The sequence below is a fragment of the Segatella sinensis genome (assembly GCF_040095255.1).
Lineage (GTDB): Bacteria > Bacteroidota > Bacteroidia > Bacteroidales > Bacteroidaceae > Prevotella > Prevotella sinensis.
Genome location: NZ_JBBNGE010000028.1, coordinates 1 through 46,227, shown reverse-complemented (window position 1 = coordinate 46,227; position 46,227 = coordinate 1). Strand labels below are relative to the sequence as shown.

Annotated in this window: 41 protein-coding genes; 20 read left to right on the top strand and 21 right to left on the bottom strand. The window is 45.8% G+C overall.

Annotation, left to right across the window (positions count from 1 at the left end; translation table 11 throughout):
* Positions 1-340 precede the first annotated feature (340 nt).
* The 8 genes from AAAT87_RS09185 to proB all read left to right on the top strand — a co-directional run bounded on the left by AAAT87_RS09185 (position 341) and on the right by proB (position 8,403).
* Complete coding sequence (locus AAAT87_RS09185; RefSeq protein ID WP_287615386.1) at positions 341-709, top strand: LytTR family transcriptional regulator DNA-binding domain-containing protein; 369 nt, start codon at positions 341-343, stop codon at positions 707-709.
* A gap of 5 nt (positions 710-714) precedes the next feature.
* Positions 715-1,236 (top strand): energy transducer TonB family protein, encoded by a 522-nt coding sequence (locus AAAT87_RS09180; protein WP_349226241.1) that lies wholly within the window; start codon positions 715-717, stop codon positions 1,234-1,236.
* 12 nt (positions 1,237-1,248) lie between these two features.
* A complete protein-coding gene (locus AAAT87_RS09175) occupies positions 1,249-2,304 on the top strand; it encodes a tetratricopeptide repeat protein (RefSeq protein ID WP_349226240.1) in 1,056 nt (351 codons plus the stop codon).
* Positions 2,305-2,325: 21 nt separating this feature from the next.
* Positions 2,326-4,401, top strand: coding sequence for an outer membrane beta-barrel protein (locus tag AAAT87_RS09170; protein ID WP_349226239.1), 2,076 nt, complete (start codon positions 2,326-2,328; stop codon positions 4,399-4,401).
* 123 nt (positions 4,402-4,524) lie between these two features.
* Positions 4,525-5,307: a pyrroline-5-carboxylate reductase family protein gene (locus AAAT87_RS09165; RefSeq protein WP_218417172.1), complete on the top strand. Its 783-nt coding sequence runs from the start codon at positions 4,525-4,527 to the stop codon at positions 5,305-5,307.
* A gap of 23 nt (positions 5,308-5,330) precedes the next feature.
* Complete coding sequence (locus AAAT87_RS09160; RefSeq protein ID WP_117587364.1) at positions 5,331-5,885, top strand: helix-turn-helix domain-containing protein; 555 nt, start codon at positions 5,331-5,333, stop codon at positions 5,883-5,885.
* Between the two features lie 10 nt (positions 5,886-5,895).
* On the top strand, positions 5,896-7,557 hold the full coding sequence (locus tag AAAT87_RS09155) for an AMP-binding protein (RefSeq protein WP_295023395.1): 1,662 nt from the start codon (positions 5,896-5,898) through the stop codon (positions 7,555-7,557).
* 63 nt (positions 7,558-7,620) lie between these two features.
* On the top strand, positions 7,621-8,403 hold the full coding sequence (gene proB, locus AAAT87_RS09150; protein ID WP_022121119.1) for a glutamate 5-kinase: 783 nt from the start codon (positions 7,621-7,623) through the stop codon (positions 8,401-8,403).
* A 95-nt stretch (positions 8,404-8,498) separates the two neighbouring features.
* Here the strand turns inward: proB and AAAT87_RS09145 are convergent, their stop codons facing one another.
* Complete coding sequence (locus AAAT87_RS09145) at positions 8,499-10,679, bottom strand: alpha-galactosidase (protein WP_295023393.1); 2,181 nt, start codon at positions 10,677-10,679, stop codon at positions 8,499-8,501.
* A 64-nt stretch (positions 10,680-10,743) separates the two neighbouring features.
* Positions 10,744-13,050 (bottom strand): TonB-dependent receptor, encoded by a 2,307-nt coding sequence (locus tag AAAT87_RS09140; protein ID WP_428848569.1) that lies wholly within the window; start codon positions 13,048-13,050, stop codon positions 10,744-10,746.
* Between the two features lie 303 nt (positions 13,051-13,353).
* On the opposite strand from AAAT87_RS09140, the gene AAAT87_RS09135 reads away from it, so the two are divergent.
* Positions 13,354-14,970 carry a DUF6377 domain-containing protein gene (locus AAAT87_RS09135; protein WP_349226238.1) on the top strand — a complete coding sequence of 539 codons (1,617 nt, stop codon included), beginning with the start codon at positions 13,354-13,356 and terminating at the stop codon, positions 14,968-14,970.
* Between the two features lie 33 nt (positions 14,971-15,003).
* On the opposite strand, the gene AAAT87_RS09130 is transcribed toward AAAT87_RS09135, so the two are convergent.
* Complete coding sequence (locus AAAT87_RS09130; RefSeq protein ID WP_349226237.1) at positions 15,004-16,131, bottom strand: lactonase family protein; 1,128 nt, start codon at positions 16,129-16,131, stop codon at positions 15,004-15,006.
* A 518-nt stretch (positions 16,132-16,649) separates the two neighbouring features.
* Here AAAT87_RS09130 and AAAT87_RS09125 point away from each other — a divergent pair.
* From AAAT87_RS09125 to AAAT87_RS09110, 4 genes are all read left to right on the top strand, one after another.
* The gene (locus AAAT87_RS09125) at positions 16,650-17,804 is read left to right on the top strand and encodes a PDDEXK nuclease domain-containing protein (RefSeq protein WP_349226236.1); all 1,155 of its coding nucleotides are present in this window, start codon (positions 16,650-16,652) and stop codon (positions 17,802-17,804) included.
* Positions 17,805-18,035: 231 nt separating this feature from the next.
* Positions 18,036-19,367 carry a glutamate-5-semialdehyde dehydrogenase gene (locus AAAT87_RS09120; RefSeq protein WP_349226235.1) on the top strand — a complete coding sequence of 444 codons (1,332 nt, stop codon included), beginning with the start codon at positions 18,036-18,038 and terminating at the stop codon, positions 19,365-19,367.
* A gap of 160 nt (positions 19,368-19,527) precedes the next feature.
* The gene (locus tag AAAT87_RS09115) at positions 19,528-20,490 is read left to right on the top strand and encodes a Rossmann-fold NAD(P)-binding domain-containing protein (RefSeq protein ID WP_089544463.1); all 963 of its coding nucleotides are present in this window, start codon (positions 19,528-19,530) and stop codon (positions 20,488-20,490) included.
* Between the two features lie 181 nt (positions 20,491-20,671).
* The gene (locus AAAT87_RS09110; RefSeq protein WP_295023382.1) at positions 20,672-21,739 is read left to right on the top strand and encodes a Rid family hydrolase; all 1,068 of its coding nucleotides are present in this window, start codon (positions 20,672-20,674) and stop codon (positions 21,737-21,739) included.
* Positions 21,740-21,757: 18 nt separating this feature from the next.
* On the opposite strand, the gene AAAT87_RS09105 is transcribed toward AAAT87_RS09110, so the two are convergent.
* The 3 genes from AAAT87_RS09105 to AAAT87_RS09095 form a co-directional block, all read right to left on the bottom strand.
* Positions 21,758-23,251: a TolB family protein gene (locus AAAT87_RS09105; RefSeq protein WP_428848570.1), complete on the bottom strand. Its 1,494-nt coding sequence runs from the start codon at positions 23,249-23,251 to the stop codon at positions 21,758-21,760.
* A gap of 27 nt (positions 23,252-23,278) precedes the next feature.
* Positions 23,279-25,114 (bottom strand): DUF6057 family protein, encoded by a 1,836-nt coding sequence (locus tag AAAT87_RS09100; protein WP_349226234.1) that lies wholly within the window; start codon positions 25,112-25,114, stop codon positions 23,279-23,281.
* Positions 25,115-25,176: 62 nt separating this feature from the next.
* On the bottom strand, positions 25,177-25,845 hold the full coding sequence (locus tag AAAT87_RS09095) for an HU family DNA-binding protein (protein ID WP_298531986.1): 669 nt from the start codon (positions 25,843-25,845) through the stop codon (positions 25,177-25,179).
* Positions 25,846-26,512: 667 nt separating this feature from the next.
* Between AAAT87_RS09095 and AAAT87_RS09090 the strand changes: the two genes are divergently transcribed.
* Positions 26,513-27,691, top strand: coding sequence for an IS4 family transposase (locus AAAT87_RS09090; RefSeq protein ID WP_349226233.1), 1,179 nt, complete (start codon positions 26,513-26,515; stop codon positions 27,689-27,691).
* On the opposite strand, the gene AAAT87_RS09085 is transcribed toward AAAT87_RS09090, so the two are convergent.
* The 7 genes from AAAT87_RS09085 to rpmH form a co-directional block, all read right to left on the bottom strand.
* Positions 27,672-28,217, bottom strand: coding sequence for a hypothetical protein (locus AAAT87_RS09085; protein ID WP_349226232.1), 546 nt, complete (start codon positions 28,215-28,217; stop codon positions 27,672-27,674). The genes AAAT87_RS09090 and AAAT87_RS09085 overlap by 20 nt on opposite strands.
* Positions 28,218-28,268: 51 nt before the next feature.
* Positions 28,269-28,427 carry a hypothetical protein gene (locus AAAT87_RS09080; RefSeq protein ID WP_349226231.1) on the bottom strand — a complete coding sequence of 53 codons (159 nt, stop codon included), beginning with the start codon at positions 28,425-28,427 and terminating at the stop codon, positions 28,269-28,271.
* Positions 28,428-28,653: 226 nt separating this feature from the next.
* On the bottom strand, positions 28,654-29,802 hold the full coding sequence (locus AAAT87_RS09075; protein WP_349226230.1) for a 1-acyl-sn-glycerol-3-phosphate acyltransferase: 1,149 nt from the start codon (positions 29,800-29,802) through the stop codon (positions 28,654-28,656).
* A gap of 145 nt (positions 29,803-29,947) precedes the next feature.
* Entirely contained in the window at positions 29,948-30,943 is a 996-nt protein-coding gene (locus AAAT87_RS09070; protein ID WP_294806481.1) for a D-alanine--D-alanine ligase, read from the bottom strand.
* A 5-nt stretch (positions 30,944-30,948) separates the two neighbouring features.
* Complete coding sequence (locus AAAT87_RS09065; RefSeq protein WP_298531993.1) at positions 30,949-32,010, bottom strand: RluA family pseudouridine synthase; 1,062 nt, start codon at positions 32,008-32,010, stop codon at positions 30,949-30,951.
* Positions 32,011-32,172: 162 nt separating this feature from the next.
* Complete coding sequence (locus AAAT87_RS09060; protein ID WP_295023370.1) at positions 32,173-32,907, bottom strand: PASTA domain-containing protein; 735 nt, start codon at positions 32,905-32,907, stop codon at positions 32,173-32,175.
* A gap of 171 nt (positions 32,908-33,078) precedes the next feature.
* Positions 33,079-33,234 (bottom strand): 50S ribosomal protein L34, encoded by a 156-nt coding sequence (gene rpmH, locus AAAT87_RS09055; protein ID WP_004351099.1) that lies wholly within the window; start codon positions 33,232-33,234, stop codon positions 33,079-33,081.
* Between the two features lie 220 nt (positions 33,235-33,454).
* Here rpmH and efp point away from each other — a divergent pair, with 220 nt between their 5' ends.
* The 5 genes from efp (at position 33,455) to AAAT87_RS09030 (ending at position 37,086) form a co-directional block, all read left to right on the top strand.
* The gene (gene efp, locus AAAT87_RS09050; RefSeq protein ID WP_295023368.1) at positions 33,455-34,021 is read left to right on the top strand and encodes an elongation factor P; all 567 of its coding nucleotides are present in this window, start codon (positions 33,455-33,457) and stop codon (positions 34,019-34,021) included.
* A gap of 63 nt (positions 34,022-34,084) precedes the next feature.
* Positions 34,085-35,143: a glycosyltransferase family 2 protein gene (locus tag AAAT87_RS09045; RefSeq protein ID WP_295023365.1), complete on the top strand. Its 1,059-nt coding sequence runs from the start codon at positions 34,085-34,087 to the stop codon at positions 35,141-35,143.
* A gap of 6 nt (positions 35,144-35,149) precedes the next feature.
* The gene (radC, locus tag AAAT87_RS09040) at positions 35,150-35,839 is read left to right on the top strand and encodes a RadC family protein (RefSeq protein ID WP_089544482.1); all 690 of its coding nucleotides are present in this window, start codon (positions 35,150-35,152) and stop codon (positions 35,837-35,839) included.
* Between the two features lie 102 nt (positions 35,840-35,941).
* Entirely contained in the window at positions 35,942-36,262 is a 321-nt protein-coding gene (locus AAAT87_RS09035; RefSeq protein WP_089544483.1) for a metal-sulfur cluster assembly factor, read from the top strand.
* Positions 36,263-36,321: 59 nt separating this feature from the next.
* The gene (locus AAAT87_RS09030; RefSeq protein WP_349226229.1) at positions 36,322-37,086 is read left to right on the top strand and encodes a UDP-2,3-diacylglucosamine diphosphatase; all 765 of its coding nucleotides are present in this window, start codon (positions 36,322-36,324) and stop codon (positions 37,084-37,086) included.
* A 98-nt stretch (positions 37,087-37,184) separates the two neighbouring features.
* Here AAAT87_RS09030 and AAAT87_RS09025 read toward each other — a convergent pair whose 3' ends face one another.
* From AAAT87_RS09025 to AAAT87_RS09000, 6 genes are all read right to left on the bottom strand, one after another.
* Positions 37,185-38,231: a PfkB family carbohydrate kinase gene (locus AAAT87_RS09025; RefSeq protein WP_153095932.1), complete on the bottom strand. Its 1,047-nt coding sequence runs from the start codon at positions 38,229-38,231 to the stop codon at positions 37,185-37,187.
* Between the two features lie 143 nt (positions 38,232-38,374).
* Entirely contained in the window at positions 38,375-39,577 is a 1,203-nt protein-coding gene (locus tag AAAT87_RS09020) for an acetate kinase (protein WP_295023360.1), read from the bottom strand.
* Positions 39,578-39,615: 38 nt separating this feature from the next.
* A complete protein-coding gene (pta, locus tag AAAT87_RS09015; RefSeq protein WP_118311448.1) occupies positions 39,616-40,662 on the bottom strand; it encodes a phosphate acetyltransferase in 1,047 nt (348 codons plus the stop codon).
* 262 nt (positions 40,663-40,924) lie between these two features.
* A complete protein-coding gene (cdaA, locus tag AAAT87_RS09010; protein WP_153090767.1) occupies positions 40,925-41,695 on the bottom strand; it encodes a diadenylate cyclase CdaA in 771 nt (256 codons plus the stop codon).
* A complete protein-coding gene (gene folP / locus AAAT87_RS09005; protein WP_295023356.1) occupies positions 41,692-42,537 on the bottom strand; it encodes a dihydropteroate synthase in 846 nt (281 codons plus the stop codon). Before folP ends, cdaA begins: the two co-directional genes overlap by 4 nt.
* A 114-nt stretch (positions 42,538-42,651) precedes the next feature.
* Complete coding sequence (locus tag AAAT87_RS09000) at positions 42,652-42,873, bottom strand: DUF6722 family protein (protein WP_349226228.1); 222 nt, start codon at positions 42,871-42,873, stop codon at positions 42,652-42,654.
* Positions 42,874-43,016: 143 nt separating this feature from the next.
* On the opposite strand from AAAT87_RS09000, the gene AAAT87_RS08995 reads away from it, so the two are divergent.
* On the top strand, positions 43,017-44,318 hold the full coding sequence (locus tag AAAT87_RS08995) for a UDP-N-acetylmuramoyl-tripeptide--D-alanyl-D-alanine ligase (RefSeq protein WP_349226227.1): 1,302 nt from the start codon (positions 43,017-43,019) through the stop codon (positions 44,316-44,318).
* A gap of 104 nt (positions 44,319-44,422) precedes the next feature.
* Here the strand turns inward: AAAT87_RS08995 and pdxT are convergent, their stop codons facing one another.
* Both pdxT and pdxS read right to left on the bottom strand, forming a co-directional pair.
* Positions 44,423-44,992 carry a pyridoxal 5'-phosphate synthase glutaminase subunit PdxT gene (gene pdxT, locus AAAT87_RS08990; RefSeq protein ID WP_349226226.1) on the bottom strand — a complete coding sequence of 190 codons (570 nt, stop codon included), beginning with the start codon at positions 44,990-44,992 and terminating at the stop codon, positions 44,423-44,425.
* Positions 44,992-45,867 carry a pyridoxal 5'-phosphate synthase lyase subunit PdxS gene (pdxS, locus tag AAAT87_RS08985; protein ID WP_117587530.1) on the bottom strand — a complete coding sequence of 292 codons (876 nt, stop codon included), beginning with the start codon at positions 45,865-45,867 and terminating at the stop codon, positions 44,992-44,994. Before pdxS ends, pdxT begins: the two co-directional genes overlap by 1 nt.
* Between the last annotated feature and the right edge of the window lie 360 nt (positions 45,868-46,227).

The window sequence follows — 46,227 nt, the reverse complement described above, 5'->3', positions numbered from 1 at the left end:
CACCCAAATCATACCTCAAAAAATCTGGATATTGGAAATCAGGGAGTTACATGACGGGTGACTGCAATGTGGGTTAAGGGAAAATTTTCAATCTCTTCTTTCCCCATTTTATGGGTGTTTCTTCTTGTTTTACTCTTTCTAGAATATTATTTACATAGATAGGAGAAGAAAAAGGGTATGAGCTAAAGATGGAATAATAATTGTAACTACTCTTGCTCATAGGGGTACTAAGTTGTTACCAGCATTCTCCACAAAACGAAGCCACAGGTTCACAAAAAACACGCTACCTCCAGCCATACTTTTTAAATATTTTGCTTACCTTTGCACCAAACTTATCAGTATGGAAGAATATCTCATCATATCAAATGCCAACTTCTTGCTCAGAGTGGCTTCCGAACAGATAGCATACGTCTGTTCGGAAGGAAGCTATTGCAATCTCCGACTCACCAACGGCGATGAATACACCTTCTCGTTCAACCTTGTGGTCTTTGAGAAGAAAATAGTAGAGCAACTTGCCCAAACGGCACACTTCTTCGCTCGTGTTGGCAGGAACTACATTATTAATAGTCAACACATTTTCAGCATCAACCTCAACACTTCAGAACTAGTTTTGTACAACGAACGGTTTAGCGAGAAATTCACCCTGCACGTCAGCAAGGAACCACTCAAACAATTAAAAGCACTTTTAGACAACTCCATAAAATCGTAAAAGGTATGAAAGAAAAAAACAATCAGGAAGAAACTTATTTCCTGGGCAAAGCACAGGAAACAAGATACACAAAATCTCATATATATAAAAAGGTATTTGGGATAGCCGCTTACGTGATAGCAATAATAGGTATAACCATCGTCCTTATGTTCAAAACGCAAAGCGTATCACAACCTCATGTGTTAAAGACGATAGCTGTTTTACCGGAAGGTGGTCAGATGCCAATCTTCAACGGCAATGGCGACATCAACGATTTCCTAAGATGGGTGATGACAAACATCCAATATCCTAAAGGATTGGAAGACAAGCCTGCGCGAGTCGTCATCAACTTCACCGTTCAAAAGGATGGAACATTGGGATTGTTTAAAGTTCTCGAAGCTCCAAAAGAAAAGGCCTATGAGCAGACTGTGATTGAACTGCTCAAGAGAAGTCCCCAATGGAAGCCTGCCAGACTCTCCGATGGCGAGGAAGTCAACATGGAGTTTACCTTGCCTGTCGTTTTCACTCCCGAAGTAAGAAAGAAATAATCAGCAAAAACGATGAAACAGTTTAGATTGATCCTTATATTATGGCTATGTATGGCAACGAATGCCAAGGCCAACGAGACCACAGCTAATTTACTTCAACAAGGAGATAGCTGTTTGAGTAGATATGATGTGTTTCATGCAACCCAATACTACCAAAAGTATTTGGAAGCAAATCCATCTCACCTGGGAGCACGCAGGAAACTGGCTTCCTGCTACCGGAAAGTAGGCAACTACACCGCCTGCATTTCTTGCCTAGACAAGATTCCATCAGATAGCATCAATCACGAAGACATGCGAATGTTCTATTATGCATATCTCAATCAGAACAATAATGACAAGGTTTCTCTATGGGGTGAACGCATCGCATTCTTATTCCCATACGACAGTGAAATTATCGCTTCGCTTGCAGTGCATTACAATGGAGTGAACAAACCAGACAGAGCAGAAAAAGTGGCGAAGAATTACATTTTTCAATGTGATTCCACGAACTTATATGTCAACAAGGAATATGCCTATTCCCTATTCATGCAATTCAAATACGATGAGGCTATACCCTTGTATGAGAAACTGATAGCGCAAGGATTTGATAATTTCGAATCCAATTTCATCCTTGGTCTCTGTTATGAGAACCTGCCGGACAATAAAAAGGCGCTGAAACATTACCAGAAAGCTGTTCAGTCCAAAAACGACAATGCCACTTGCCTTTTCCACTTGGCTTTGATAGAGAAATCCTTCTGCATGGATTCATTGTCTATGGCTCATTTCAACCAGTCGTTAGAGGTTTCCTTGCCAAAAGACAGAGCTTTGCGAACCTATAAATGGCTAGCCGACTTACATTTTCAACACAGCCGATATGCAGACGCAGCACGTGACTTTGAGTTAAGCATCCTTTACGATGAAGAAGACCCGCTCAACTATTACAATGCCGCCCAAATGTTCATCGCTTCCAAAAACAAGCAGAAAGCGAAACTGTATCTCCAGTTATTCTTAGCAAATGCAAACAGACTGGAAGATAAAAAAGAGGCAGCACAACTCATATCCAAAGCCAAAGAGCAGCTCAAGCAATAACCATCAAACTCACATAAATACATGAAAATAAATTTTATCTTAGGTTCAGCATTATTGCTGAGCCAGCCCCTTTACGCTCAAAACGAAGAGGCAAAAGACACGCTTACCGCCCAGATGATGATGCAAAACCTGCCAGAGGTTTTCGTCAAGGCGACACGTCCTATCGTCAAGGCAGAAAGAGGACAGTTGGTTTACAACATGCCACTGCTCATAGAGAAAATGCCGGCAGACAACGCTTATGATGCCCTTACCCGAATACCAGGAGTAAACGAACTAAACGGCAACATCAATTATGCAGGAAAGGAACTGACTCTCATCATCAACGGCAAACCAACCACGCTCAATTACGCACAACTGGCAGAGCGATTAAAAGCCATGCCCGCATCACAATTAGCCAAAGCCGAAGTGATGCTGGCAGCGCCAGCACGCTTACATGTTCGTGGAATGGTCATCAACCTGATTACCAAAGACTATGCTGGAAAGAACCTGCTTTCAGGACAAATACAAAGCATCTGGAGCCAAAGCAAATACGGAGAAGGGAAAGGCAAAGCCAACCTGCTGTTCCAAAAAGGAAGATTCGGTCTGGATGCCATGTATTCATTTACAGATGGAACATCATACGGTGAAACTACTACCAATGCCAATCATCCCCTTCAAGGGAAACGAGTAGTGTATCATGACAAGACCTCACAGAAAACCCCAGGATTAACTCACAACTATCGTATGGGACTGAGTTATGCCATTACTGATAACCACCAGCTATCCCTGGCATATACAGGAAAATGGGACAGCAGCCAGCCTCATCATGAAACGATGGGAGCAGGCACATCCCAGCAACAGGGCAATGAGCATATTTACCTGCACAATGTAGATGCCAATTACAACCTGCCCTTTGGACTACAAATAGGCATATCCTATCTCAACTACCAAAATCCCAGCCAACAATATCTGGAAGGAACAATACTTGACGAAGAACGTATTCTATACACAAACAGCAAGCAGGTAATAGACAAATGGCTTTTCACCGCCAATCAATCCCACTCATTGAAGAAGGGTTGGGAGCTGTCGTATGGTATGAAATTCCAAAACAGCAACAACAGAAGCTACCAAGCCACGACCAACAAGGATGGAGCAGACATTCCAGATGCAACCAGCCAGGTGAATATCGAAGAAAGAATCTTAAGCTTCTATGGCGGCATAAGCAAACAGATAAACGAGCGAATCAGCTTGGAAGCCTCTGTCGAAGCAGAGCAATACCATTCTCCACAATGGAACAAATGGCATATTTATCCCACACTTAATGCATCGTGGAAAGCCAATCCTGGCAACATACTCAACTTATCCTTCAGTTCCAGCTCACAGTTTCCTAGTTATTGGTCAACTATGAGCAGCATTTACTATGCCTCTACCTATATGGAGATATGGGGAAATCCTCATCTCAAACCATACTCTACATACGAGACCGACTTGATGTGGACAATCAAAAGTCGCCATACATTGATGGCATTTGCAGAGTTCCAACCCAACTATTCTGTGCAGTTGCCTTATCAGACTACCGACCACCTGGCAGTCATTATGAAGGAGACCAATTTCGACTATAATCATACTATAGGCATTAGAGCATCGACGACTTTCGGTATAGGCAATTGGATGAACGGAAGTGTTTCGGCAACAGGAATCTACAGACATGACAAGAGTAACGATTTCTTTGACTTGCCCTTCAATCGCAAACATATCTCTGCCATTCTTGCCGGAAATCTATCCGCCCAGCTTAGCCGAAGCCATCACATCCATTTCATACTTAACCCATTCTATCAGTCGAAAGCCATTCAAGGACTCTATGACATCAAATCAGTCTTTCTCTTGATTGCTATATTGAGATGGGCTTCCGATAATGATAAATGGAGCATTGTGGTTAAAGGCAGCAACATCTTCAACGAGGGATTCTCTACAAAATCAGTACAAGGCAATCAAGACTACCACATGAACATCAAGCAAGATTGGGCATCTGCCTCCATCTCCATCATCTATAAGATAGGCAAGTACAAGGAAAAGAGAACCAAGGACGTAGATACTTCCAGAATGGGAGTAAACTAGCAAATTTCTTAAAATATCGTCAGCAAACAAGCGTACTTTCTTAAAAAATCGTCTATAGACACGCTATTTTCAGATAAAAGTAGTATCTTTGCACCGTAATTGCATTTTAACTATAAGACGAAAATGAAAATAACAATTATCGGAGCAGGTGCTATGGGCGGTGCTATGGCAGAAGGACTCTTGCAGAGCGAGAAGTTCACTCCATCAGATATTACGGTATCAGACCATAACCAACCAGTATTGGATCACTTCGCAAGCGAAGGAGCCAGCGTAACTCTCGACAACCAGTTGGCTTGCCACGGCGCAGACATCGTATGCGTGGTAGTAAAACCATGGTGCGTGGAGAAGACATTGAAGGGTATCAAGGATGCACTCAACTACAAGAGTCAGAAACTCGTGGTCGTTGCAGCCGGTGTGCCATCAGCCAATATCAAGGAGTGGCTAGATAAGGATGGTATCACCCCAACCTTCTTCCTCGTGATGCCAAATATCGCTATCGCCTACAAGCAGTCGATGACCTTCATCACTCCTGTAGATGCATCTGCTACAGAAATCCAGCAGATTACAGAAATCTTCGATGAATTGGGCGAAAGCCTCATCATGGAAGAACGCCTCTTCCCTGCTGCCACCGCCATGTCGTGTGCCATCGCTTATGCCATGCGCTATGTAAGAGCCAATGTGGAAGGCGGCGTAGAGATGGGATTCAAGGCTAAGGATGCCCAGAAGATTGTCTTGCAGACCATCAAGGGTGCCGTAGAGCTGCTTCAGGAAACAGGCGAACACCCTGAGGCTGCCATTGATAAGGTTACTACTCCTGGCGGCTGCACCATCAAGGGTCTCAACACCATGGAACAGGGCGGCTTTACTAGCGCTGTCATCAATGGTTTGCTGGCAGGAAAAAGATAAAACAACCAATAAAATATTCGATTATGGACGAAGCTATCAAGCAAATCGGTGAAAGACTGAAAGGTCTCCGCGAGGTTCTCAATATTCCTGCAGAGGAGGTGGCTGAACTTTGCGAAATCAGTCTTGACCATTATCTCAAGATTGAGTCGGGAGAAGCCGACCCATCCGTGTATCGACTTTCAAAGATTTCAAAGCGATACGGCATCGACCTCGACGTATTGCTCTTCGGCGAGGAACCTCGCATGAAGGGATACTACGTTACCCGCAAGGGACAGGGACCGGAGATAGACCGCAACAACCAGTATAAATACCAGAGCCTTGCCGTAGGATTCAAGGATAGAAAGGTGAATCCGTTCATGGTACAGGTGGATCCGTTGCCAGGCGACAAGAAGCCGAACAAGAACGGACACGACGGACAGGAATATGATTATGTGATAGAGGGACAGCTCGAAGTTACCATCGAAGAAAAGGTGATGGTGCTGAATCCAGGCGACAGCATCTACTTCGACAGTAGAAAGTCGCATTGCTTCCGCTCACTCAACAATGAGCCAGCCAAGTTCCTTTGTATAATTATCTAGGAGAGTAACTATGATCGAGAGATTTCTAAAACAGACAAAATTCACTTCAGAGCAAGACTTCAAGGAGCATCTGGAGTTTATCATACCAGAAGATTTCAACTTTGCCTACGACGTGATGGACGAATGGGCAAAGATCAAACCAGACCACGTGGCACTGCTTTGGGCAAGCGAACGAGGTGAGGAAATCCGTTTCACATACAAGGATCTGAAGGAGCAGAGCGACAAGGCTGCTGCTTACTTCCAGAGTCTCGGTATCGGTCACGATGATAAGGTGATGCTGATTCTGAAGCGTCACTATCAGTGGTGGCTTGCCATGCTCGGTCTCCACAAGTTGGGCGCCGTAGCCATCCCTGCTACCCACATGCTTACCAAGCACGACATCGTTTACCGCAACAATGCAGCAAGCGTAAAGGCGATTATCTGCTGCGGCGATGATTACGTAGTGGAGCAAATTAAAGAGGCAATGCCAGAGAGTCCTACCGTCAAGACCCTAATCAGTATCGGTCCGGATATCCCAGAAGGTTTCCACGACTGGATGAAGGAATGGAACGAATGTGCTCCTTTCGTTCGCCCGGAACATGTAAACTCTAACGAGGATACCCTGCTGATGTACTTCACATCGGGAACCACTGGCGAGCCTAAGATGGTGGCACACGATCACCTCTATGCCCTCGGTCATCTGACCACGGGTGTATATTGGCACAATCTCCACGAGAACTCCATCCATCTTACCGTAGCCGATACTGGTTGGGGCAAGGCAGTATGGGGCAAGCTCTACGGACAATGGTTTGCCGGAGCCACCGTCTTCGTCTTCGATCACGAGAAGTTTACGGCTGATAAGATCATGCGCCAGATTGAGAAGTATCACATCACCTCTTTCTGTGCTCCTCCTACCATCTATCGCTTCATGATTCAGGAAGATTTCTCGAAGTATGACCTCAGCAGTCTTGAATACTGCACCACAGCGGGTGAGGCAATGAACCCATCCGTGGCAGAAACCTTCCAGAAGCTGACTGGTGTTCAGATTTACGAGGGCTTCGGACAGACCGAGACCACGATGACACTCGGAACCTTCCCTTGGATCAAGCCAAAGCCAGGAAGCATGGGCAAGCCAAATCCACAATATGATGTTCACATCCTCCGCCCAGACATGACGGAATGCGAGGATGGTGAAAAGGGCGAGATTTGCATCCGCATCGGCGACAACAAGCCTATCGGTCTCTTCAAATATTACTATCGTGATGAAAAGCAGACCAAATCGGTTTGGCATGATGGTTACTATCACACGGGCGATATGGCTTGGCGTGATGAGGAAGGATACTTCTGGTTTGAGGGCAGAATCGACGACGTGATCAAGAGTTCGGGTTACCGTATCGGTCCTTTTGAGGTAGAGAATGCCCTGATGACTCACCCTGCCGTAGTAGAGTGCGCCATCACCGGTGTGCCAGACCCAATCCGTGGTATGGTAGTCAAGGCTACCGTCGTACTGAAGGATGAATACAAGAGTATGGCAGGTCCAGACCTCATCAAGAAGCTACAGGATCATGTGAAGCACGAGACTGCTCCTTATAAATATCCTCGCATCATCGAATTCGTAGATGAATTACCAAAGACCATCTCCGGCAAGATTCGAAGAGTAGAGATTCGAGAAAAAGACAATAAAAAGAAATAATGATTGTTGTAGCAAAGGATTTGAAAATTCAAATCCTTTGCTACAACTAAATATCAGCATAAAATGGGAAAAAGAATCGTAGTAAAGGTGGGCAGCAACGTGCTGACCCGAGAAGACGGAAAACTGGATGTAACGAGAATGTCGGCGATTGTTGATCAGATTGTCTGGCTCAGAAAGCACGACTATGAGGTGATTCTGGTATCTTCTGGAGCCGTGGCTGCCGGAAGAGCTGAACTGCATGTTGACCATCATCTGGACAGCGTGGAGCAACGCCAGCTGTTCTCTGCCATCGGACAAGTGAAACTCGTAGGTCTCTATTACAACCTTTTCCGCGAATACAAGATCAAGATAGGTCAGGTATTGACCATGAAGGAGAATTTCGGTGCCGAGGAGCAGTACAAGAATCAGGAGGCCTGCATGCAGGTGATGCTGGAAAACAACGTGCTCCCTATCGTCAACGAGAACGATACCGTATGCATCACCGAGCTGATGTTTACGGATAACGATGAGTTGTCTGGCTTGATTGCCAAGATGATGAATGCCGACACCTTGATTCTATTAAGTAATGTGGATGGCATCTACAATGGTGACCCAAGCGAGCCTACCACCCGCATCATCCCATCGGTTTATTACGACCGTGACATCAGTGAGTACATCCTTGCCAGCAAGAGCAGTCATGGCAGAGGCGGCATGACATCGAAAGTAAAGACCGCTCACGACGTAGCCAATGCCGGCATCAAGGTAATCATCGCCAACGGCAATACGCCAAACATCCTCATCAATCTGAAGGAGCATCCGATGGAGACCCTTCATACTGAGTTTGTGGCAAGACCGCTAAACAAGTAAAATCATTAGGGATAAGAAATACAGAAACCTAAAAAAGCAGCAAGCCTATTTATAGACTTTGCTGCTTTTTGTTTTTATTATGAATAGTTGATACGTTATTCTAATACCAATACATGGCTCGTTCCATCGGTCTGGCTGAATACATTCAAACCGACTTTCATGAGATAGTCACCGCTATACTGCTTGCCATTGCACTCCAAATCAGATTCCTTGCCAGGCATCAGATTAGTCTCCTTTACGGTATAAACCTTATCGGCATCCAATCCCTGCATCTTCACATTCATCACAGGCTCCTTGTAGCGTGGATGCAAGTCGTAAGCAAAGAGAACGGCACGCTGCTTGTCCTTACTTACATAGTTAATGGCACAGTGGTTACCTTCGTATGGAGAAACCAGGCGATACTGGTCGCCCTCGAGAATCATAGGCTTCATGCTATCGTAGTTCTTAACAGCATTCTGCACAAACTTGTAGTCATCACCAGAAAGCGACTTGAGGTCGATATCAAAGCCCAACTTACATGAACTGCAAACATCGGTGCGGAACTTCACACTGGTATTCTTGTTCCAGTTTGTTACATGCGAACCCATGGTCTTGGCTGGGAAGAACTTTGACAGGCTCCACTGGATGTAGAGGCGCTCGTATGGATCAGTATCGTCTGAACACCAGAACTCAGTGAAATACTTCAGCATCTCGTAATCCATTCTGCCGCCACCGCCAGAGCAGAGCATCATCGGCAACTTAGGATACTTCTTATGAATACGGGTAAGCACCTTGTAGATACCACGCACATGATCGATATAGAAATTACCCTGATTCTCCTTATGATATGGAGAATAGATATTGGTAATCACACTGTTGCAGTCCCACTTGAAGTAAGCCACATCCGGATTCTCCGTCATGATACGGTCCACGATGCCGAACACATAATCCTGTACCTTAGGATTACTGATATCAAGCACCAGCTGGTTGCGGTAATAATAGGTATCACGCTTTGGCTGCATGATGACCCAGTCAGGATGCTTCTCAAAGAGTTCACTCTTAGGATTCACCATCTCTGGCTCAATCCAAATACCAAACTTTACACCAGCTTTTTTGGCATCTCTTACCAATCCTGGTATTCCATCAGGCAGCTTGCTCTTGGTAGCCTCCCAGTCGCCGAGACCTGCATGGTCGTCCTTGCGAGGATACTTGTTGGCAAACCAACCATCATCAAGCAAGAACATATCTACACCCAGGTCCTTGGCATCCTTCATCAACTCAGCTAGACTCTGCTGGTTGAAGTCGAAGCCGGTATTCTCCCAGTTGTTCAAGAGCGTAAAGCGATCTTCCTTACCCATGTTTACCTGATACTGACGAGCCCAATTGTGCAAATTACGGGAAGCCTCACCGATACCATTATCACTCATGGCAAAGATAAACTCAGGAGTAGTGAACGTCTCACCAGCCTTCAGCTTATAATTAGAGGCGTATGGATTGATGGCAGGAATAACACGAAGGGCTCCCACGTTATCTACCTCGAAGGTAAAACGGAAGTTGCCAGGCCATCCGATGGTTCCAAGCATCACCTTGCCCTCATTCTCCTTGGCTGGCTCATCGAATCCCAGTTCAAAGAACGGCTCCTCATGCATGGCTGCACGGGTACCCAACTTGGTATCAACAATCTTCTTTCCAGCAGTCAACTGGCAAATCTCAGGCTGTCCTTCCTTAGCCCAGTCGCTATGATAACTGGTAACGAAATACTTGTTTGCCTTGAAATAAAGCATTGTTGAGCTATATCTCCAAAGCGTAACCGGAGCTTTCTCCTTATGAGAGATTTCGCTCCACGCCTTGATGACGTTCTCCTTAGGGTAAGCTGCATAGTGGAGGTTCACGGTCAGCGGATACACCTTGTCCTTAAGCGTGATGATGGTCTCAACACCTCCACTGATAGCCTTTTCTTCAGAAGACTGATAATACAAATAGGTGGTCATGTTACCATCTGCATGGGTCACTGCCACTGCCGGCTCGAAGAAATCTTCAGCACCAGAGGTTGCATAAACCTCATGACCTCGCTGGCAGACGGAACCATCAGAAGCCGCATATACATCCCACTTCAGATGATTGTAATCTGAAGGATTCTTCAACTTGTCACCCAGATACACTTGGTAGAGGCGACCCTTAGGAGAAACCTGCATCACGAGGTCGGTCTTGTCGGTTGACACTCGGATGGTCTTTTGAGCAGATGCCATGATAGATGTCATGCACATCGCTGCGATAATCATAAATACCTTTTTCATCGTTCTTTGGTTTTTACGTGATTGCTTTGTTATAATTAAACGCTATAATTCTGTCGTTATTATCTTAGAATTTGATTCCTGCAGAGAATTCTACCGTAAACGGACGGAGATAGCTACCACTCATGTACTTGCCTTCATATTTTCCGGCTTCCTGCTTGGTTATCAGTTCAGAGCCACTAATGGTACCCTTGGCACCCTTCTCGTTGAAGATATTGATGACACTCACGCCAAGGCTCAGCTTCTTGTTCACATTCCAGTTGATTCCGCCGAAAGTCTCCCAGTGACCATTGAAATAGAGAGCCTCCTGAAGGTTGGCATAGGTCTTGCCGAAGTAACGGAAGCTCAACCAGGCATTCAGATTCTTGGTGATGTCGTATTTAGGATCCAACTCGATAAGAACCTGAGGAATCTCCTTGACAATCATGTTATTGGCATTCACACCCATAGACTGACCATCACTGAACGTTACGCTCGCATTATAGTTCTTATACACCGGCTTCTGATAGGTGAAGAGTGCATGCATGTGGAAGTTCTTGAACGGATTGATTTCTGCCGAGGTTGTCCAACCCAAAGTCTGGATATTATAGATGAGCAACACGGTCTTGCCCTCTGTTGTGCCAGGCTTGGTAAGATTCTGCTGGTCGATATTGTTCGACTTGGAAATATAGGTCACCATTGAAGAAAGGTCAATCCAATCATTCTTGTAGAAAATACCACCACGAATCAGTGGGATGGTTACTCGCTTATACTGCTCCTCGGTAGGACCTGTTCCTGCATACTCGCTGATGCGTGGGAAACGGGTGGCGATGGTAGCATCGGCTGTCAGACCAAACTGGCGGGTAAGGTTATACGTCAACTGCAAGGTGGCTGCATAATTCAATTTATCCTTGGTTACGTTCTTTGCTTCGATGCTGTGCTCGGAAGCAACAACAGAACCATCAGCAGCAGTGGCGTATGTATTATAGTTACCCATGTGGAATCCTGAGAAACGTGGAGTAGAAATCTGCTCGGCAGACATGCGGTAGTACTCCAATCTACCACCATAGAACACCTTGAACTTAGGACTTACCTTCCATTCGTCGGTAAAGTAGAGTGCCAACTTGTTCTCTGAACCCTTGGTATATTCAGGACTCAACTCATTATAACCGAAAGTCTCAGAACGGCGGGCTGTCTGTGTAGGATCAAGCGGATTGACATACATCTGGCTCAATGTGCGTGGATAAGCTTCTACGGTGCCTGCCCACTGGAACGAAGAGGAATAGTAATTGAGATGGTAATACCACTCGTTCAAACCAATCATTAACTTATGGTTGTTCAACTGCTTGGAAATTTCGGTAGTCAAAAGCGCATTGCTCACCTTACCAACATGCAACCAGGTGCGACGACCTTCTATGTAACCACTGTAGGCAGACCCATCAGAAAGCTGATAGCCATCAGCCTCGCTCACCTGAGAGATGGTACTTCCTCCGTAATCCACAAAATTGGCACGTGGAGCATTCATATACTTGGCGTTGAATTTCCACAACCATCCATTATCAAACTGATACTGACTGATGAGGGCAATCTCGTTGGCATGATTCTCACTGCCATCGCTCATATTCCATGTCTCCATCTTTCCTGACTTTGTATTCAAGTATTGGAAAGAACCTTGACGCTGCACATATGAGTCCATACCAGGGTCAAAGCCATCAATCTTCTTGATACTGCCGTCGCCTGAATAGATAAATGGTGCGGCATTGGCAAAATTGCCAGGATTCTTGCTGTTGGAATACTTATATAATAAGGAGACACGTCCCTTTCCATCATTCAAGATGCGAGTGATACCGAAATGATAAAGTTGGGTACGGTCGGCATAATCAGTAAAGCGAAGCTTGAAACTACCTGGATCGAAATTCTGATACATACTGGCAGTATAAAGCCAATTGTCACCGATTCCACCAGACAGGTTGAGATCTACATTCTGCATACCAAAATGGTTTGCCTTATAGTTGAGCTTGCCCTTGAACTCTTTCTGTCCCAACTCGCTGAAAGAAGAAACTGCGTATGCAATATTACCTGTAGCAATGGCAGACTCAGATGGAGTCATCAAGTCGGTACCTTTCAGTGAAGCATCGCTACGCCAATGGGCAGACAGTCTGTGTACGGAAGAAGAGTAAACGGCAGGAAGACCGTTCTCATATACGGTTACATCCTCGCTTGGCAATCCTATCTGGATTTCACGAGGCTTGTTGGCATCAGATGCGTTGAGCATCACATTACGCTCTTCCTTTTTCTCCTTGTTTTCAGATTCGTCGGAAGGAAGTGCATACACTTGGCTTGCAGCAGACATTGCTACCAAAGCCATAGAAAATGTACGGATTCTTAAGTTCATAATCTTACAGTTGTTTATTCTTATTTTGACATGATTTCACTTGCCACCGAATGCGATTCGATTGCGGTTGCAAAGTTAAGGAGATTTTTCAGACATTGGCATCGTGTGTAGGTTACGAGTAGATAAATACCAGGGTTTTCAAGTTCATAACCTATTAATAATCAAGCTATCTAAGATATTAATACTTTTTAATAGAGTAGATGATAAAAAGAGGAATAAAAGTAGTATCTTTGCAGAAAAATACAACTATAAGGCACTCTAATAGCCTACCAGATAGTAACAATAACAATTAAAAAGATAGTTATGAAAGTAGTATTGTGGTTCTTAATGATGCTTATGCCATTACTGGCAAGTGCTTCTTCCGTAAACGAGGAACAGCTGTTCCATCGTTTAGACAGTTACATCGCTCAGCGAAGCAAGTTTACCCAAAGAAAAGAAGCGAAACTGCTAAGACTCAAAAAGCAACTATACACAACTTCCGACAAGCACAACCAGCTTAGGCTCTATAACCAAATCTACAGGGAGTATTATACCTACCGTTACGACTCTGCCATGACATACGCCAAGAAAGGCTACCAGCTGGCTGTACAACTTCAGGATGATTATTTCGTCAACCTGAATAAAATCAATCGTGCGGCAGTGCTATCGACGGGTGGTTTCTACAGCCAGGCAGAAGAATTAATGCTCACAATGGATGTGGAGAAAATGTCACCTAAGTTATTGCAATACTATTATTATACCTTGACTTGGGTATATAGCTATTGGGAAACATTCTGCAACAAGTCGGAGTTTCAAGAAGGATTAGCAGCCAAGAAACGTTTTTATTTAGGCAAGACTCTTGAACATATCGGCAACAAGGAATCCGCTCTTTATTACTATCTTTCAGGAGAGTTTGAATATCTAAAGCAGCGTACAAGCAAAAAGATGCTTCAGTTCTACATGAAGGCACTTTCAGCCAGTCCCCTGAACAGCCGTGTGCATGCCTCATCGGCTTATTGCATTGCCCGCTATTATTATGATACCGACCAAAAGGATTTATACGAAAAGTATATTGTAGAAGCAGCCATCTCAGACCAGATATGTCCCCTGAAGGAGAATCTTGCCCTTCAGGAACTTTCCACCTATCTATATAATAAGGATACCTCCTATGCAAAGAGGGTTGCCAAATACATCTATTGCTCCATGGAGGATGCCCAATTCTACAACAACCGTCTCCGCATGGTTGAGATTTCCCGCATACTTCCCCTTATCACAGAAACGAACCATCAGGCAGAAGTACGCAAGAACCGCATCGTAACAGCATCTCTCGTCATCGTGAGTATCCTGTCACTAGGATTCCTTGCCATGGCTTTCTTTGCGTTCAAGATGAACAAGCGTCTGGTCAAGAGCCGTAGGGAGATAAAAAGCCAAAATACACTCTTGGACGAACTGAACCAGAAACTGCTCAACACCAATAAGCGAAGAGAGACCTATATGCATTTATTCCTGGACATCAGTGCCGTATATATCAAGAAACTGGATGATTATCGCAAATTGGTAAGTCGCAAAATCAAGGCAAAACAAACTGCCGATCTTCTGACTGCCATCAACAGCTACAAGCTGGCAGAAGAAGAGGCAGCCAACTTCTATATTCGCTTCGACAAGGCATTCATTGACTTGTATCCGAATTTCGTGGAAGAGTTCAACCAACTGCTGTTGCCAGAAAAGCAGATTGTTCTCCCTGCCCCTAACAGTCTCACCAAGGAACTGCGTATCTATGCACTGATGCGACTAGGAATTACGGATGGTCAGGAACTAGCCACCCTCCTATTCTATTCTACGCAAACCATCTATAATTACAAGACAGCCATCAGAAAGCGAGCCAAAGACCTCACCACTTTTGATGCAGCCATCAACCGACTATGCAATGTGATAGGCTAATCAGAGCAAATGCTTGGCAAGACCCCAAGCGTATTAATTTGCAAGCTGCACGCAGACAGGTTTTCCAACCTTTATATCCTGCTTCGTATCAACCATCATTCCAGTTTTCTTATTGAGCTTGAAAACTTGAATCACATGACTGTCACGGCACGCCACAAGCATGAACTGTCCGTTAGGCGTGATGGCGAAGTTGCGAGGATGGGCAGCGGTGGGTTGGAAGCCTATCTTTGTGAGCAGCCCCAATTTCTTATCTACGGCAAATACCGAGATGCCCTCATCGGTTAACCGATGGGATGCATAGAGAAAGCGACCATCAGGAGACAGATGAATATCGGCACTTCCAAGCGTACGGGTCTTCGAAGCCTGTATGCGCTGCAACTCCTGCAATGTACCATTGCTATATCCCAATACGGTTACCGTGCCATCCAGTTCGCTTATCAGGTAAGCCACATTGCCTTTAGAGTTGAATACAAGATGGCGTGGTCCCGTTCCTTTAGGAGCCTGATAGACAAGAACAGGATTAGATAAAAATATCTTGCCATCATTTACCTGGAAGCGCCAGATACAGTCGTTCCCCAAATCATTGGCAAGCATATATTGATGATCAGGAGTCATCTGGCAGCAATGGATATGCGATACCACACCACTCCCCTCCCGATGCATATCGAAATATTGCGATTCTGGCGCCACACTTCCATCTTCCTTGATTGGGAATACGGAAATATCACCCCCATTATAATTGGATGTCACCACATATCCACCATACAGCATCACATTGCATGGTGCCGCACCCGGCATCTTGTTTTCCGGTCGAGTAGCCTTCGTTCCGCACTTCTGATACCCAAGCAGAACCATCTCTCCCTCCTTCTTATTGAGAATGAAAGCCCCGAGTCCTTGTCGCCCATCATCATATTCGCTCACGGCATAAACCCGATTTACATCATGATTCATCATGAGAAACGAAGGGTTGCCAGCCTGCACATCGCCCACCAATTGTGATTTCCCCGTTCGTTGATTGAAACGATAAACATACATTCCGTCAGAAGTACTCTGGTCGGTATAGGTACCTACTACCATTGTAAGTTCATCACTCGCCACTGCCGGCATCCCCACAGCCATCGTCAATGACAAGCCTGCCAATATCGTCTTTATATTGCCCATAATTGCTATATTTCTTATCAAGTCAATAGTATATATAATGTTTAGAGGGGCAAAAATACAAAAAGAAAAGGAAACGGGCAAATGAAATGGCAGAAAATTGAGAATAATCCTCAACTTTCTACCTTTTTCTTTTGCATATTCAATAAATAGTTGTATCTTTGCCATTACAATAAAGTTGTAACACAAAAAATGTAATGACGTATGAAACTAAGTAACAGGAAATTAGCAAATCCTTTCATCTACCAAGGTTATGAAAGTCCCGAGTATTTCTGCGACAGAGAAAATGTGCTTTAAACGTGCGGAATGTGCTTAAAAAAAATAGATTCCGCACGTTTAAAGCACATTTTCATAGATATTGCATCAGCCACAGTCATAGAATTCCACACTAGAAGGATACTACTTTCTTTTGGAAATACATTTTTTATCTGCAACTTTTATCGAAAAAAGTGAAGAGAAAGATTGCTTTTTCGATATATTAGCGTATCTTTGCACTTTGAACAGCTAAAATCAGTAGCATTATGAAAGAACCCGGCAAGAAATATAACGATGAAGACAACATGCTCGTCAACGACTTGCGCTCCATCGTCAGCAAGGCTCGCAGCAAAGCATTTGCTGCCGTCAATTATTCTCTGGTGGAAAGAAACTGGAGAATAGGACAACGTATTGTGGAAGAAGAACAGAACGGAGCATCACGTGCTGAATACGGAAAGCATGTGATAGAGGTCGCTTCGGCTGCTCTTACGGAGGAATTCGGGAGGGGATTCTCCAAGACTAACATAAAGAGTTACAGACGTTTCTATAACTTTTTTCCGGATTTAGGAATTGGGCAGGCACTGCCTGCCCAATTGGAAAAACAAAAACAGCAGGCAGTGCCTGCTATATTTACCGCACTTGTAAAAGAGGAGTATCAAACTCACTTTACAAATTTGAATATCCTTCCTTGGACCCACTACGAGCGTCTCATCCGTGTAGAAGATAAACAAGCTCGTGAATGGTATGCAAAGGAAGCGTTCAACGAAGGTTGGAGTTACCGAACCCTCAACCGCAATATCAACACCTTATATTATGAACGTCTTCTTATGTCAAAGAAGAAGCAGCCAGTCGTTAACGAGATGCAAGACAAGACAAAGGCTTATCAGCAAGACAAACTCGAATACATCAAATCACCAGTTGTCTTGGAATTCCTTGGATTACCAGAAGACACATCCCTCGCTGAATCAAAATTAGAGACAGCAATCATCAACAACCTAGAGAAATTCTTGATGGAAATGGGAAAGGGATATGCACTCGTGGCTCGTCAGCAACATATTCGAACCGAGGAAAACGACTACTACATCGATTTGGTGTTTTACAATTACCTCATCAAATCATTTATTTTGGTCGATTTGAAGGTAAATCGCATCACTTACCAGGATGTAGGACAGATGGATATGTATCTTCAGATGTACGATAAGATGAAAAAAGGACCAGACGACAACCCTACCATCGGCATCATTCTTTGTACCGAGACCGATTCGGATGTGGCACGATACTCTACCCTCGCAAAAAACGACCAGATGTTCGCTGCTAAATATAAGTTATACCTGCCAGACAAGGAAGACTTGAGAAGAGAAATCGAACGACAGAAGGAACTGTATCTAATGGCTCATCCTGAAGAAAACGATAAAGAGTAATTCTTCTGGCAGTATCAGAAAAATTAGAAGGAACCATTACAAAAAGGTCAGACGCTGTCTGACCTTTTTTATCTCATTTTCGTATAACTATCCATTTATCTATAAAATCATCACTTTTTCTTGCATAAAGTTTGCAATTTCCAATATTTATGCTTACCTTTGCCGTTGTTAAGAGGGAACTCATAACACATTACCAAATATCTTATCATCAAATAAGAAAGGAAATAGCAAATGGAACTGAAAGAGACATTCCAAAGAGTGAAGGCAGCTAGCAAGACTTTGGGCTTGCTCAGCGACGAACAACGTAATGAAATCCTGCAGGCGGTGGCTGATGCTATCATCGCAGAGACTCCTGCGCTCCTTGCAGCGAACGCAGAAGACCTGGCGAAGATGGACAAAACGAACCCGCTCTACGACCGATTGCAACTTACAGAGCAGCGACTCGTGGATATCGCTTCGGATATGAGACACGTAAGTACACTGCCCTCACCGCTCGGAAGAGTTCTCAAAGACAAAACACTCGAAAATGGTTTGCACCTGCAGCGGGTTGCCGTTCCATTCGGAGTCATCGGCATGATTTACGAGGCTCGTCCTAACGTAACCTTCGATGTTTTTTCACTCTGTTTCAAGAGTGGAAATGCTTGCGTACTGAAAGGCGGAAGGGATGCAAACGCCTCTAACTCAGCGGGTGTCGAACTTATCCACAAGGTGTTGATAACTTTCGGTATTGACCCGAATGTCGTTACGCTCCTCCCTGCTACCCATGAGGCTACCGGCGAAATGCTGAATGCAGTGGGCTATATTGACCTCTGCATTCCTCGTGGAGGAAAGAAGCTTATCAACTTCGTTCGTGATACCGCCAAGGTACCGGTTATCGAAACCGGAGCCGGCGTGGTACACTGCTACTTCGACAAGGATGGCGACCTGGAGATGGGCAAGCGCATCATCACCAATGCCAAGTGCCGAAGAGTAAGCGTATGCAATGCACTCGACTGTCTGCTGATTCATGAAAGCAGATTAAGCGACCTACCAACCCTCTGCGAAGGTCTCGCCGAGAAGCAGACCAAGATTCATGCAGATACCAAGGCTTACGAAGCCTTAAAGGGACACTATCCTGATACCTTATTATATAAGGCAGAGGAAAGCGAAGCAAAGATGAAGGAAGCAGGTTTGCTGACTGCGGATTGCAAATCCGCAGACTCAACAGAAGCAGATGCTAACATGAAGAGCATCTGGAACACTGAATGGCTCAGCATGCAGATGGGAATCAAGACCGTGGCTTCGGAAGATGAGGCGCTCGACCATATCGCTACCTACGGAAGCGGACACAGCGAGAGCATCGTTTCCAACAACGAAGCAGCCCAGAAGAAGTTCCAGGCAATGGTAGATGCAGCCTGCGTTTATGTGAATGCTCCAACCAGTTTCACCGATGGCGCACAGTTCGGATTGGGCGCAGAGATTGGCATCAGTACTCAGAAGCTCGGAGCCCGCGGACCAATGGCGCTAGAAGAGATTACCACCTACAAGTGGTTGATTACTGGCCAGGGACAGACAAGAGCCTAACAAGACCCGCTCCGTACCAACTCCGTACCCTCTCCGTACCAAGTCTTAGTTTCTGCCATGTTTGCAAGGTTTGCATGCAAACTTTGCAAACATCAAGATTCAAGAAGAAAGATCCAAGAGCAATATATATCAGAAATAACAAATAAAAAACGAAATAACAATGAAGACATTCTTTAATGTTGAAGACCTTGGCGACTTGAAAGCAGCACTCGCCGAGGCACAGGAAGTGAAAGCAAACCGTTTCGGTTATCAGGAGTTAGGCAAGAACAAAACCTTGCTGATGATATTCTTCAATAACAGTCTCCGTACCCGACTGAGTACACAGAAGGCTGCGATGAACCTGGGCATGAATGTAATCGTACTCGATGTAAATGCCGGTGCCTGGAAACTGGAGACAGAGCGTGGCGTTATCATGGATGGCGACAAGAGTGAGCACCTGCTTGAGGCAATCCCAGTGATGGGAAGCTTCTGCGACCTTATCGGTGTGCGCAGCTTTGCCGGTCTGAAAGACCGAGACTACGATTATGCCGAGACTATCGTGAACCAGTTCGTGAAGTACAGCGGCCGCCCAGTCTTCGCTATGGAGACAGCTACCGTTCACCCACTCCAGGCATTCGCAGATCTCATCACCATCGAGGAGCATAAGAAGGTGGCTCGTCCTAAGGTAGTCCTGACCTGGGCTCCTCACTGCCGTGCCTTGCCTCAGGCTGTGCCAAACTCATTCGCTCAGTGGATGAACGCAGCCGATGTTGATTTCGTGGTTACTCACCCAGAGGGCTATGAGCTTGATCCTAAGTTCGTAGGTAATGCCAAAGTGGAGTACGACCAGAAGAAGGCTCTGGAAGGTGCAGACTTCGTTTATGCCAAGAACTGGAGCTGTCCGGGTGTGAAAGACCCAGCACAGTATGGTGAGATTCTGAGCAAGGATATGAGCTGGACCATCGACGAGGAGCACATGAGCTGGACCAATGACGGTTGCTTCATGCACTGTCTGCCAGTACGCCGCGGTCTGATTGTTACCGATGATGTCATCGAGAGCAAGAACAGTCTGGTGATTCCAGAGGCAGCCAACCGTGAGATTTCAGCCGAGGTTGTCATCAAGCGTATGCTCGAATCACTCTAAAGCAGGAAATAAGAAAAAGATAGGGGGAAGTAAAGGAATACAAGCCTTTATTTCCCTATTTTCCGTTCTATCCAGCCTGTTCCTATCCCCATTTCTCGGTATTTTTATCATTTCATCCTGTCTATATTCTTATATCTCAGATATTATCCGTACCTTTGCTGCCGAAAAAAAGAAAAACGAGATGGACAAATACATAATACTTTCACCAGAAGCTAAGGGTTCATTCAATGATCGCCTTAACTTTCTGTATCTAAAACTAGGTAACTTTCTCGATACAGAGAAACTGGAAAACCGTACCTTGCAATATTGTAAGGTATTCCTCAGCGACTCCCAGAACCAGATAAAAGAGTTAGAAGAATCTCTCCTTTATCAGGAGTTTCTGAAAGGCGCAAACCTCACTATCGTGGAACAGACTCCACTGAATGGCAGCAAGGTGAGCCTGCTGATCAAGACTACGGATGAAGCTACACCTATCTTATTCCACAGTCTTCGTCTGACAGAAGAGGAAGCAAAGGGAAAGGATTCGTACGAGCAGACCCATTTTCTCTTCAATAAATATCTGAAGACTATCGAAGGTACGGATATGACCATGGAACGCAACCTGATTCGCACCTGGATATACGTCACCAACATCGATGTAAACTATCAAGGCGTAGTAGAAGCCCGTAAAGACATCTTCGATAAAGAGGGATTGACAGCCGACACCCACTACATTGCCAGCACGGGTATCGGTGGTGCCACTCCGGTACGCCACGCAGCTGTAGCCATCGACTTCCTCACCATCCCCCATATCAAGGAAGAGGACAAGAAGTATCTTCAGGCACTCGATCATCTGAATTCTACCCATGAATATGGAGTAGCCTTCGAACGAGGAACCCGGCTTACGCTACCTACCCATACTCTCCATTCAGAAGGAAGCCAGCAGTTCAAGCAACAATACTTCATCTCCGGTACAGCCAGTATCGACAAGCATGGAGATGTGGTCTATGAAGGAGACATCGTGCGCCAGACCGGCAGACTGCTTGAGAACATCGGCGCCCTGCTGAAAGATGGCGATGCCACGATGAATGATATCCAATACTTCATCATCTATCTGCGCGACATCTCCGACTATCATACGGTTGACAGACTGATGCAGCAGTTTTATCCCCAGATTCCCCGCATCATCGTGGAGGCTAAAGTATGCCGACCAGGCTGGTTGATAGAAATGGAATGCATCGCTGAGAAGGAATCATATTCTACAGAATAAGGAATTATAAAGATTCCGTTATCTAACCTTTGTCGGAATCCTCTTATCACTCATGATTTCATTTCCTGCCGCACGGGCATCCAGCTCTACTGGCTTCGAAGTGAAATCAGGAGTATTATAGGAATCCTGCAACTCGTCGTAGTACTTCTTCGGATTGCGCTGTGGCAAAAGGAACGGCTTGCTAACATTGCCCTTGTCATCGATGCAAGCAAGATAAAGACGGGTATAGAGACCGTCACCGCGACGGGATGTAAAGACAAACCAATGGGAATCCCTACTCCAGTTGTGCCAGCTATCTGTATTCCTGCTATTGGCAGCCGTCATTGGTCGCGCCTGTCCCGTCTTCAAATCCAGCAACCAGTTATCCGCTTCCTTATGCCAGATAGGGAAACAGCCATAATCACTCATCGTAAACATGATATACCTGCCATCATACGAAGGACGTGGATGGGTGGCACTCTTGCCCAGTTCACGGGCATTGAAGATGGTATCCACCTTGTTGCCAAACTTACCCGTAGCCGCATCGAAACCAATCTTGCAGATATTATACTTGATATCCTTGTAACCGCTTGGGATAGGTTCTGCCGTAGAAGAGCAGAAATAGAGCGTCTTTCCATCTGGTGAGAATACCGGATAAGTCTCATAATGGTCTTTCGTCATCAGGAGCGAATCCAATATAAGTTCATGGGTTGCAGGTTCATAGACAAAGACATCCGATGCCTGGTCGAAGACTTCAATTCGCTCATCCTTCACGGCATGGAAACTCTGATGGGTGGTATTGGTGCTATAAGCACAATACTTGCCCGATGGATGCCAGTAAGGATAAACCATCGAACCCTTCTGGGATTCATTCTTCGCCTTCAGCCACTCCCGCTTGCCGTTCTGAGAAACTAAGGTAGCACCATGGTCACCACGGACATGGAAGGTAAACTGATCGGGATTGGTTCTGTTTGCCGTATGACAATTGAGACAGGCACCCGGTGCTGCGGTATTCTCAAGGATTGCCGTTTCCTCAAAGTTACTCAAGTTGCGCTGATAAATGCCCAACTTGCCATACACCTCATAACCAGGGGCAATACGACGATAAGTCAAGCCCCAGTCCTTTAACTCGTAGGGGCTGACATATATATCGAAGTCCTGATACTTGAACCTTTCACCATTTTTCAATACAAACACAGAGACGGTGAGTTTTCCGCCCTTATTTTTTCTCAAGAAGTCGTGCCACTCCTCTACATCAAAGTCCGCATACTCTTTTCCGAAAGAAGAGATTTCCTCGATGGTCTTCGATCCTGCCACACTCACTAACATTTCATCTACATCGTCATCCGTCATATTGAAATTAAGCGGAGCGATGTTGACAGGAACTGTAACCCCGATGTAATCAGGGAAGATTTTAGGCAATTGTTTGATTTCTTTTGCCTCACTCCATGGTGAAGGATAGCAACAGGAATCGAGAGTAGCCATCCCCATCACAACCAACAGAACACACAACAGATATTTGATTGTTTTCATATCATTCCTGTATTATCATTCTACATTCTAATAAACCTCTTTCATTCCCTCCTTCTTCTTAGAAGCCTCATCAACCCCCTGCACCATCACATAGTGCCAGGCATTGGATACATACGGCTGCTGACTGAATTGAGGATTCTTCGGATTCTGCATATAGAGCTGGATGAAGTTGAGCGTATTGTTCACGTTCTGTGCATCCACACTATATGGGATGGTACGCGGATCGCTATGTGTCTTCATCCAGTTGCCGATGAGAATCTCCTGGAAGGAACGTGGAATATGGTCATAACCCACAAATCTGCCCAGCGGATAATACTGCATGAACTTCTCCATATTGCGCTGCAGAAGTTCGTAGCACATCAGGTATTCGTATGCCATCTTGTTATGGTTATCATTCAGGAAGAGCAAGCCCAACATCTGGTCCATCTCCCGGTCGCTGAAGAGGAAGTCCTGCTTTTTCTCACGATACTTGCGCAGCTTGCCATAGATAGGATGCCGGTTGATAGCCTTCTCATTACCCAGCAGCGCCATGGTCTGGTTAGCCCAGTTGCTATAGAAGAGCGTCTTCTGCAGTCGGCGGAGCAGCTTGGCTGCTACCTTGTAATTGCCGTTGATGATTTCGCACTCTATAATCCTGCGGGTCAATCGGGCACTCTTGCGATAATTCGGTATCGCTTCCTGCGCCTCGAACATATATCTTTCGGCATCATTCACCATTCCCAGACGGAAGAAAATTTCTGCCGTAGATACCGGTGAAATCATATCGCGGGTAAAGGTAGGAAACAAGCCCTCGCCTCCATTCTGATAGAACTCGAAAAGGCGGTCGGCAAGCATACCTTTCTGACTCAAGGCAAGATTCACACACGATACACTGAGCGGTGTGGTTGCCGGCTTCTTCTCTGCCTTCTCTATAATCTTATCCCACTGTTCGGTGCGAACCAGGAAATCATAATCTATCAGGTCGTAGGTTATTTCATCAAAAGATGCCTTGATACCAAACCATGAAGCCACAATCACCAATACATAGCTCAACACTATGACCACTTTGGATTGCTGCAACTTCTGCAAGGATTTCCGGTGGCATGGAATTATCCCCAGGAAAGGAATCACAACAGCCCATACCATCACAACAAAAGGCAACGGAGATACTGCACCCGGATAGCGATAATAATTAAGTCCGGCAAAGATGCGATACATCGGATACTGCAGAGACTGCGTGCTCAGCAGGATCCAGGCTATGGTAAGCACAAGAATGCAGGCAGAATAGCCTATTCCGGAAAGGATACTGTCCTTCTGTTGCGCATTCTTCAGCGTATCACCTATCATCAGGGCGGCATAAAGGAATACCACAGGACCCAGGAACCAATAAACCAATGCCGTGCTAACCAGTTCGAACACCACCTTTACCAACCGGTTGTGGAACCGGTTGTGAATCCATCCCATCAGCAGAGCTCCGAAAAGTGCAACCACAAAAGAAAGCAGGATGTTCTGGTCGCCCATGGCGCACCACAGGGCGATGCTTGGAAGGAAACTCAGGAGATAGCCTGGGAAATCATGCTTGGCTCCATATTGCTTCATCAGTCCCCATACGGCAGTCTGAATGCCTATCAGGAGCAGTCCGATGAAGGCACCACCCAATACTGGCATATAGTAGAACTGTACCAGAAACTCACTGATATAGTCAGCCAATCCTCCCGGCAGCACAATGCGCTCCAGAAAATAGTTGGTATCAAAGAGAAACATCTGATACTGTTCCTGAAAGCAGAGCCCTGCCATATAAGGCACAGCCCAGAACAGCATCACTACCACGCCGAAGAGCAGCGACAGCAGCGGTTTCCAAGTTTTAGTGATCAAATTATTCATTTTTATCAGGTATTAATTTTAATTTCCATTTTCATTTCTCCTTTCACAGCTACGCTAAACTTCTATGGCTCAAGACGTTTAGTGTGAAGGGAGAATCCATTGTCTTTATTGTCTTCATTGCCTTTATTGTCTTTTGCCAGGAAATAGATAGGAGCATTTCTTGCACCTTCCTTTACCAGAAGCCCTTTCTCCGTAAAATGCTTCAACCATTTCAAGGCTGTCTGCTGGCGCAAGGCGAAATGGTATTCCATATCGCGCCGGCAAATATAGTCATGCTCTTTTATGAAAGCCACAATCTTATCCCACAACTGTTCTTCGGTGTATCTGCGAGACTTCGTGGTATATTTAGAACGTTCGAACCTTACCTGTCTAGCCACCTCGTTCAACAATTCGGCTGTAGGTTTGAAATTGATGTTACGCAAGCGGATATTATTACCTGTCACCTTATCCATGGATTTACCTTCCGGCAACTCCGTTGTAACAGACAGCGAGAGATAGCCCACTTGTGGAAGATAGAAACGGGCGCCATGAGAGAGCTCGGTCACGATGAGATCGTGCAGCGATGTCATTACAGCCTGCACATCACCCCTGGTAAGCGAACATGCTTGCTCTATATGCTGCTCTATCTGCTTACTGGTCATCGGTTCGTGGTCACGCAACCGGACAAATTTCTGTTCTCCACCTTCGCCCTTCGAGTTATGGATGGAATGGATTTCATACTTTATTGCCATAGTTTAGTATTATTAGCTGTTATCACAAGTATGTTATAAGGTACTAAGTACTAATGATATAAGCTTGAAGTTCCAGGACTTTCCGACGTGCGTCGAACGATGCACGTGCTCACATCGAACGCCGCACGCTCTTACTTCGTTCGATGCACGCACTCACACCGTTCGGTGTGAGTCGCAAAGTTGACCTGTTATAAGCTCTCAGTTGTACAAACATACCCTGCTAAACCTACTTGTCTTACTGCATACAAAAGTACAATAAAAACTCGTAAACACCAAATCTTTTCAGCAATTATACTAGAAAGTACGGAAGAAAAGCAAAAAAGGTCAATTTCTGTTTACTAAAAGGTATGAAAAAGCCCCGACTGTATCACTACAGCCGAGGCTTAGCCTAATTTTATGTTTTAATCACATCGATTTATCACATACCTATTTAGCCTTTTTCTTGAAGACATAGAACCATCCAGTACCATTCTCTGGTAATTCTGCTGCAGTCAATACCAACTTATCATCGCTGGCTACCAATACATAATACTTCTGGAATCACTAGTGTCCCGTTAAAACGAGACGATTATTAAATAAGTTATTAATACTCAAAAGTTTACGGACTTTTTATAGTGTATTCGATTTGATTTTGTATCTTTGCACGCATATTTAAAATACGTGTGCGATGAACAAAGGCAAAACTATATTCTCTCAGATTATGTCACTTATACCAGAACGTGATTTCAAAACTTGTGTAGACCGTTATAAGGGAAACTACAGAGCAAGAAACTTCTCTTGTAAAGACCAATTTCTAGTAATGAGCTATGCTCAATTAACAGGTCGTGATAGTCTTCGAGATTTAGAAAACTGCCTTACGGCACTCTCCAGCAAACTTTACCATTGTGGTATTAGTTATGCTGTACCACGTAATACTCTAGCAAAAGCTAACGAGAAGCGAGATTGGCATATCTATAAAGATTTTGCAGACGTTCTTTTGAAAAAAGTACGTCCTCTTTATGCCAAAGACAAGTTCAGATTAGACCTTGACAACATGGTATATGCTTTTGATAGCAGTACTATAAGTCTGTGTCTCAAATTATGTCCTTGGGCAAAGTTTCGCAAAAACAAAGGTGGCATCAAAATGCACACATTAGTCGATTTGCGAGGAAATCTTCCAGTCTCAGTTTATTTGACTTCTGCATCGGTTAATGATGTAAAAGCTCTTGATGATCTCTACATAGAACCTTCTGCTATCTATTTGATGGACAGAGGATATGTAGATTTCAACAGACTCTTCAAGTTGATAACTAAGAAGAATGCATTCTTTGTTACTAGGGCAAAAGATAACATACTTTTTGAAGTTGTATCAGAAGCCGAAGTTGACAAGAGTACTGGTATCATTTCTGATGAACGTATCAAATTAACAGGACTACATACTGCCAAATGGTATCCTGAAGAACTTAGAATGGTAACCTATGAGGACTATGCAACAAGTAAGGTGTATAGGTTTCTCACAAACAACATGGAATATGAAGCGCTTACCATATCTGAATTATATAGGGAAAGATGGAACGTGGAACTTTACTTTAAATGGATTAAGCAACACCTTCACATCAAATCCTTTTATGGAACTTCCGAGAATGCCATATATCTGCAAATCTGGATTGCCATATGCACATACTTGCTTTTAGCTTATGCAAAGAAAGTGATGCACATAGATCAATCGCTACACACTATTTCAAAGAACGTGGGTCTATTCCTTACGGACAAGACTCCTTTAAATGAATTGTTTAACAAAGCTGTTCCAACAGAAAAGACGGAGGATTGGCTATATCCTAGCCTTTTCAGGCCCGATGATTTCTAAACGGGACAGCAGTGTTCTGGAATACTACATTACCTGCATTCACGTTTACACCCATAGGGATAACGAAATTATCATTGGTTGCAGTTGGGAATGAGATAGTACCCTTATCCCAGGTTGGGTCCTTGTGTTCCAATACACTTACAGAGATAGGAAGCTTGACGCCATCAGAACCGATAGCCTGCTTGTTATTGATGTCGATAGTGAACCATGCACCGCTACCATTACGGGCAACACCACCAACCTTCGAGCTACCCTGACCATCAATGTCAGCACCATAGTTTACAGCCCACCACTGAGGCTTGTTGCCACTACCGAAAGGACCATTGCCCCATACAGCACCGGCAGCTTCGTTCCATTCCCAGGTAGTAGTTCCATCACCATCTTCGCCACCAGCGAGATATTCAAGAAGTTCTGGCTTGGTAGTCAAAGACTCAACATCGAAAGAACCAGCATTGTAAGTCTCCTGAGTGCCATCAGCCTTTGTATAAGTCAAGGTAACATTGAACTTACCTTCCTCAACAACCATCAGCTGATCGCCATTCAGTGTAGCTGTACCCGCAGCCTCATTGGTGCCTTCCTAGACCTCCTGAATAACCTTTACCTTGCCTGCATCAAAAGCAGTACCGAACTGTACAGGCTGACCTTTGAATTCACCTACAGTAGAAGTATAATTACCCTCAGAACCAGTTACGCAGAGACGCTTCTGAAGTTCTGCAGAGAGATAAGTAATGTTCACATTCGTATCACCGCTGCAAAAGTACAATACTTTTTCAAAAAAGGGTGATACTTTTTTGCTTAATTTATGTATTTTTCGTTACTAAGGTTATTTTTTTAAGAAATGACGATAAACACGAAAGGTTTGTTAACCTTCAGTGTTTATCGTACACTTAACATTTTAGCAGTTTTTGTGGTACATTTTTGCATAAAGAGCAAAAAAGTATCATCCTATTTGATTCTTCTCGTTACTTTGTAGCAAGAAAATTGCGAACCGGGTTGGCATACATCGTTAAAATCTTCTCTTTCAGGAAGGCTTCATCCTTGTCAGGAAGTTCAATCTTTGCCAACTGTCCTGCGATATATTTCTCGAAGCGAGCCTTATCTTCCGGTGTATATTCAGAAGCATGAGCCTCGGTATTCTCCAAGAGATCGAGCGCCACATAATTGCCTGGATAGAGACGGTAGTGACTATGTATCTCGTGGTCGATATGGGCAGCAATGGTATTGAAGAGTTCCTGCTTCGGCATCTCAGGGTCGAGGGTATCCAGATACTCATCGATACATGGGGCTGCATGATAATGCACATGTCCCTTGTAACCGAAGATACCGGTCTGCATGCTTACGAGATCATCCATAGGTCCCTTCTTCCATCCTTCCACATCACGCTTCTGCTGATACTCCTTAGCCTTGAGGAAGTCGCAAGGATCGAACTCATAGCTGATAGACAGCGGTACGAGATGGAGCTGCTTCAATCGTTCGATAATACTACCTTCACCACCCATCGCCATCATCTGGAGGATGCTCTTCTGGGTACGGTCATCGCTATCCTTGGCTCTACCCTCTCGCTGGGCAATCCAGATATTCTCGTTCTTCTCCTTGATGGCGAAATGCATATAGTCGGAAAGACGCTTGCTTGACATCAGCATCTGGCGCATGCTCAGGGCACGCTCCACGATAAACGCCTTGTTGACACGTACCAGGTCCTTCACCCAAGGAAGCGACAGGAGGTTATCTCCGATAGCAATCTCGCAGGTTGTCTTGAAGCCATTGTCGATAAGCATTACATCGAGGATTGCTGAATCGAGCACGATATCACGATGGTTACTGATGAAGGTATAGTTGCGGGTATTATCAATGGCTGCGCAATCCATCTCACAACCCGTTGCAGCCTTCTTCAGGATGCCATGAACAAAATCGTAGGCGAAAGCCAACTGGAAGTCGAGATTGGTCTTGCAAGCCTTCAACTTCTGGGCAATCATCTCAAAAGGAACTTGTGGATAAAGATAAGCAAGTACTTGCTTGAACTGATCGTTTGAAAGTAAACGGTCGAACACCTCAGGAAGGTCTTCTGGCTCCCAAGGTCGAATGGTATCAAATTCTTGAGGGATCTTCATAACTTTATGGTTTTTCGGGAGTTTAGGTGTCTATAAGTTATAGGAGTTAAGACAAATGTTCTAAAACGATATCTTTACATACCATTCAATTCTACCGTTGTCTTAACTCCTTAACTTCTTTAACAGCTTAACTCCTCATTAATTATTAGAACTGATTCTCCACGATGTCGCTGAGCACATCCTTGATGTCAAGGCCTGCAGCGCGCACCTGCTGAGGAATGAAGCTGGTAACGGTCATACCTGGAGTGGTATTGATCTCCAGCATATTCACCTTGTCCTTACCGTCCTTATCCTTAGAGATAATATAGTCGATGCGGATGATACCATTGGCATGGAGGATATCGTAGATGCGGGATGTGGTCTTTGCCACCTCTTCTGCAGTCTCAGGAGAGAGACGGGCTGGAGTGATTTCCTGTACCTGACCATTGTACTTGGCATCATAATCGAAGAACTCATTGCTGGTTACCACCTCTGTAGCTGGCAAGACAACGGTCTTCTCTGCTGTCTTGTAAATGCCCTGAGAAATCTCAGTACCATCGAGGAAGCCTTCAATCATTACCTCGTTGCTCTCCATGAAAGCTACACGGAGGGCTGGAGCCAACTGGTCAGCATTCTTCACCTTGCTCACACCGAAGCTACTGCCGTCGGCAGCAGGCTTTACGAAACAAGGCATACCGATGCGCTCGGCAATCTCGTCCTCATCATACTGTTCGCCACGACGGAGCAAGATACTGTCAGCCACGTTCACGCCAAAACCACGCAGGTAGTTGTTGAGCACATACTTGTCGAAGGTCATTGCCTCTACCAGCACACCACTTGTAGAATATGGCAAGTGGATAAGGTCGAAGTATCCCTGCATCACACCATTCTCACCAGGCTGTCCGTGGATGGTGATATAAGCATAGTCGAAATAGATATGCTTGCCATCCTTTACGAAAGAAAAGTCGTTCTTATCGATTTCGGCTGTCTCGCCATTATCGAAAGCCACGTGCCAGTCGGTACCCTTTACATCGACCAGGTAAATATTGTAACGCTCTTTGTCGAAGAATGAGTACAAACCCTGACCTGAGCGCAAAGAAACATCGTGCTCAGAAGAATCACCACCACATACGATGGCTATCGTTCTCTTGCTATTTTCCATAATCTCTAAATATTTTTGAATGTATCTTTTGTGGTGCCTGCGATGAAGCCGCGCCACTTTTCTATTAATTGTCTAAAATCATCAGGCCACTCGCTGTCGAAGTCCATCTGCTGCTTGCTGACAGGATGAACAAAACCGAGGGTCTTGGCATGGAGAGCCTGACGTGGGCAGAGTTTGAAGCAATTCTGGATGAATGCCTTGTAACCGCTGCTGCGCTGACCTCTCAGAATCTCAGCACCTCCATAAGTCTCGTCCATAAAGAGTGGATGACCTATCTGCTTCATGTGGGCACGGATCTGATGGGTACGGCCCGTTTCCAGGATGCACTGTACCAAGGTGGTATAGCCGAAGCGCTCCAAGACCTTATAATGGGTAACTGCACTCTTGCCAATACCGCTATCCGGGTCGAAGACCTTCATGCGGAGACGGTTCTTGGGATCACGACCGATATTGCCCTCGATGCGTCCCTCATCCTCCACGATATTACCCCATACCAACGCATTGTAACTGCGATGGGTTGTCTTGTTGAAGAACTGCTTGCCCAATGCCGTCTTGGCAGTAGGAGTCTTGGCTACCACGAGCAATCCGCTCGTATCCTTATCGATGCGATGGACCAAACCCACTTCCGGGTCGTTGGCATCAAACTCCGGCATATCGCGCAGGTGCCAGGCCACAGCCTGAATCAGGGTGCCATGGAAGTTTCCGGCTCCCGGATGAACCACCATTCCTGCCTTTTTGTTAACCACCATCAACTGGTCATCTTCATAAACCACATTGATGTCGATTTCTTCCGGCTTGATGCTTGTTTCATGACGAGGGCGGTCGAGCATCAGCGTAACGATGTCGTTCGGGCGCACCTTGTAATTGCTCTTCACCGGTTTACCGTTTACATGAATAAATCCGGCATCAGCTGCCTGCTGAATGCGGTTGCGGCTCTGGTAAGCCATCTTATCAGCCAGATACTTGTCTATGCGGACAGGATCCTGATTGGCATCCACCTGCACCTTCCAGTGCTCATAGAGGTCATCGCCTCCTTCGCCAGCCGGAGCAGTTCCCTCTCCCTCCATCTGGAGTTCATCATCAAGTTCATCCAAATCTCCTGCATCATCAAACCCGAAGTCATCCTCTACTGGAGCATATACCTTATTATATATATAATCTAAAAATATCATTCGTATTACTATTGAATTCTTCACTCATCGTTCTTCACTCTTCACTTTTCATTTCTCCTACTCCACCACTTCTTTCTGCTGGAGTTCGTGTGAAGAAGGTGCAGTTTCCGTAGATTCAGTTCCCGGAACCACCTCGAAGTTATCTTCGGTGCTTTCTGTACCATCACCTTCTCCCTCCATCACATCATCGTTTTCGTGATAGACAGGATCCACCATATCGAAGGAGTCGGTAGTGTCTCGCTGACCATTACCTACCTGGATGATGAGCACATCATCGATAGAAACCTTATCACCAGCCACCACATGCTTGCCCTTAACGAGAATACCGTAAACCCAGTCTTCCTCGCCAGGTATGTATTCCGGCGCCCCCAGCTTGAATCCCATGGCGGTCAACTTAGCCATCGCCTCTCTCAGAGAACTGTTGTCGATGACATCAGGAATGGTGATACGAGGAGAATGATTGGAGTTGATCGTGACATAGATGATATGTCCCGACTTTACCACCTCTCCGAACACCGGCGTCTGCTCCAGGATACAGTCGGCAGGGAGCGAACGGACATATCCGGTATCCGAAACCACTATTTCCAATCCGGCATCATCGAGAATGCGGGTGGCATCATTGATATTCTTGTATCTGATATCCGGCACACGGATGGCCTCACCATGATGGGTGTAGATATCGATGCCGAACTTGACACCGACGCAGAGCAAAACCAGCACCAGGAACATGGCGCCCAGGTTGCCCCAGAGATACTTACTCTTAAACTTATTTATAAACTCAGATGAAGTCATTCTTTCTTTTTTGGTGCAAAGATAGGAATAATCGAAGACAATACAAAATAAAACGCCAAGTTTTTGCGTTTCATCACAATATAAAAAGTCATAAAAACACAAAAAGCAGCAAAGAATCTCTCCTTGCTGCTTTTAATGTCATCGTCGATAGACGAATTTCCCTATCGGAAATTACTTTCCGTGGTGCTCGTCAGAAACAGTTAACTTCTTGCGGCCATGAGCACGGCGAGAAGCCAATACGCGACGACCATTCTTTGTTGCCATACGCTCACGGAAACCATGCTTGTTCACGCGACGACGATTGTGAGGCTGAAATGTTCTTTTCATTTTTCTTATTTATTTTTTAATTAATATTCTTCACAAAAGAGCAAAATAAGCCCTTTTTGGGCTGCAAAATTACGCATAATTTCTCAAATAACCAAGAAAACTACCAAATTTAGCTTAAATATTTATGTTTTTTTCGATTTTCCCTTTGTTTTTTCATCATTTTGCTGTAACTTTGCACCCGATTACGAGAATAATAATAACATTCTAGATAAAACAAGAAATGATTAATTCACAGGAAATTAAGATTGGAACTTGCATCCGTATGGATGGCAAAGTATGGGTTTGCATCGACTTTCAGCACAGAAAGCCAGGTAAAGGTAACACCGTAATGAACACTAAGTTGAAGAATGTTGCCGACGGCCGCGTGCTGGAGCGTACATTCCAGATTGGTTTCAAATTGGAGGATGTTCGCGTTGAGCGTCGCCCTTATCAGTACCTCTACGAGGACGCTACTGGTTGTATCTTCATGAACCAGGAGACTTTCGAGCAGGTGCCTATCGCCAAGGAGAACGTTACCGGTGGTCAGTATATGAAGGAGGGTGACGTAGTTGAGGTTGTTACTGATACTACAGACGGTACTATCCTCTTGGCTGAAATGCCAGCAAAGACTACCCTGAAGATTACTCACTCTGAGCCAGGTGTAAAGGGTAACACTGCTACCAACGCTACCAAGCCAGCTACTCTCGAGACTGGTGCTGAGGTTCGCGTTCCTTTGTTCGTTAACGAGGGCGAGACCATCCAGGTTGATACTCGTGACGGCAGCTACCTCGGTCGTGTAAGCGAGTAATCCGTCTTTCAACAAGAAGATTACGCTCTTATCGAGCAAACTTAACCCTTAATAGTAAGTAGAATGAAATATTCCATCATAGTACCAGTATTCAACCGTCCTGACGAAGTGGACGAACTGTTAGAGAGCCTTACCCATCAGACGGAGAAGGACTTCGAGGTTGTCATCGTAGAGGATGGCTCACAGACTCCCTGCGAGGAAGTGTGCAAGCGATACGAAAACCTGATGGATATACATTATTACTATAAGGAGAACTCTGGTCCGGGCCAGAGTCGCAACTATGGTGCCGAGCGTGCCAAGGGCGAGTATCTGCTGATACTCGACAGCGACGTAGTCTTGCCAGAGGGCTATCTGAAGGCTGTAAGTGATGAGTTGAGCCGCGAACCTGCCGATGCATTCGGCGGTCCCGACAAGGCACACTCATCATTTACAGATACTCAGAAAGCCATTTCTTATTCCATGACTTCTTTCTTCACCACCGGTGGTATCCGTGGCGGAAAGAAGAAGATGGATAAGTTCTACCCTCGTTCATTCAACATGGGCATCCGCAGGGACGTTTATCTCAAGTTGAATGGCTTTTCCAACATGCGTTTTGGTGAGGACATCGATTTCTCCATCCGTATCTTCAAGGCAGGCTGCCGTTGCCGTCTGTTCCCTGAAGCATGGGTATGGCATAAGCGCCGCACCGACTTCCGCAAATTCTGGCGACAGGTATATAACAGCGGCATCGCCCGCATCAACCTCTACAAGAAATATCCCGAGAGCCTTAAGCTCGTACATCTCCTGCCGATGGTCTTCACCGTGGGCGTGACAGGTACGCTCCTTCTGCTCTTCTTCGGATTCCTGCCGTATATGCTGGGCACCGTCCACGTATTCCCAACCCTGGGCAATGCGATGGCAGCATTGGGCTGCATCGGCCTACTTGGCATCATTTTCTATATCATTGCGCTGTTCATCGACAGCAGCAGGGAGAATCACAGCGTGAAGATTGGCGTGCTGAGCATCCGTGCCGCCTTCACCCAGCTGATGGGTTACGGCTGCGGATTCCTTTCTGCCTGGTGGAAGAGATGCCTGCTCGGACAGAGCGAATTCAGCGCATACAACAAGACTTTCTATAAATAAATCACTATGAGTGAGAAGCTTTCTATTTCGCAATGGGCAGAGGAAGACAAACCTCGTGAAAAACTGGAGCGACTAGGAGCATCAGCACTATCCAATGCCGAACTGCTAGCCATATTAATAGGTTCCGGCTCTCAAGACGAGAGCGCAGTAGATTTGATGAAACACATCATGAAAGACTGCGACAACAATCTCAATACTCTCGGCAAGATGACAATCAAGGAACTCACCCGCTACAAAGGTATGGGACCCGCGAAAGCGATTACCGTGCTTGCAGCCTGTGAGCTGGGGAAGCGTCGTGCCCTTGACAAGATAGGCTATCGCCCGGATTTGGGTTCATCTCTCGCCATCTACAACTATATGCTCCCCAAGATGCAGGATCTCAATACCGAGGAAGCATGGGTATTGATGATGAACCAGAATTTCAAGCTCATCAAGGCTTCCTGTATCTCGCACGGAGGCATTACGGAAACAGCCGTGGATATCCGACTGCTCATCAAGGAAGCCGTACTCAACAACGCCACCATCATTGCCTTCTGTCACAATCACCCGAGCAACAGTCCGCTCCCCAGCAAGGCAGACGACCAGCTTACCCTTCAGATTCAGAAAGCCTGCGAAATCATGCGCATCTTCTTCATGGACCATGTCATCATCACCGATGGAGCCTTTTATTCCTATCACGATAAAGGCAAATTATAGACTTTTTCCGGTATTATTAAGCAGGCACGAAGAAAAAAGTGTCTTTTCTTTTTGTATTGTCCCCATTTTGCAGTATCTTTGTAGGCAAAAACAAAGATTATTATGACACAAGAAGAAAAGACAAAGATAGAAGAAAAGATCGTAGATGTTCTCAAGACAGTTTACGACCCTGAAATACCAGTGAATATCTGGGATCTCGGCATGATTTACAAGATAGACGTAAAAGACGATGCTACCGTAGATCTTGACATGACCTTTACTGCCCCATCCTGCCCTGCAGCCGACTTCATCCTTGAGGATGTGCGCACCAAGGTGGATAGCGTAGAGGGTGTCAAGTCTGCCAATGTAAACCTCGTATTCGAGCCAGCCTGGGATCAGAGTATGATGAGCGAGGAAGCTCGTGTAGAACTCGGTTTCGAATAGCCAAAACCGTTGAATTATCCACTCTTCATTCTTCACTCTTCACTTAAAAAGAATCGCTTATGAAAAATGTATATTTCCTCTCTGATGCGCATCTCGGATCGTGGGCAATCCCACACGGCAGAATGCAGGAACGCAGACTCGTACGTTTCCTCGACAGCATCAAGCACAAGGCTGCAGCCATCTATCTGCTGGGCGACATGTTTGATTTCTGGAATGAGTATAGATATGTGGTACCGAGAGGCTACACCCGATTCCTGGGTAAGCTCTCGGAGTTGACGGATATGGGAGTGGAAGTACATTTCTTCACCGGCAACCACGACTTATGGACATACGGCTACCTGGAAGAAGAGTGCGGACTGATCGTTCACCATACACCACAGACCGTGGAAATTTACGACAAGGTGTTCTTTCTTGCCCATGGTGACGGCCTGGGTGACCCGGACAAGAAGTTCAAGTTCCTGAAAGCGATGTTCCACAACCGCACCTGCCAACGGCTGCTGAATGCCATACATCCACGCTGGGGATTGTCGTTGGGACTGAACTGGGCGAAGCATAGCCGCCTGAAACGTGCCGATGGCAAGGAGGAGCCTTATATGGGCGAAAAGAAGGAATTCCTGGTACGCTTTGCCAAACAGTATATGCAAAGTCACAAGGATATTGATTACTTCATGTTCGGACACCGCCACATAGAGCTGGACCTGATGCTGAGCAAGAAGACCCGCCTGATGATTCTGGGCGACTGGATATGGCAGTTCACCTATGCCGTATTCGATGGCGAACACATGTTTATGGAAGAATATGTGGAAGGCGAAAGCCAACCATAACAATAAATAAGCTACAAGAATAAAGGGCAGCCCAATTTGGACTGCCCTTTATTCTTATCACACGAATCTTATAGTTCTATTGTAATCTTGTTTTATTCCTATCGCTGGATTCTTCCTCCCGAAGAAGTCATATTACTGATGATTTCTTCTTCAGATACCAGATTCTGATCGCCTGGAATCGTATTCTTGATGGCACTGGCCGAGAGAGAGAAATCCAGGCAATACTGGTTCTCATCGCCCCACTTCTGGTGAGCGTGGATATAGGCAGCAATGAAGGCATCGCCTACACCCATCGGATCTACGATAGGCTGTATGTCGTAGATTCTCGTTGTATAGAGCTGATCCTCTACTGTATCATAGAGCAGACCGCTCAAGGTATGATGGCTGCTGGCAATCTGGTTTCTTACAGCCATCACCATCTTCTTGCATTTAGGAAAGAGACGGTGCATCTTGCGGAAATACGACAGATAAGCCTCCCTGTCTATTACATAGTTTTCATCCAAAGCCTCGAAAGGAATATGAGGCACTCCACTGGCTATCTCCCACTCATTCTGATCACCGAAGATGATGTCGCTATACTGCATCATCTGGAAGAGCACATCGTGAGGTTCCAGACCGTATCCCCAGAGATTCTTGCGATAGTTGATATCGCAGGCGATGGTCAGCCCATCAGCAACCGCCAGCTTGATGGCATCCATGGTAGATTCCATCGCATCACGGCTGATGGCGCAGGTAATACCTGAGCAATGGAATACGGCAGCATCTGCCAGTACCTGATTCCATTTCACCATACCACGCTTCAAGGAATAGAAAGAAGAGTTCTTGCGGTCATAGACTACACGGGAGTTGCGCATCGCCACAGCTTCCTCGAAGTAATAGGTACCGAGACGATCGCCACCACGCACCACATGAGAAACATTCAAACCAAACTCCCTGAGATGCATCAGCGCAGCTTCACCCATCTCGCCGTATGGCAATCGGGTTACATACTCCACGTTATCGCCCAAATGAGCCAGAGAGATGGCTGCATTTGCCTCGCTGCCACCATAGTTGCCGAACATACGGTGACCTTGGAATAACCGTTGATAACCAGGCTTAGATATTCTAAGCAATATTTCTCCGAAAGTTACAATCTTTGTTTTCATAATTCTCAAAATTTAAGTGATGCTTCCATCCTCATCAGGCAGGAGCCTCATCATGTAATAATGATAAGAAAGAAATAAATAAGGTGAAGACCATCCATTGCTGTCTTTAGTCTTCACCTTATATTATATAGTATTGTGTGGAATTACTTCTTGGAAACCAATTCCATTGTATCGCGAGCGATAACAATCTCCTCATCGGTAGGAACTACTACTACCTTCACCTTGCTGTCATCGGTAGAGATGATAGCTTCCTCACCACGAACCTTGTCGTTAACCTCCTTATTGATCTTGATGCCAAGATACTCCAGGTTCTTGCAAGCTTCCTCGCGGAGGTCGGTCTGGTTCTCACCAACACCAGCTGTGAATACGATAGCGTCAACGCCACCCATAGCTGCTGTGTAAGCACCAATGTACTTCTTGATGCGATACTCGTACATACGGAGAGCCAGCTGAGCCTTCTCGTTACCCTCGTTGGCAGCGTTCTCGATGTCGCGCATATCAGAAGAAATACCAGTGATACCGAGCACACCACTCTTCTTGTTCAGGAAGTCAGCCATCTCCTGTGGCTTCATGTTCAACTTATCCATCAGATAAGTAACAGCAGAAGCATCGATGTCACCACAACGTGAACCCATCATCAAACCAGCCAATGGAGTCAAGCCCATTGAAGTATCCAATACCTTACCATTCAATACTGCAGCTACAGAGCCACCGTTGCCGATGTGGCAAGTAATGATCTTGGAGTTGTTCTGGTCGAGACCGAGAATCTCGCAAACACGCTTAGAAACATAGCGGTGAGATGTTCCGTGGAAACCATAGCGGCGTACGTGATACTTCTCATACAACTCGTAAGGAATGGCATAGAGATAAGCGTAGTCTGGCATTGTGCTGTGGAATGCGTTGTCGAATACGCAAACCTGAGGAGTGCCAGGCATCAAAGAGTCAACGGCACGGATACCCTTCAGGTGACCTGCGTTGTGAACAGGAGCGAGGTCGCAAAGTTCCTCGATACCATCCTCTACGCTCTTGTCAACGATAACACTCTCGTTGAACTTGTCACCACCCTGTACGACGCGGTGACCTACAGCGTCGATTTCCTTCAAGTCCTTGATGGCGCCGATTTCCGGGTCGAGCAGGCACTTGAACACGAAGTTCACACCTTCCTTGTGGTCAGGCATGTCGTGCATGATCTGCTTCTTCTCGCCATTAGGCAATTTAACCTTGATGAAAGCGTTATCAAGACCGATACGCTCTACACCACCCTGTGCCAATACAGACTCATCGTCCATATTATATAACTTGTACTTGATAGATGAACTACCACAGTTCAGAACCAATACTTTCATAATGTTTAGTTTGTAATGTTATAAATAAAGTTAGTTGATTAAGCCTTCTTTGCATCCTGTGCCTGGCAAGCTGTGATAGCTACCATATAGTAGATGTCATCTACAGAGCAACCACGAGAAAGGTCGTTAACAGGACGAGCGATACCCTGGAGGATAGGACCGATAGCGATGGCACCACCCAGGCGCTGAACGAGCTTGTAGCCGATGTTACCTACCTCGAGGTTTGGAACTACCAATACGTTAGCCTTACCAGCTACCTCAGAATTTGGAGCCTTCTTGGCAGCTACCTCAGGAACGAGGGCAGCATCAGCCTGAAGCTCACCGTCGAGATGAAGCTCTGGGAACTTCTCCTTAGCGATAGCTACAGCATCCTTTACCTTGTCGATGATATAAACGCTCTTGCCTGTCTCCTTGTTGATAGCATCCTTGGCACTACCCATTGTTGAGAAGCTCAGCATGGCAATCTGAGGATCAGCAATACCAGCTACTGACTGAGCTGTATGAGCTGTTGTATAGGCAATCTGAGCAAGCTGGTCTGCTGTAGGGTTTGGAGTTACAGCAACGTCACCCATTACCACTACGCCATCCTGACCATACTGCTTCTGGTCTGAGATGAGCAACATAGCACCACTTACGCAAGTGATACCTGGAGTACATTTGATAATCTGGAGAGCTGGACGAAGAGTATCGCCAGTTGTGCTCAATGCACCAGAAATCTGACCATCAGCACCCTCTGTCTTGATAATCATGCAACCGAGGTAGAGGTTGTTCTTAGTTACGAGTTCACGAGCCTGCTCTATGGTCATGCCCTTCTTCTTGCGAAGTTCAGCGAGCTTCTCAGCATACTCCTCAGTCTTAGGGTTGTTTTGTGGATCAACGATAGTAGCCTTGTCGATGTTGTTAAGACCCCACTGTGCAGCGAGATTCTTAATGTTGGCAGGGTTACCGATGAGGATGATGTCTGCAAGATCATCAGCCAGAACTTTATCGGCTGCTTTCAATGTACGCTCCTCTTCTGCTTCAGGGAGCACGATGCGCTGCTTGTCAGCTTTAGCGCGAGCTACGATTTGCTGTAATAAATCCATTTTATTTCTTTATTTATATAATTTTGTTATCTTCGATAGTAGATTTGTCAATCTAATAAAGAGCTACGGCTTGTTTTTGCCGTTTTGCCATATCGACTTTGCAAAAGTACATATTTATTTTGAAATAACACTCACTAAAATGTGTAAAAAAAGCTAAAACGGGAGATAATCATTATCGTAAAAGGTTTACGTAGTAGGAAAAGTAAAGAATTAAGAGTGAAGAGTGAAGAATTCATGTGCTTTCCTTCTTCACTCTTTGCTCTTATAACATTTCCTGAGTGAGGATGCTTTCCAGTTCCTCGGCAGAGAGTCGGAGCTTGAATTCGCCTTTGATGGCTACGCTGATTCGTCCCGTCTCTTCAGAAACGATAACGGCAATGGCATCACTGCTCTGCGAGATACCCAGGGCAGCACGGTGGCGGAGTCCCAGTTCCTTGGGAATATCCAGGTTGTGACTCACGGGGAGGATACAGCCTGCAGCCATGATTCGCTTGTTACTTACCACCATGGCTCCATCGTGAAGAGGCGAATTCTTGAAGAAGATGTTCTCTATCAAGCGCTGGTTGATTTTGGCATCTATCTCCTCGCCAGTATCCATGATATCCTTCAAAGGCACGCCTCGCTCTATCACGATGAGGGCACCCACATATTTCTTAGCCATGCTCATGCAAGCCATCACAATAGGCATGATCGTCTCCTTGTTCGCCTCCTTCTGGCTCTCCTTGCTGGAGTGGAAGAAGCGGACCAGCCTCCGCATACCTTTCTGTGAACCAATCTCATAAAGAAATCTTCGGATGTCTTCCTGGAAGATGACGATAAGGGCGATGACTCCCACGCTCACCAGTTTATCGAGGATGGAACCCATCAGGCGCATCTCCAGTACCTGACTCACGAAGAGCCAGATCAGTACAAAAAGCATGATGCCCACGAAGATGTTCAGCGAGCGGGATTCCTTCATCAGTCGATAAACATAGAATAGCAGCGAGGCTACCAGGAGTACGTCTAACGCATCTTTGATTCCAAACTCGATCATACTCTGCCCTCCTTCATGGCTTCTACGATTTTCACAGCCTCAGCCGCTTCCTTCACATCGTGAACACGAAGGATGCTGGCTCCCTTCATCAGGGCTATGGTATCAAGCACCGTGGTTCCATTGAGCGATGTAGTGGCATCGCCACCCAGCAGCTTGTAAATCATGCTCTTACGGGAGATACCTACAAGTACCGGAAGTTCCAGTACGTTCAACTTCTCCATCTCATCATAAATCTGATAATTCTGGATGAGATTCTTGCCAAAACCGAAACCCGGGTCGAGGATGATATCCTTGGCACCCAGGTCGCGCAACTGCTGCACCTCCCTGGCAAAGCCCTTCATCATCTTGGCGAGCGTAGGCTGCACCGACATTAATATATAAGGCACCTTCAGTTCGCCCACCACACGGAACATTTCAGGATATTCCTCCTGTCTCTGCTCCAGCGGCACATTGGCGATGCCTGTGATTCCACCTTCTGAAACATCGTTGATGATGTCAGCTCCCCACTCTTCGATACACTTGCGTGCCAAGGTAGGGCGATAGGTATCTACGGAGACGGCAGCATCCGGTTGCTCCCTGCGAACGATGTCGAGAGCGAACTTCAGGCGTCTTCCCTCCTCCTCTTCCGATACTTCATCGGCACCGGGACGGGTGGAGAAAGCGCCCACATCGATGATGCTTCCACCTTCTTCTATAATCTGATTAGCTCTCTGAGCTATCTCCATTTCTGTCTGTTTTCTACTGCCAGAGTAGAAGCTGTCGGGCGTAACGTTCAGGATGCCCATCACCTGAGGGGTACTCAAATCCATCAAGCGCCCCTTGATATTGATCGTATATTCCATCGGATTATAACTCTTTAAGCCACTTTTCTCCTGACTTTGTATAACTCCAAGCTATAAGAGCAATAATAACAATAGAAGTTATCATAAAAAATAACGCTAAATAACTCATAAATCCTAATATTTTAAAATTCTATTGGCGAAGTATGCAGAGCCTGCTGTTGCAACTGCGCCAAACACTAATACGGAAATATCACCTGATGAAGCCGTTCCATGTAAAAACGGCAACACGCCTCCAACCCCAGTTCCCGTAAATATCAACTGGGATAGATTATAGAAACAGCCTGCCAGCTTTTCCTTCCTCACTTTCGTTTTATCTTTTTCATATCTACTACCCATAAAAAGCCTCGCTTTCTAAAGATTCATCGAATATTTCTGCAAAAATAGAAAGAATATTCGAGATTACCATCATTTTTTGGGAAAATTGTTTGTTATGTCCACAATTTAGATTACTTTTGCACTCAAAACAACAGTTATAGACTATGGATATTTCAGAACTCTATCAGATTTACCAAGCGCACCCAGTGATTACCACTGACAGCCGCGACTGCCCAGAGGGCAGCATCTTCCTGGCTTTGAAGGGCGCATCGTTTGATGGCAACAAGTTTGCCGACATGGCTTTGGAGAAAGGCTGTGCCTATGTGATTGTGGATGAAAAAGAGTATGCCAAGGAGGGCGACGAGCGCTACATCCTCGTAGAGGACTGCCTCACCACCTTCAAGGAACTCGCCCGTGAGCATCGCCGACACTTCGAGATTCCCGTAGTGGGAATCACCGGAACCAACGGCAAGACCACCACCAAGGAACTCGTCTCTGCCGTTCTCGGCGAGAAGTTCAACGTGATGTTCACCCAGGGTAACTTCAATAATGATGTAGGCGTACCAAAGACGCTCTTCCGTCTCTCACCAGAAAATGAGATTGCCGTTGTAGAGATGGGTGCTTCCCATCCTGATGACATCCGAAAGCTCGTGGAATACGTGGAACCAACCTGCGGCATGATTACCAATGTGGGCCGTGCCCACCTTCAGGGATTTGGAAGTTTCGAAGGCGTGAAGAAGACCAAGGGAGAACTCTATGATTACCTCGCAGCCAGCGATGCCCTCGTCTTCATCAACGCCGACAACGAGCACCTGATGCAGATGGCAGAGCAGCGCAACATCAACCGCCTCATCACCTACGGCAAGGACGGAAACTGCGATGTATGGGGAGAAGTCATCTCCTGCGCCCCATTCCTGAAGTTCCGCTGGCGCACCGAGAGTTTCGACTGGCATGAGGTTCAGACCCACCTCATCGGCTCCTACAACATCGACAATATGCTTGCCGCCATCACCATCGGACTTCATTTCGACGTGAAGCCTCAGCAGATAGATCACGCCCTGGAGAATTACATCCCAAGCAACAATCGTTCACAATTGGAAGAGACGGCGCACAACAAGCTGGTGGTAGATGCCTACAATGCCAACCCATCGAGCATGGCAGCCGCCATCGAGAACTTCCGCGTGATGGATGTACCTCATAAGATGGCAATTCTCGGACAGATGGGCGAGCTCGGCGAAGTGAGCCACGAGGAGCACCAGAAGGTAGTAGATCAGTTGCAGGCAGCCGGTCTGGAGAATGTATGGCTGGTAGGCGATGAGTTCAAGGATATTCCATGCAGCTACCGCAAGTTCCAAAATGTAGAAGAAGTGAAGGAAGCGCTCAAGGCGAACCAGCCTCACGACCATTACATCCTCATCAAGGGCAGTAACAGCGTGAAGCTCTTCCAGCTTCCTGAGCTGTTGTAAGAAGAACTTTCAGAATGAGTAAAACTATAAAAGCAAAAAGCCTTGCGGGATTCCGTAAGGCTTTTTGCTTTATGATATGGATTCTGCAAATAGAATCCTGAATTTTACTTCTTGCACATTTCCAGAAAATACTTATGAATCTCCAGGCTTTCATTCAATTCGGGATGAAAGGCTGTAACTAGCTGGTTACCCTGGCGGGCAGCCACAATCTTGCCATCTATTTCAGCCAGAACCTCAGCATCTCCCCACACCTCTTTAATATAAGGGGCACGGATGAAAGTCATTGGGATATTTCCCTCGATGCCCTTCATCGGAGCCTCAATATAGAAACTGCCCAACTGGCGACCGTAGGCATTTCTCAAAGCCGTGATGTCCATCGAAGCAATGCGCTGACTAGGCTCACCCTCAATCTTCTTGGCAAGAAGAATCAAGCCGGCACAAGTACCATAAACTGGCAAACCGGCAGCAATCGCCTCCTTCACAGGCTCCATCAATCCCAGTTCATTCAAGAGTTTCGCCTGAGTGGTACTCTCACCACCCGGAATAATCAAGCCATCCTTAGGCTGATTCCAATCCTTCAACTGGCGAACCTCAAAACTATCCACGCCCAACTGAGCCAACTTCTGTCTGTGCTCAGCAAAAGCGCCTTGTAAAGCTAAAACTGCTATTCTCATTATTTACCTCTTTCAGCCATGAGCAAAGCTATCTCCTGCTCATTGATACCTACCATTGCCTCGCCGAGATCCTCGCTCAACTCAGCCAGCATCTTAGGGTCGTTGTAGTTGGTAACAGCCTTCACGATAGCTTGGGCACGCTTAGCAGGATTACCGCTCTTGAAGATACCAGAACCTACGAATACACCCTCGGCACCGAGCTGCATCATCAGGGCAGCATCAGCTGGAGTAGCCACACCACCGGCAGCGAAGTTAACCACTGGCAACTTGCCGTTCTCGTGAACATACTTCACCAGGTCGTAAGGAGCCTGCAACTGCTTGGCTGCCTCGTAAAGTTCATCCTCGCTCATAGAAACCAGGCGGCGGATTTCGCTCTGCATCATACGCATGTGGGTAACAGCCTGAACCACATCACCAGTTCCTGGCTCACCCTTGGTACGGATCATGGTAGCACCCTCAGCGATACGGCGGAGCGCCTCGCCCAGGTTCTTGGCACCACAAACGAATGGTACGTCAAACTGAGTCTTGTCGATGTGATAAACATTATCAGCTGGAGAGAGCACCTCACTCTCGTCGATATAGTCGATTTCGATAGCCTGAAGAATCTGAGCCTCAGCGAAGTGACCGATACGGCACTTAGCCATTACAGGGATAGAAACAGCCTCCTGGATACCCTTGATCATCTTAGGGTCGCTCATACGAGAAACGCCACCTGCTGCACGAATATCAGCTGGAATACGTTCCAAAGCCATTACTGCGCATGCACCTGCAGCCTCTGCGATTCTTGCCTGTTCAGGAGTTGTTACGTCCATAATCACACCACCCTTGAGCATCTGAGCCAAGTTGCGGTTCAATTCTTGTCTATTTTCTGCCATAATTCTTTTAATTTTATCTTTTTACGGCTGCAAAGGAAACACTTTTCGGTGAAACAGCAGAAAAATGTTCCAAATTCTGCAAACATTGAGTCATTTTGTATAAAGAGAGATTCGCAAATATATAAGAGATATTCCTGAATATATAAAGCAGTACACAGATTGTACTGCTAAGAGAAACCGAGAGGAGTTCACCTTCTGAACTTCTTGCCCTTCTTCACCTTATATAATACCACGAAATGGGGCTCTTTTGAGGTTATATGCGGCAGCAGCGAGCATGACATTTACCTAAAATCCGCAACTATCATCCAATACACGATTAAGGGTAGATTTATGAGTCGTTAGTAGCAGCTTTCAGTAAAA

Bases quoted from the DNA above. Each gene is read 5' to 3' on its own strand.
- AAAT87_RS09185 (WP_287615386.1), top strand. From the start codon at position 341: ATGGAAGAATATCTCATCATATCAAATGCCAACTTCTTGCTCAGAGTG.
- AAAT87_RS09180 (WP_349226241.1), top strand. From the start codon at position 715: ATGAAAGAAAAAAACAATCAGGAAGAAACTTATTTCCTGGGCAAAGCA.
- AAAT87_RS09175 (WP_349226240.1), top strand. From the start codon at position 1,249: ATGAAACAGTTTAGATTGATCCTTATATTATGGCTATGTATGGCAACG.
- AAAT87_RS09170 (WP_349226239.1), top strand. From the start codon at position 2,326: ATGAAAATAAATTTTATCTTAGGTTCAGCATTATTGCTGAGCCAGCCC.
- AAAT87_RS09165 (WP_218417172.1), top strand. From the start codon at position 4,525: ATGAAAATAACAATTATCGGAGCAGGTGCTATGGGCGGTGCTATGGCA.
- AAAT87_RS09160 (WP_117587364.1), top strand. From the start codon at position 5,331: ATGGACGAAGCTATCAAGCAAATCGGTGAAAGACTGAAAGGTCTCCGC.
- AAAT87_RS09155 (WP_295023395.1), top strand. From the start codon at position 5,896: ATGATCGAGAGATTTCTAAAACAGACAAAATTCACTTCAGAGCAAGAC.
- proB (WP_022121119.1), top strand. From the start codon at position 7,621: ATGGGAAAAAGAATCGTAGTAAAGGTGGGCAGCAACGTGCTGACCCGA.
- AAAT87_RS09145 (WP_295023393.1), bottom strand. From the start codon at position 10,679: ATGAAAAAGGTATTTATGATTATCGCAGCGATGTGCATGACATCTATC.
- AAAT87_RS09140 (WP_428848569.1), bottom strand. From the start codon at position 13,050: ATGAACTTAAGAATCCGTACATTTTCTATGGCTTTGGTAGCAATGTCT.
- AAAT87_RS09135 (WP_349226238.1), top strand. From the start codon at position 13,354: ATGAAAGTAGTATTGTGGTTCTTAATGATGCTTATGCCATTACTGGCA.
- AAAT87_RS09130 (WP_349226237.1), bottom strand. From the start codon at position 16,131: ATGGGCAATATAAAGACGATATTGGCAGGCTTGTCATTGACGATGGCT.
- AAAT87_RS09125 (WP_349226236.1), top strand. From the start codon at position 16,650: ATGAAAGAACCCGGCAAGAAATATAACGATGAAGACAACATGCTCGTC.
- AAAT87_RS09120 (WP_349226235.1), top strand. From the start codon at position 18,036: ATGGAACTGAAAGAGACATTCCAAAGAGTGAAGGCAGCTAGCAAGACT.
- AAAT87_RS09115 (WP_089544463.1), top strand. From the start codon at position 19,528: ATGAAGACATTCTTTAATGTTGAAGACCTTGGCGACTTGAAAGCAGCA.
- AAAT87_RS09110 (WP_295023382.1), top strand. From the start codon at position 20,672: ATGGACAAATACATAATACTTTCACCAGAAGCTAAGGGTTCATTCAAT.
- AAAT87_RS09105 (WP_428848570.1), bottom strand. From the start codon at position 23,251: ATGAAAACAATCAAATATCTGTTGTGTGTTCTGTTGGTTGTGATGGGG.
- AAAT87_RS09100 (WP_349226234.1), bottom strand. From the start codon at position 25,114: ATGAATAATTTGATCACTAAAACTTGGAAACCGCTGCTGTCGCTGCTC.
- AAAT87_RS09095 (WP_298531986.1), bottom strand. From the start codon at position 25,845: ATGGCAATAAAGTATGAAATCCATTCCATCCATAACTCGAAGGGCGAA.
- AAAT87_RS09090 (WP_349226233.1), top strand. From the start codon at position 26,513: ATGAACAAAGGCAAAACTATATTCTCTCAGATTATGTCACTTATACCA.
- AAAT87_RS09085 (WP_349226232.1), bottom strand. From the start codon at position 28,217: ATGGTTGTTGAGGAAGGTAAGTTCAATGTTACCTTGACTTATACAAAG.
- AAAT87_RS09075 (WP_349226230.1), bottom strand. From the start codon at position 29,802: ATGAAGATCCCTCAAGAATTTGATACCATTCGACCTTGGGAGCCAGAA.
- AAAT87_RS09070 (WP_294806481.1), bottom strand. From the start codon at position 30,943: ATGGAAAATAGCAAGAGAACGATAGCCATCGTATGTGGTGGTGATTCT.
- AAAT87_RS09065 (WP_298531993.1), bottom strand. From the start codon at position 32,010: ATGGAGGGAGAGGGAACTGCTCCGGCTGGCGAAGGAGGCGATGACCTC.
- AAAT87_RS09060 (WP_295023370.1), bottom strand. From the start codon at position 32,907: ATGACTTCATCTGAGTTTATAAATAAGTTTAAGAGTAAGTATCTCTGG.
- rpmH (WP_004351099.1), bottom strand. From the start codon at position 33,234: ATGAAAAGAACATTTCAGCCTCACAATCGTCGTCGCGTGAACAAGCAT.
- efp (WP_295023368.1), top strand. From the start codon at position 33,455: ATGATTAATTCACAGGAAATTAAGATTGGAACTTGCATCCGTATGGAT.
- AAAT87_RS09045 (WP_295023365.1), top strand. From the start codon at position 34,085: ATGAAATATTCCATCATAGTACCAGTATTCAACCGTCCTGACGAAGTG.
- radC (WP_089544482.1), top strand. From the start codon at position 35,150: ATGAGTGAGAAGCTTTCTATTTCGCAATGGGCAGAGGAAGACAAACCT.
- AAAT87_RS09035 (WP_089544483.1), top strand. From the start codon at position 35,942: ATGACACAAGAAGAAAAGACAAAGATAGAAGAAAAGATCGTAGATGTT.
- AAAT87_RS09030 (WP_349226229.1), top strand. From the start codon at position 36,322: ATGAAAAATGTATATTTCCTCTCTGATGCGCATCTCGGATCGTGGGCA.
- AAAT87_RS09025 (WP_153095932.1), bottom strand. From the start codon at position 38,231: ATGAAAACAAAGATTGTAACTTTCGGAGAAATATTGCTTAGAATATCT.
- AAAT87_RS09020 (WP_295023360.1), bottom strand. From the start codon at position 39,577: ATGAAAGTATTGGTTCTGAACTGTGGTAGTTCATCTATCAAGTACAAG.
- pta (WP_118311448.1), bottom strand. From the start codon at position 40,662: ATGGATTTATTACAGCAAATCGTAGCTCGCGCTAAAGCTGACAAGCAG.
- cdaA (WP_153090767.1), bottom strand. From the start codon at position 41,695: ATGATCGAGTTTGGAATCAAAGATGCGTTAGACGTACTCCTGGTAGCC.
- folP (WP_295023356.1), bottom strand. From the start codon at position 42,537: ATGGAATATACGATCAATATCAAGGGGCGCTTGATGGATTTGAGTACC.
- AAAT87_RS09000 (WP_349226228.1), bottom strand. From the start codon at position 42,873: ATGGGTAGTAGATATGAAAAAGATAAAACGAAAGTGAGGAAGGAAAAG.
- AAAT87_RS08995 (WP_349226227.1), top strand. From the start codon at position 43,017: ATGGATATTTCAGAACTCTATCAGATTTACCAAGCGCACCCAGTGATT.
- pdxT (WP_349226226.1), bottom strand. From the start codon at position 44,992: ATGAGAATAGCAGTTTTAGCTTTACAAGGCGCTTTTGCTGAGCACAGA.
- pdxS (WP_117587530.1), bottom strand. From the start codon at position 45,867: ATGGCAGAAAATAGACAAGAATTGAACCGCAACTTGGCTCAGATGCTC.